47 protein-coding genes and 2 pseudogenes (1 of these 49 only partly in view) are annotated in these 57671 nt (G+C 41.6%); 33 read left to right on the forward strand and 16 right to left on the reverse strand.

Features of this window, described 5'->3' with window-relative positions; genetic code table 11:
* Positions 1-152 precede the first annotated feature (152 nt).
* The 4 genes from speA to M1F03_RS06470 all read left to right on the forward strand — a co-directional run bounded on the left by speA (position 153) and on the right by M1F03_RS06470 (position 5599).
* Positions 153-2057 (forward strand): biosynthetic arginine decarboxylase, encoded by a 1905-nt coding sequence (gene speA, locus M1F03_RS06455; protein ID WP_163860884.1) that lies wholly within the window; start codon positions 153-155, stop codon positions 2055-2057.
* Positions 2058-2161: 104 nt separating this feature from the next.
* Positions 2162-3082, forward strand: coding sequence for an agmatinase (speB, locus tag M1F03_RS06460; protein ID WP_154622996.1), 921 nt, complete (start codon positions 2162-2164; stop codon positions 3080-3082).
* A gap of 460 nt (positions 3083-3542) precedes the next feature.
* A complete protein-coding gene (locus tag M1F03_RS06465; protein ID WP_154622995.1) occupies positions 3543-4322 on the forward strand; it encodes an acetoin reductase in 780 nt (259 codons plus the stop codon).
* Positions 4323-4693: 371 nt separating this feature from the next.
* Complete coding sequence (locus M1F03_RS06470; protein ID WP_163860885.1) at positions 4694-5599, forward strand: sphingomyelin phosphodiesterase; 906 nt, start codon at positions 4694-4696, stop codon at positions 5597-5599.
* A gap of 39 nt (positions 5600-5638) precedes the next feature.
* Here M1F03_RS06470 and M1F03_RS06475 read toward each other — a convergent pair whose 3' ends face one another.
* Positions 5639-6508, reverse strand: a complete 870-nt coding sequence (locus M1F03_RS06475; protein WP_251463831.1) for an alpha/beta fold hydrolase — start codon at positions 6506-6508, stop codon at positions 5639-5641.
* A gap of 184 nt (positions 6509-6692) precedes the next feature.
* On the opposite strand from M1F03_RS06475, the gene M1F03_RS06480 reads away from it, so the two are divergent.
* On the forward strand, positions 6693-6932 hold the full coding sequence (locus M1F03_RS06480; protein WP_154622659.1) for a helix-hairpin-helix domain-containing protein: 240 nt from the start codon (positions 6693-6695) through the stop codon (positions 6930-6932).
* A gap of 173 nt (positions 6933-7105) precedes the next feature.
* On the opposite strand, the gene mutH is transcribed toward M1F03_RS06480, so the two are convergent.
* The 6 genes from mutH to leuA all read right to left on the reverse strand — a co-directional run bounded on the left by mutH (position 7106) and on the right by leuA (position 15032).
* On the reverse strand, positions 7106-7789 hold the full coding sequence (gene mutH / locus M1F03_RS06485; protein WP_154622660.1) for a DNA mismatch repair endonuclease MutH: 684 nt from the start codon (positions 7787-7789) through the stop codon (positions 7106-7108).
* Positions 7790-8338: 549 nt separating this feature from the next.
* Positions 8339-10018: an HTH-type transcriptional regulator SgrR gene (gene sgrR, locus M1F03_RS06490; RefSeq protein ID WP_154622661.1), complete on the reverse strand. Its 1680-nt coding sequence runs from the start codon at positions 10016-10018 to the stop codon at positions 8339-8341.
* Between the two features lie 318 nt (positions 10019-10336).
* Positions 10337-10939, reverse strand: coding sequence for a 3-isopropylmalate dehydratase small subunit (gene leuD / locus M1F03_RS06495; protein ID WP_154622662.1), 603 nt, complete (start codon positions 10937-10939; stop codon positions 10337-10339).
* A gap of 13 nt (positions 10940-10952) precedes the next feature.
* Positions 10953-12356: a 3-isopropylmalate dehydratase large subunit gene (gene leuC / locus M1F03_RS06500; protein ID WP_163860886.1), complete on the reverse strand. Its 1404-nt coding sequence runs from the start codon at positions 12354-12356 to the stop codon at positions 10953-10955.
* 1 nt (position 12357) lies between these two features.
* On the reverse strand, positions 12358-13449 hold the full coding sequence (leuB, locus tag M1F03_RS06505) for a 3-isopropylmalate dehydrogenase (RefSeq protein WP_154622664.1): 1092 nt from the start codon (positions 13447-13449) through the stop codon (positions 12358-12360).
* Positions 13450-13451: 2 nt separating this feature from the next.
* Positions 13452-15032: a 2-isopropylmalate synthase gene (leuA, locus tag M1F03_RS06510; RefSeq protein ID WP_154622665.1), complete on the reverse strand. Its 1581-nt coding sequence runs from the start codon at positions 15030-15032 to the stop codon at positions 13452-13454.
* 884 nt (positions 15033-15916) lie between these two features.
* On the opposite strand from leuA, the gene leuO reads away from it, so the two are divergent.
* The 21 genes from leuO to lpxC all read left to right on the forward strand — a co-directional run bounded on the left by leuO (position 15917) and on the right by lpxC (position 41156).
* Positions 15917-16870 carry a transcriptional regulator LeuO gene (gene leuO / locus M1F03_RS06515; protein ID WP_163860889.1) on the forward strand — a complete coding sequence of 318 codons (954 nt, stop codon included), beginning with the start codon at positions 15917-15919 and terminating at the stop codon, positions 16868-16870.
* 236 nt (positions 16871-17106) lie between these two features.
* Positions 17107-18939 carry an AMP-dependent synthetase/ligase gene (locus M1F03_RS06520; protein WP_251463838.1) on the forward strand — a complete coding sequence of 611 codons (1833 nt, stop codon included), beginning with the start codon at positions 17107-17109 and terminating at the stop codon, positions 18937-18939.
* A gap of 306 nt (positions 18940-19245) precedes the next feature.
* Positions 19246-20973, forward strand: a complete 1728-nt coding sequence (ilvI, locus tag M1F03_RS06525) for an acetolactate synthase 3 large subunit (protein ID WP_247047867.1) — start codon at positions 19246-19248, stop codon at positions 20971-20973.
* Between the two features lie 2 nt (positions 20974-20975).
* The gene (gene ilvN / locus M1F03_RS06530) at positions 20976-21467 is read left to right on the forward strand and encodes an acetolactate synthase small subunit (RefSeq protein ID WP_068445711.1); all 492 of its coding nucleotides are present in this window, start codon (positions 20976-20978) and stop codon (positions 21465-21467) included.
* Between the two features lie 164 nt (positions 21468-21631).
* Positions 21632-22645: a catabolite repressor/activator gene (cra, locus tag M1F03_RS06535; protein WP_163860892.1), complete on the forward strand. Its 1014-nt coding sequence runs from the start codon at positions 21632-21634 to the stop codon at positions 22643-22645.
* Positions 22646-23340: 695 nt separating this feature from the next.
* On the forward strand, positions 23341-23799 hold the full coding sequence (gene mraZ / locus M1F03_RS06540; protein WP_154622685.1) for a division/cell wall cluster transcriptional repressor MraZ: 459 nt from the start codon (positions 23341-23343) through the stop codon (positions 23797-23799).
* Positions 23800-23801: 2 nt separating this feature from the next.
* Positions 23802-24752 (forward strand): 16S rRNA (cytosine(1402)-N(4))-methyltransferase RsmH, encoded by a 951-nt coding sequence (rsmH, locus tag M1F03_RS06545; protein ID WP_251463840.1) that lies wholly within the window; start codon positions 23802-23804, stop codon positions 24750-24752.
* A gap of 2 nt (positions 24753-24754) precedes the next feature.
* Positions 24755-25072 (forward strand): cell division protein FtsL, encoded by a 318-nt coding sequence (gene ftsL, locus M1F03_RS06550; RefSeq protein WP_154622683.1) that lies wholly within the window; start codon positions 24755-24757, stop codon positions 25070-25072.
* A gap of 15 nt (positions 25073-25087) precedes the next feature.
* Complete coding sequence (ftsI, locus tag M1F03_RS06555; RefSeq protein WP_154622682.1) at positions 25088-26854, forward strand: peptidoglycan glycosyltransferase FtsI; 1767 nt, start codon at positions 25088-25090, stop codon at positions 26852-26854.
* Complete coding sequence (murE, locus tag M1F03_RS06560; protein WP_163860893.1) at positions 26841-28328, forward strand: UDP-N-acetylmuramoyl-L-alanyl-D-glutamate--2,6-diaminopimelate ligase; 1488 nt, start codon at positions 26841-26843, stop codon at positions 28326-28328. The genes ftsI and murE overlap by 14 nt, the downstream gene beginning before the upstream one ends.
* Positions 28325-29698, forward strand: coding sequence for a UDP-N-acetylmuramoyl-tripeptide--D-alanyl-D-alanine ligase (gene murF / locus M1F03_RS06565; RefSeq protein WP_251463842.1), 1374 nt, complete (start codon positions 28325-28327; stop codon positions 29696-29698). Before murE ends, murF begins: the two co-directional genes overlap by 4 nt.
* Positions 29692-30774, forward strand: coding sequence for a phospho-N-acetylmuramoyl-pentapeptide-transferase (gene mraY, locus M1F03_RS06570; RefSeq protein WP_154622680.1), 1083 nt, complete (start codon positions 29692-29694; stop codon positions 30772-30774). The genes murF and mraY overlap by 7 nt, the downstream gene beginning before the upstream one ends.
* A 10-nt stretch (positions 30775-30784) precedes the next feature.
* Complete coding sequence (gene murD, locus M1F03_RS06575; RefSeq protein ID WP_251465269.1) at positions 30785-32101, forward strand: UDP-N-acetylmuramoyl-L-alanine--D-glutamate ligase; 1317 nt, start codon at positions 30785-30787, stop codon at positions 32099-32101.
* Positions 32101-33294 carry a cell division protein FtsW gene (ftsW, locus tag M1F03_RS06580; protein WP_154622678.1) on the forward strand — a complete coding sequence of 398 codons (1194 nt, stop codon included), beginning with the start codon at positions 32101-32103 and terminating at the stop codon, positions 33292-33294. The genes murD and ftsW overlap by 1 nt, the downstream gene beginning before the upstream one ends.
* Positions 33291-34364, forward strand: coding sequence for an undecaprenyldiphospho-muramoylpentapeptide beta-N-acetylglucosaminyltransferase (murG, locus tag M1F03_RS06585; protein ID WP_154622677.1), 1074 nt, complete (start codon positions 33291-33293; stop codon positions 34362-34364). Before ftsW ends, murG begins: the two co-directional genes overlap by 4 nt.
* A gap of 101 nt (positions 34365-34465) precedes the next feature.
* Entirely contained in the window at positions 34466-35884 is a 1419-nt protein-coding gene (murC, locus tag M1F03_RS06590) for a UDP-N-acetylmuramate--L-alanine ligase (RefSeq protein ID WP_230085795.1), read from the forward strand.
* Positions 35885-35888: 4 nt separating this feature from the next.
* Complete coding sequence (locus M1F03_RS06595; RefSeq protein ID WP_196713376.1) at positions 35889-36809, forward strand: D-alanine--D-alanine ligase; 921 nt, start codon at positions 35889-35891, stop codon at positions 36807-36809.
* Between the two features lies 1 nt (position 36810).
* Positions 36811-37620, forward strand: a complete 810-nt coding sequence (gene ftsQ, locus M1F03_RS06600; protein WP_154622675.1) for a cell division protein FtsQ — start codon at positions 36811-36813, stop codon at positions 37618-37620.
* Positions 37621-37656: 36 nt separating this feature from the next.
* Entirely contained in the window at positions 37657-38913 is a 1257-nt protein-coding gene (gene ftsA, locus M1F03_RS06605) for a cell division protein FtsA (protein ID WP_008910356.1), read from the forward strand.
* A gap of 56 nt (positions 38914-38969) precedes the next feature.
* Positions 38970-40139 carry a cell division protein FtsZ gene (gene ftsZ / locus M1F03_RS06610; RefSeq protein ID WP_154622674.1) on the forward strand — a complete coding sequence of 390 codons (1170 nt, stop codon included), beginning with the start codon at positions 38970-38972 and terminating at the stop codon, positions 40137-40139.
* A gap of 99 nt (positions 40140-40238) precedes the next feature.
* On the forward strand, positions 40239-41156 hold the full coding sequence (gene lpxC, locus M1F03_RS06615; RefSeq protein ID WP_154622673.1) for a UDP-3-O-acyl-N-acetylglucosamine deacetylase: 918 nt from the start codon (positions 40239-40241) through the stop codon (positions 41154-41156).
* Positions 41157-41214: 58 nt separating this feature from the next.
* On the opposite strand, the gene M1F03_RS06620 is transcribed toward lpxC, so the two are convergent.
* Positions 41215-41736: a DUF721 domain-containing protein gene (locus tag M1F03_RS06620; protein ID WP_154622672.1), complete on the reverse strand. Its 522-nt coding sequence runs from the start codon at positions 41734-41736 to the stop codon at positions 41215-41217.
* Positions 41737-41842: 106 nt separating this feature from the next.
* On the opposite strand from M1F03_RS06620, the gene secM reads away from it, so the two are divergent.
* The 3 genes from secM to mutT all read left to right on the forward strand — a co-directional run bounded on the left by secM (position 41843) and on the right by mutT (position 45624).
* On the forward strand, positions 41843-42367 hold the full coding sequence (gene secM, locus M1F03_RS06625; RefSeq protein ID WP_154622671.1) for a secA translation cis-regulator SecM: 525 nt from the start codon (positions 41843-41845) through the stop codon (positions 42365-42367).
* Between the two features lie 102 nt (positions 42368-42469).
* Positions 42470-45181: a preprotein translocase subunit SecA gene (gene secA, locus M1F03_RS06630; protein ID WP_163860899.1), complete on the forward strand. Its 2712-nt coding sequence runs from the start codon at positions 42470-42472 to the stop codon at positions 45179-45181.
* 53 nt (positions 45182-45234) lie between these two features.
* Positions 45235-45624, forward strand: a complete 390-nt coding sequence (gene mutT, locus M1F03_RS06635; RefSeq protein WP_163860900.1) for an 8-oxo-dGTP diphosphatase MutT — start codon at positions 45235-45237, stop codon at positions 45622-45624.
* A gap of 237 nt (positions 45625-45861) precedes the next feature.
* On the opposite strand, the gene yacG is transcribed toward mutT, so the two are convergent.
* The 7 genes and pseudogenes from yacG to ampD form a co-directional block, all read right to left on the reverse strand.
* Positions 45862-46059 (reverse strand): DNA gyrase inhibitor YacG, encoded by a 198-nt coding sequence (yacG, locus tag M1F03_RS06640; RefSeq protein ID WP_154622668.1) that lies wholly within the window; start codon positions 46057-46059, stop codon positions 45862-45864.
* Between the two features lie 17 nt (positions 46060-46076).
* Positions 46077-46835 carry a cell division protein ZapD gene (gene zapD, locus M1F03_RS06645; protein WP_251463845.1) on the reverse strand — a complete coding sequence of 253 codons (759 nt, stop codon included), beginning with the start codon at positions 46833-46835 and terminating at the stop codon, positions 46077-46079.
* A 9-nt stretch (positions 46836-46844) separates the two neighbouring features.
* Complete coding sequence (coaE, locus tag M1F03_RS06650) at positions 46845-47450, reverse strand: dephospho-CoA kinase (protein ID WP_154622666.1); 606 nt, start codon at positions 47448-47450, stop codon at positions 46845-46847.
* Positions 47451-47606: 156 nt separating this feature from the next.
* Entirely contained in the window at positions 47607-48794 is a 1188-nt protein-coding gene (locus M1F03_RS06655; protein WP_251463846.1) for a type II secretion system F family protein, read from the reverse strand.
* Positions 48794-50194 carry an ATPase, T2SS/T4P/T4SS family gene (locus tag M1F03_RS06660; protein WP_251463847.1) on the reverse strand — a complete coding sequence of 467 codons (1401 nt, stop codon included), beginning with the start codon at positions 50192-50194 and terminating at the stop codon, positions 48794-48796. The genes M1F03_RS06655 and M1F03_RS06660 overlap by 1 nt, the downstream gene beginning before the upstream one ends.
* A 15-nt stretch (positions 50195-50209) precedes the next feature.
* Positions 50210-50635 carry a prepilin peptidase-dependent pilin gene (gene ppdD, locus M1F03_RS06665; RefSeq protein WP_251463848.1) on the reverse strand — a complete coding sequence of 142 codons (426 nt, stop codon included), beginning with the start codon at positions 50633-50635 and terminating at the stop codon, positions 50210-50212.
* Between the two features lie 399 nt (positions 50636-51034).
* Positions 51035-51451: pseudogene (gene ampD / locus M1F03_RS06670) on the reverse strand (1,6-anhydro-N-acetylmuramyl-L-alanine amidase AmpD); the annotation flags it as partial.
* Between the two features lie 59 nt (positions 51452-51510).
* On the opposite strand from ampD, the gene M1F03_RS06675 reads away from it, so the two are divergent.
* A protein-coding gene (locus M1F03_RS06675) for an IS3 family transposase (protein WP_374195714.1) occupies positions 51511-52595 on the forward strand; the annotation gives its coding sequence in 2 pieces (ribosomal slippage) (positions 51511-51772 and positions 51772-52595; 1086 coding nt in all).
* Positions 52596-52635: 40 nt separating this feature from the next.
* Here M1F03_RS06675 and M1F03_RS06680 read toward each other — a convergent pair.
* Positions 52636-52794: pseudogene (locus M1F03_RS06680) on the reverse strand (N-acetyl-anhydromuranmyl-L-alanine amidase); the annotation flags it as partial.
* Between the two features lie 239 nt (positions 52795-53033).
* On the opposite strand from M1F03_RS06680, the gene nadC reads away from it, so the two are divergent.
* From nadC to aceE, 3 genes are all read left to right on the forward strand, one after another.
* Positions 53034-53933 (forward strand): carboxylating nicotinate-nucleotide diphosphorylase, encoded by a 900-nt coding sequence (gene nadC / locus M1F03_RS06685; RefSeq protein WP_196713372.1) that lies wholly within the window; start codon positions 53034-53036, stop codon positions 53931-53933.
* Positions 53934-54879: 946 nt separating this feature from the next.
* Entirely contained in the window at positions 54880-55650 is a 771-nt protein-coding gene (gene pdhR, locus M1F03_RS06690; protein WP_154625096.1) for a pyruvate dehydrogenase complex transcriptional repressor PdhR, read from the forward strand.
* A 165-nt stretch (positions 55651-55815) separates the two neighbouring features.
* Positions 55816-57671, forward strand: the 5' portion of a protein-coding gene (aceE, locus tag M1F03_RS06695; RefSeq protein ID WP_154625095.1) for a pyruvate dehydrogenase (acetyl-transferring), homodimeric type. Its footprint extends 811 nt past the window's final position; 1856 of the gene's 2667 nt are visible here — the first part of the coding sequence; it begins with the start codon at positions 55816-55818; the stop codon falls past the right edge of the window.

Consider the following 57671-nt stretch of genomic DNA (forward strand, 5'->3'; position numbering starts at 1 on the left):
CGTATTTGTCACCGTTTAGATGTTCTAAGCACTTTAATTAATCCGAGTAATAGCTGTTTCCCCGACATAACTGCCCAGCAGTGCCACGTCTAATGACGGGCGACTTTCTGGCCGGAGAAAGCGTCACTCACCCCTCCATAAAGGAGTTTGTTATGAATGATAATATCGCTCGCAAAATGCGCCAGACGTACAACATCGCGTATTGGGGCGGTGGTTACTATCAGGTGAATGAGCGCGGAAATGTCTGTGTTTGCCCTAATCCTGATAACCCAGACACGTCTATTGATTTAGCTGAACTTGTTTATCAAGTTCAAGAGGAACAAGAGCATTTGCGTTTACCCGCATTGTTCTGCTTTCCTCAAATTCTACAGCACCGTTTACGTTCAATTAATGCGGCGTTTAAACGTGCTCGTGAATCTTATGGTTATACAGGCGATTACTTTTTGGTATATCCGATTAAGGTTAACCAACAGCGTCGCGTTATCGAGTCATTAGTGAATTCTGGAGAGCCTCTTGGACTGGAAGCAGGTTCGAAAGCCGAATTAATGGCGGTATTAGCGAATGCCGGCCGTACCCGTACTGTGATTGTGTGTAACGGTTACAAAGACCGTGAATATATTCGTTTAGCGCTTATCGGGGAAAAACTCGGTCACAAGGTGTATCTTGTTATCGAGAAAATGTCTGAAATTGAGATGGTGCTTAAAGAAGCGGAAAGCTTGAATGTGACTCCTCGATTAGGGGTACGTGCTCGTTTAGCGTCACAAGGGTCAGGTAAATGGCAAGCCAGTGGGGGTGAAAAATCTAAATTTGGCTTGGCAGCGACACAAGTGTTGCAGCTTGTTGAAATCCTGCGTAATGCCGACCGCCTAGAAAGCTTACAACTGCTGCATTTCCATCTTGGTTCGCAAATGGCCAATATTCGTGATATTGCGACAGGGGTCCGTGAGTCAGCACGTTTTTATGTTGAATTACACCGCTTAGGGGTCAAAATTCAATGTTTCGATGTTGGTGGTGGATTAGGGGTAGACTATGAGGGCACTCGCTCACAGTCAGATTGCTCAGTGAATTATGGTCTAAATGAATATGCCAATAATGTGATTTGGGCAATTGGTGATGCATGTGAAGAATATGACCTACCTCATCCAACGGTGATCACAGAATCAGGACGCGCACTGACTGCTCATCATACTGTCTTGGTTTCTAATGTGATTGGGGTTGAACGTAACGAGTTTACGAAAACATCTCCCCCAGATGAAGATGCGCCACGCTCATTGATTTCGTTGTGGGAAACGTGGGAATCGATGCAGCATCAAGGAAACAGTCGTTCATTGCGCGAATGGCTTCATGATAGTCAATTCGATTTGCAAGAAGCACATACACAATATGCGCATGGCGTTTTGGATTTAACTCAACGTGCTTGGGCTGAAGAACTTTATTTAAATATTTGTCGTCGCATTCAGCAAGATCTGGATCCGAGTAATCGCGCTCATCGCCCTATTATTGATGAACTACAGGAGCGTATGGCCGATAAGTTCTATGTGAATTTTTCGCTATTCCAATCATTACCTGATGCATGGGGGATTGACCAAGTTTTCCCCGTTTTACCCATTGAAGGTTTAGATAAGCCACTTGACCGTCGAGCGGTGTTATTGGATATCACCTGTGATTCAGATGGTATTATTGATCACTATGTTGACGGAGATGGCGTTGAAACAACTATGCCAATGCCTGCATATGATCCAGAAAATCCACCAATGATTGGCTTCTTTATGATAGGTGCGTATCAGGAAATTTTGGGAAATATGCACAACTTATTTGGGGATACGGCGGCAATTGACGTTTGGGTTGATAGCCAAGGTAATGTGCGTTATCTGCAAAGTGAAGAGGGGGATTCCGTTGCGGATATGCTGCAATACGTCAAGCTAGTACCAGAAGTCTTATTGGAAAGCTTTATCGAGCAAGTTAAAGGTACTGGGCTAAGCGAACAACTACAAAAAGATTTTGTGGATGAGTTTGAGAATGGTCTCTATGGCTATACTTACTTAGAAGACGAATAATTAGCGTTAAATGAACGGTGGCTAATCACGGGTGGCGTAAAGCTACCCGTGAGCCTAAATAATAAAAGTATTTGCTGATTACAAATGCTGATAGAGGAAGAGTGATGATTAATAGCACATTAGGTAACCAGATTGATAACTCTCTGGTTTCTAACGCATTTGGCTTTTTACGATTTCCACTGAATTTTCAACCATATAGTTCTGATGCTGAATGGGTGATCACCGGTGTTCCTTTTGATATGGCAACTTCAGGCCGTGCGGGAAGCCGTCATGGGCCAGCAGCGATTCGCCAAGTATCAACAAACCTAGCGTGGGAAAGCCATCGCTGGCCATGGAACTTTAAGCTAACCGAGCGTTTAAACGTTGTTGATTGTGGTGACGTTGTCTTTGCTTTTGGTGATGCACAGGATATGTGCGATAAATTACAAGCGCATACTGAAAAACTCCTCGCGGCTGGAAAGCGTTGTTTAACGTTTGGTGGCGATCACTTTGTGACGCTTCCTCTGCTGCGTGCTCATGCAAAGCACTTTGGCAAAATGGCCTTAGTTCACTTTGATGCACATACTGATACTTATGGTAATGGGAGTCAGTATGACCATGGAACGATGTTCTATCATGCTCCGAAAGAGGGGTTGATCGACCCGACTCGTTCAGTGCAAATTGGGATTCGTACGGAACATGACAGCGACAATGGGTTTACGGTACTTGATGCGGCTCAGGTTAATGACCGTGGTGTTGATGAGATGATTGAACAAATCAAATCAATTGTTGGTGATATGCCTGTTTATTTGACGTTCGATATTGATTGTCTTGATCCTGCATTTGCACCGGGAACAGGGACACCGGTTGTTGGGGGATTAACATCTGACCGCGCGTTGAAACTACTGCGTGGTTTACAACCCTTAAATATTGTTGGTATGGATCTGGTCGAAGTGGCTCCTGCTTATGACCAATCAGAAATCACAGCATTAGCCGCGGCTTCTATTGCATTGGATATGCTGTACTTGCAAGCATCCAAAAAATAAGCCGTCATTGCTTTATTATTAGGCTGCCATATGGGCAGCCTAAGGTTGTTGACAAAGTGGGATAAAGCGTGGTTTTTCCCACTTTGTGTTGTCAGTCGAAAATCAATAAATTGATTATCCTCGTTTATTTTCAAAACCTATCCGACTTGCCGCCAAACATAATAGGTTTGTCAGCCTATTTTTTTCTTAAAAAAGCGTTTGTTATTTGAACAGGTTTTTATAAATAGCATTTTTTGCTATACCTCTTAATGGGTATTTCTACCTCAATTTAATTATTATTTGGTTTTTTGTAGTCATTTCTATTGCAAATGCGAGTGATAATCAATCAAATAGAGTTGTATCTGTTACAATATTCACCTAAAACAGTTTAAGATCATAACTTTGTAACTTATTCGCAATCTTGCTAACGTATTGTTTAGTTAGAGTCATTTATTTTAACTATCCTAATGGGAGATAGCTCATGGCACTGAATAATAAAGTCATTTTGGTTACTGGCGCAGCACAAGGTATTGGTCGTGGTATCGCATTACGTTTAGCGAAAGAGGGAGCCGACATCGCACTTGTGGATCTTAAAAAAGATAAGCTAGCGGATGTGGCGAAGGAAATTGAAGCATTAGGCCGTAAAGCGACAACATTTGCAGCAGATGTCAGTAAACGTGAGGAAGTGTTTGCAGCAGTGGCGCATGCTGAAGCTGAATTAGGTGGTTTCGATGTCATGATTAATAATGCGGGGATTGCGCAAGTTAAACCTCTCGCCGATGTACGCCAAGAAGACATGGATTTAATTTTCAAAATTAACGTTGATGGTGTTATGTGGGGGATCCAAGCAGCCAGTGAGAAATTCCAACAACGTAAACAGAAGGGGAAAATTATTAATGCCTCTTCTATTGCAGGGCATGATGGTTTTGCAATGCTAGGTGTTTACTCTGCAACTAAATTTGCAGTGCGCGCATTAACTCAAGCGGCAGCGAAAGAGTATGCAAGCTCAGGCATTACTGTTAACTCATATTGCCCAGGTATTGTGGGTACCGATATGTGGGTAGAAATTGATGAGCGTTTTGCTGAAATTACAGGTGCACCAAAAGGTGAAACCTATAAAAAATATGTTGAAGGTATTGCATTAGGTCGAGCACAAACTCCAGAAGATGTGGCGGGCTTGGTCGCATTTTTAGCAAGTGATGACTCAGACTACATTACTGGACAATCAATCCTAACTGATGGCGGTATTGTTTATCGCTAATCCGTGGTGCGATTAGTTTTTACATAAACTCATGCCTAAATTGCGCCTGAAGCTATAAATATAGCGGAGGGCGCAATGGCTATATTGTACAACAAGAAAATATGGGTAATGAACGCTTGTCATCAATATTATCCTCTCGCTATCATCTCTTTTATATATCTTAAATATTATTCTAATTATTTAATTAGCTCCGATTACTGATAAAATCCTTTTGGTTATACAATAAGAAATAATCTATTCGCTATTGTTGATATGGTTTAGCATAGCTCTTGTCGTCATTGTCAAACACAATGTGTTTACTGAAATAGCCTTTATTTTAAAATGATAATGTAATTTATATATTATTAATCAATGACATGATAGGAAAAACTATGCCAAATAAAATTAAAGTGATGACATTTAATACTTATTTATTGCATGTTCCTCTTTTTAGTATTGGTGCATCAACAAGAAATACAAGAATTAATGCGATGATTAGAGATAATATTTTTTCTGATATTGACATTGTTATTTTTCAAGAGGTTTTTAGCCAAGATTCTGAAAAGAAATTATTTTCAGGAATGAGAGAGTTGGGGTTTATTTATCACACACCGGTTGCGGCTCAATATAATGAATCTATCCTAGCTTATTGTGACTCGAATAATTGTTGGAATAATAAAAAAGGAACATGGGATATTATTCAGCAAGTTAACTCAGGTATCGCTATTGCTTCTCGTTATCCCATTATTTATCGTGAATATCATCTTTTTGATGATTCGGGCTGTGGTGCTGACCGTTTTAGTGCTAAAGGAGGAGTGAGGGCCGTTATTGACTTTAAGGGCAGTAAGGTCAATGTTATTGGTACACATATGCAGTCGGATGATCATTATTGTATAATGACAACCCCTTCAGATCATCGTAAAACTCAGCTTAATCAGTTAATCAACTGGGCTAATAGCATCGCTTCAGAAGAGAATTTAGCCGTCGTCTTAGGGGGTGACCTTAATATCAATTATACGCAAAGGGAATATATACAAGCTTTGGATATTATTGGCTGGGGAGAACCTGAATATGTTTCATCGACTCCTTCGTGGGATGTCACAAGCAATGATATCATTAAAGCTGCGCATCCAGATGAAAAAGAGAGTTGGCATTTAGATTATATTTTTGCAAAAAATGTTGCTTCGATCAAAGAACAAACCAGACAGGTGAAAATGAAAACAGCTTATTATTATAATAATAATGCTTATTATGATTATTCAGACCATTATCCAGTCGTGGCTGAAATTGAATTATGATAATATTCAACATTCAGCCAGTTATTAATTTATATTTACTTATTCAGCTTTTAAATTTTTTAAGATCGCTTCTGATTGGGTCCATAATAGAGAACCCCCTTCATTTTTAAACAGGAAATGTTGGCAATGAGGAAAGCGAGTGGCAAGGATATGGCCAAAATCGGGTGAGTGCACAGAACTTTCATCTTTTTGGCCATACCATAATGATACAGGGCATTGGATTTGTTCAGGTTGGAAAGGCCATGCTTGTAGCGTAATCAGCAAATCTTGAACATAGCCTAAATTACCTTGTACAAAAGCACGGTTCATACATTCGGTGTAAGCTTCTAAAAAGGTGGCTTCATGATAAAGCTGTTGGTCGATTTCAGCACTACAATTGAGAATAAATGCCAATAGCCATGGTGCGCTGACATTTTTTTTCAACCAGTCAGCGAGCGCTTCAGGGCTATTTATGGCTTGCTCTTGCATATTGATCACATCAGAGCGTAGTCGTTCTCTCGTTGCTGGATGTTCAAATTGGTCTTGGCCTGAGACGATGGATAATGCATTCGGAGTGCCATAAAAAGCCAGTGCCATGGCAAATACAGCGCCTTGAGAAAAACCAATCACTGAGTAATGTTTAATTTGCTGAGAATGCAACAACACAGCGACATCTGCGGCAAAACGAGAAAGTGATTTTTGTGGATCTTGGGAAGAGTCCCCTAAACCCGCTCGCTCAGGCACAATCAATCGCAGCCCAAAACGGTTGAGGAATTCAATGCCAAAACCGAGTGTCCCACTCATACCTGCACCAGTACAAAAAATAACTGGAAAACCGGTTTTCGGCCCAGACTCATACCAACTCAAATGACGGCCATCAGGCAGTTGGAGTGAATTATGGTGTGTCGTGGTGAGCTGACGAGTATACATTGCTAATTCCTAACTTATGCTAAATCGAGGGTGTACTACCATAAATGTGATGAGTGACACAAAGGATATAGGAGATTTTATTGAAATAATAATAGCCATAAAAGAATAGTAAAATAATAATGAGGTATATTGCAAAGCTATTCATTAAAAAAAAGATAAGCTACTCATTTAATTAGGAACGAATATGGGGTTTTCAGAAGCGGACAAACAGTGTTTACTCGCGGTAAAAGGGGTAGGGCCGACGGTGATGAGTCGATTAGAACAAATGGGATTCTCGACGTTATCTCAGCTAAGTGAAGCATCCTATGAGGAAATTTTGCGGTTAGGCGCTGAACTCACAGGGTCTAGCTGTTGGAAAAACAGCCCACAGGCTAAGAAAGCAGTGGAAGGAGCCATTAACGCCGCTAAGATGGCCACTAAATAGCGAGTGGTTTCAAGGCTCCTGATTGATGAATAAGCGAATGTGATCCCAGCCGTATTCGCGAACGATAAAATGTGTTGATAACAAATAGAGACTTTAGTTATCTTGGCTTGAGCTGTTACCGGCGTATCTTGAGTAAGCGCGGATAGCGGTGTCATCATATATACATTTTCTTTTTAACCGAGTTGAAAATGCCTAGCGAGAAGAGGGGCTGTAAAATCTTTCTTAAGATAAAAGCCTCTCGGTAATGTCATGATAGTTTGCCCAAACTCACCAATTCCTTCTGTTAATGCTTTACTGTTAGCGGCTTTAGGGCGTATTTGTAGCACTTGTCCATGCCGTGCAGTGATGGTTTCAACCTTCCCAAGAACAATCAGATCCATCAATTCTTCCCAATCTTGACGTAGTAATTGCTCTTCCAGTGGTGAGGGACTCCATAGTAAAGGCGTCGCCACACGACGCTGTGCAAGAGGAATTTGGCGCTCTCCTTCAATAGGAAACCACAGTACCCGAGACAGTTTTCGACAAACATGGCTGTTTTCCCAAGTCAACCCACTATTACCCGTTAGAGGCGCAACGGAAACAAATGTTGTTTCCAGTGGCACACCATGACGATCGATAGGAATCGTTTTTAATTCGACGCCAATTTCAGCAAAATCTTGTTCAGGCTTACTTCCTGCGCTAGCCCCTAGAAAATACTCTAGCAACATGCCGACCCAGCCTTTGTCGCGCTTTAAATCAGGGGGGATTGGTAATCCTGCATATTCAGCCAATTGGCCCAGCGTATAACCAGCAAGGGCTTGCGCTCTCGCCATTAAAACAGACTCATTTTCAGGTGGTGGTGGCGGTAAAAATGGCATAATGCGATTAAATAATAATCAAAAAAAGTTCACAGGGTAGAGAAAGTATATCACTTTTTACACCAAATAATTAATGCATTGATATATAAGATAATAATAGAAGACTTATCCACATTATCTTTAATGAAAAATAGGTTATTCACGTTCATCCCATAATAATCACAGGATCATTCACTAGGTTATCCACAGATTTATTGGATAACTGTGAAAAACTTTAATTACTGTGTGCATTTACAGGCTTGACTTACCTGTTTTTTTGAACCTAATCACACAACTTGCCTAAGTTAAGCGCATTACTTGTGGATAAATCATACATTGATTGATCTTTGTTCATTTGAACTCCTAATGAATAAAGTCGAAAACATAAACAGGAGATAACAGGATGGAATGTAAATATCTTATTGTTTTAAAATGAGTTAGTAATGCGTGAGGATTTTCTTAAAGAAGTGACCTGTAGGATATACCCTGATTACTATCGGGTTGTTCACATGGATATCCACAGAAAAAGTGAATAACATCCTTATTATTCACCTATGGTGTTCATAACTTTTATGATTTCTGTGCATTATCCTCAGAAGGTTGAAACCATGCCGATTTAAAATCAAACCAACCGAACGTATTCATCCTTGCTCCACGCATGGTTTTTTGTCCTTGAAGCTCTAGCCAATGATGGAAGATTGGATGAAAAATCTGTGAATCAACTAAGCTTTCACACCATGCTTCGACATTAAGTGATTGTTGTCGCCAATTTGACAGCTCCTCTTTGAGGGGGGAGCCTAAACATTCACGAAATAATGGCATTTCATATAAAGTGGCAAAAATTGAAAATTCGAGAGGTTTAAAGAAGTTGGCTGTCGCAAGCCAAATATCACTTTCTGCTGTGCCATTGAACCATTCAGGGTAATTAACAATGTTTATTTTTAATTCGATACCTTGCGTTTTCAATACACGCTTCATTATTTGGCTGATAGCATAAAACTCGTGGTGTTGATGATAGAAAGTGACCGTCAATTCGGTTAAATCAGCTGGCTTAGGTAATAGCGTCAACATGCGACTATGATGCCAATGCAGTAATAGCCCATAAGCGGGAGCCCAGTGCCGCTGATAGAATGATTCACAATGCGCGAGCAGATTGATTGGTGTTAAAAAACTGCATAGCCATTGACGTATATCACAACGCTGCGCTAGGGCAGAGCGTTGATCCATCAATAAAAAGTAGCATCCTTCTTCCATACGACTTTCTAACGAATCATTTGGTTTGCTGTCACTGTCCATCTTTAATGTGGTACACACCATTTGCTCAGATAATTCAGGCACGACCCAAATAGTGACCTCATCAAGTAGTGCACGGTAGCCAAAATAGCGGTCAAATGCAGTGATTGTCAGTTTTTGCGGTAAGTTTTTTTCAACCAAAAAAGGGCCTGTACCAATAGGTATTTGCTCAAAATTGTCAAAAGACTCCCACTCTTTGGGGAGAATGGCAGCATGAGGACTCCCTAATAGTAAAGGTAGCTGCTTGTCGACTTCACTTAATTGAATATCAATGACATTGGGAAGAGGGGAGGTGACAGATTTAATATGTGAAAATAATGGCCAGCACTGCTGTAAACGCATCAATGAACTAATAATATCATCGACTAGCATCTCTCTACCGTGGTGAAAGTAAATACTGGGTCTTAAATAAAAACGCCATTCGGTGTCATTTATCATTTGCCAATAATGAGCGATACCATTTTCGACTTCCCCTTTTTCCTCATTTATATGCGTTAATCCATTAAATATCTGACTCATTAAGTGAATTTCAGAACGCCTCATGGGGGTTCCTGGTAGCAAATTAGGGAAATCACGGTAGTAGATGATGCGTAAAAGATTCTTACCTTGCCGATAACTGCGTTCTAATTCAGAGAGAACCATTTGGCGGATTGTTTCTTTATCTCCCACTAAAGCAACAAGTTTTTCAATGCTTTCTTCTTTTAGCAAACGCTCCGCTTGGGCTTGCTGTAACTCTAACCCATTAACATGAAAGAGTAAGGTTGAACGTTTCCCTCTGCCTGCTTCGGCTTGCCAACTGAGCCACCCATGAGATTGCATACTATTTAATAAAGTGCGGACGTGGCGTCGAGAGCAAAACAGTGTATCGGCAATATGTTGCAATGTGGTTTCACTATCTTGACCCTGAAAGTGTTGCCAAAGACGGACGAATTGTGTTTGTAAGCGAGAACTGGACATAAAAGAGGAACTCCGGCAATGATTACATCAATTTTTATTTCCTAATATCCATTTGATAATAGACACCAGTAAGTAGCTCGTTAGGCCTGTTAACTGGCAGGCTGACTCCCAGAATTATTGAGTAATGGTAATTTACCAGCCGATAGCAGCATTATCGGCTTTTTTTGTTGCCTTTATTTTGAATACTGTTATTGGATTTAGTCTACATAATAATGAGGATGATTTTAGAGTAAATCATGATGTAGGGGTAGGCTTATTCACTATTTATAAGATAAAACGCCCACAGAAGGTGGGCGTTGAGAAAGTGGTTGTTAATGCTTAGCGCATAAATGAAGGAATTTTCTGCTCATATTGCTTAATTTGATCAGCATGCTGCAAGGTCAAACCAATGCTATCAAGGCCATTCATCATGCAGTGACGACGGAAACTATCAATCTCAAAATGATAAGTTTTATCGCCTGCTTGAACCGTTTGCTGCTCTAAGTCAACTGTGAATTGGCAACCTTCATTGTTTTGCACATAGTTAAACATTTCGTCAACTTCTGCATCGCTCAGTTTTATTGGTAACAATTGGTTATTGAAAGAGTTACCGTAAAAAATATCAGCAAAACTAGGTGCAATAACCACTTGGATACCAAAGTCAGTTAAGGCCCATGGCGCGTGCTCTCTAGAGGAGCCACAGCCAAAGTTTTCGCGGGCGAGTAGAATACTCGCACCTTTAAACACTGGCTTGTTTAATACAAAATCTGGGTTTGGTTGTTGTCCGGCGTCATCAAGAAAACGCCAATCATTAAACAGGTGTTGTCCAAATCCTGTACGGGTGACTTTTTGCAAAAACTGTTTTGGAATAATCGCATCTGTATCCACATTCGCCGCATCTAAAGGGGCCACAATGCCTGTATGGGTAATAAATTTTTCCATGATAAATGCTCCTTTAGGCGTGAATATCGCGGACATCCGCAAAATGACCATTAATCGCCGCTGCCGCAGCCATTGCAGGGCTAACTAAGTGAGTACGTCCAGCTCGACCTTGGCGACCTTCAAAATTTCGGTTACTGGTTGATGCACATCGTTCACCAGGGTTCAAACGGTCATTATTCATTGCAAGGCACATGGAGCAACCAGGTAAACGCCATTCAAAACCCGCTTCGATAAAGATTTTATCTAACCCTTCTTGCTCCGCTTGAGCTTTAACTGGGCCTGAACCGGGAACAACGATCGCTTGAACACCAGAGGCCACTTTTTTACCTTTAGCAATAGCTGCCGCAGCACGTAAATCTTCGATACGTGAATTAGTACAAGAACCAATAAACACTTTATCAATTTTTACGTCAGACAGCTTGATACCAGACTTTAACCCCATATAAGCTAAAGCTTTCTCAGCAGATGCCCGTTCCACAGGATCACTGAAAGATTCTGGGGAAGGTATTGGTTCATTAATGGCAATAACTTGACCCGGATTCGTTCCCCAAGTGACTTGTGGCGCGATTTCACTGGCTTGCAATGTGACGATTTTATCGAATTGCGCATCTTCATCGGTTTTTAAGGTTTTCCAGTACGCAACAGCCTCATCCCACTCTTTTCCTTTAGGGGCAAATTGACGACCTTCCATATAGCTAAACGTTGTTTCATCTGGAGCGATAATACCTGCCTTCGCCCCCAACTCAATGGCCATATTACAAACGGTCATACGACCTTCCATACTGAGGTTTTCAATTGCTTCACCACAAAACTCGACAATATAGCCTGTACCGCCAGCACTGCCTGTTTTACCAATTATGGCTAAGACGATGTCTTTTGCTGTAATGCCGACCGGTGCTTTACCGATAACTTCAATTTTCATGGTTTTGGCGCGAGCTTGCTTCAAGGTTTGGGTCGCCATGACATGCTCAACTTCAGAAGTACCGATACCGAAAGCCAATGCACCAAATGCACCATGAGTTGCAGTATGCGAGTCCCCACACACGATGGTCATACCCGGTAAAGTAATGCCTTGTTCTGGCCCCATCACGTGAACAATACCTTGATAAGGATGGTTAAGGTCATATAAGGTCACACCGAACTCTTTGCAGTTTTTCATCAACTCTTGCATTTGGATACGTGCCATATCACCACAAGCGTTAATATCTTTTGTTTGTGTTGATACGTTATGATCCATGGTTGCAAAGGTTTTGCTTGGTTGATGCAATGGACGATTTTTGGTTCTCAAGCCATCAAAGGCTTGAGGTGATGTCACTTCATGAACCAAATGACGATCAATGTAGATCAGGGGTATCTCATTATCGACTTCACGTACAACGTGCGCATCATATAATTTCTGATATAAAGTTTTGGCCATGTTACACCCCTTCGGTGATATAACGGGCGATAATGTCACCCATTTCACTAGTACTGACGGACTTGCCACCACCGGCTAAATCTGCGGTACGATGGCCTTCTTCTAACGCTTTATTCACAGCTCTTTCGATGGCATCAGCGGCGTCATTCTGATTTAAACTGAATCTTAACAGCATGGCTGCCGATAAAATTTGAGCGATTGGGTTCGCGATATTTTTACCTGCGATATCTGGCGCGGAACCTCCTGCTGGCTCATAGAGTCCAAAGCCATCTTCATTTAGGCTTGCCGATGGTAACATCCCCATTGAACCAGTGATCATGGCACACTCATCTGAAATAATGTCACCAAACAAGTTTGAACACAAAACAACATCAAATTGAGATGGTGCTTTAATCATTTGCATTGTTGCATTATCGATATACATATGGCTAACAGCGACATCGGGGTATTCTTTAGCGATTTGATTAACAACTTCTCGCCATAAAACAGAACTTTGTAATACGTTAGCTTTATCAATTGAGGTCACTTTATGATGACGTTTCCGTGCTGACTCAAAAGCAATGCGTGCGATACGTTCTATTTCATAACGGTGATAAACTTCGGTATCGAAAGCGTATTCATCTTGCCCTTCACCTTTACGGCCTTTTGGCTGACCAAAATAGATACCGCCTGTTAATTCACGTACACAGAGAATATCAAAACCTTGGGCTGCGATATCGGCACGCAGAGGACAAAATGCCTCTAACGCTTGATACAAGCGGGCAGGGCGCAAGTTACTGAATAATTTAAAGTGTTTGCGTAATGGTAGTAGTGCTCCTCGTTCGGGTTGGCTATCTGGCGGCAAGTTTTCCCATTTAGGGCCACCAACGGAACCAAACAAAACGGCGTCTGCATTTTCACAACCTACGACAGTTTCTTCAGGTAGCGGTTTGCCGTGGCGGTCAATTGCGATACCGCCAACGTCATACTCTTTGGTTGTGATAGATAATGCAAAACGCTGGCGGATTGCATCCAACACTTTATTGGCTTGAGCCATGACTTCTGGTCCAATACCATCTCCAGGTAATACGGCAATATGATAGCTCTTAGACATTGTTATACAGCTTCCTTTGTATTTGATTGTGATTCTTTTTGAGATATTTTTTGTTTTTCTTTTTCAACTTGTTCAGAGCGCCAAATGCTGTTTAACACATGCACCATCGCTTTGGCGGACGATTCGACAATATCGGTTGCTAAGCCCATGCCGTGAAAACGACGATTAAAGCATTCGACAACGATATCGACTTGACCCAATGCATTTTCCCCTTGTCCTTTTGCAGACAACTTATAAGAGACTAAGTTAATTGGATAATTGGTAATTTTATTGATGGCTTGATAAATCGCATCAACAGGGCCATTTCCTGTTGCGGCTTCCGATTTTTCACTTTCCCCACAGCGCATTTTCACGGTGGCAGTAGCAACAACACTTGAGCCTGATTGGGTACTGAAATAATCCATGACAAAGTGATCCGTTTCATCTTGTTGGTTAGCAAAGAATGCCAACGCTTCTAAATCATAATCGAACACTTGTCCTTTCTTATCGGCTAAGTTCAGGAAAGCGGTGTACAATTCATCTAAATTAAAATCTTTCCCTTCCTGGTAGCCCATTTCTTCCATTCTATGCTTAACGGCTGCACGGCCTGAACGAGATGTTAAGTTTAATTGGATTGCTTTCAAGCCAATTGATTCAGGCGTCATGATTTCATAGGTTTCACGATTTTTCAGCACGCCATCTTGGTGAATTCCCGATGAATGCGCAAATGCATTACTACCGACCACGGCTTTATTAGCAGGAATTGGGGTATTGCATAATTGGCTGACCAATTGGCTGGTACGGTAGATTTCTTTGTGATTGATATTGGTATGTACATTCATCATTTGCTCGCGCAATTTGATGGCCATGATGACTTCTTCTAAGGCGGTGTTACCTGCACGTTCACCTAATCCATTAATTGTTCCCTCGACTTGACGAGCACCTGCTTGTATGGCCGTAATCGAGTTGGCAACAGACATACCTAAATCGTCATGGCAGTGCACAGAAATGACCGCTTTATCAATATTTGGGACGCGTTCATATAAAGAGGTGATAATGCCACCGAATTGATAAGGCGTTGTGTAACCAACGGTATCTGGAATATTGATGGTGGTGGCGCCAGCTTTGATGGCTGATTCAACGATACGGCATAAATTATCAATATCGGTACGTCCGGCATCCTCACATGAAAATTCAACATCATCGGTGTAGCGTCTCGCGCGTTTAATCGAATCGATAGCCATATCCATGACACCATCAAATGTTTTATTTAATTTCTTTTGAACATGCAAATTCGAGGTCGCTAAAAAGATGTGAATTCGAAATGCCTCAGCCACTTTCAGTGATTCTGCCGCAACATCAATATCATTTTGAACACAACGCGCTAACGCGCAAATGCGACTATTTTTAATTTCACGCGCGATGGTTTGTACCGATTCGAAATCACCTGGGGAGGAAACAGGAAAACCAGCTTCAATAATATCAACACCGAGGCGTTCTAATGCGAATGCGATTTGCAATTTTTCTTTTACAGATAAACTTGCCTGTAATGCCTGCTCACCATCACGTAAGGTGGTGTCGAAGATAATGACTTGATCGCTCATGTTGTGTTCCTCTTATACAGATTTTATCGTTATGCTTTGCGATGCCGGCAGGCATAAAAAAACCCGCGGCTGGCGCGGGTTTTTTATGTTTCTGGACTGTGAGTTTTTATCTTCCGTCCATAAGCATACCGCGCACATTGGATGCGAGTAGTAGTAGGCTTAGTAGGCGGATAGAAGTTGTCATTTTCACAGTCTCTAAATAGGTTTTTAACTAATCTGTATTTATTGATACGTGATCTTTTCTTTGCTGTCAACTTTAGATTTTTCCGGCAATTTTGGAGAATTATGCATCATTAGCCAGAGTTAGTGATTGTGACTAATTTCACTATATTTAGTGATGTTTTTCTCTATATTTTATCGATAAGTCAGGGGTAAAATTCTTTTCATGAAATAACTAGATGGAAATATAGCATAAACTGATGGTTTGGATTAAATTTTGTACAGCTTGTCATAGGGGAAACTATAACGTTAGATATAAAAATAAGCTCTAATTATAGTTTTTATTAAACAAATTATTTAATAAATGAATAATTTAAATTTAATCTGATAATAAGACCATTTTATGGTTGTTTATGATATTTATTATGATTTATTTTTAAATTTGTTTTATTATTTTTAAGTTAATAATAACGATTTTAAATGCGTAATTTAAAATCATTATGTCGATGAATACCTTCGTTTTGTTATAACATCTTTAGTGTGTTGTTACATTGATAGATAATATAATATAAGCGTCGTTTTAATAAATGCAGGGAACGCGAAATAGCTTATCATTGATAAGTTGTTCGAAGAATAATATTTAATGAATTTATAAAATCCTTATTTATTTAGGAGAGGATTATTTTCATTAATAAAAATGATAGATATCTTTATTGGAGTAAATAATGACTGATTTTGATGCGGTTTCACCAGCTAAAAAAGAGAATTGTGATATTAATTTGCGAAATGTTGATCTTAACTTATTGACGGTTTTTGATGTGGTCATGCAGATGCAAAATGTCACACGGGCAGCGCAGGTATTAGGTATGTCTCAACCTGCCGTGAGTAACGCTGTATCTCGTTTAAAATCAATGTTTAATGATGAGCTTTTTGTTCGGTATGGTCGTGGAATACAACCGACCTCCCGCGCGAAACAGCTCTTTGGGCCTGTTAGACAAGCACTACAACTAGTGCATAATGAGTTACCGGGGGCAGGTTTTGACCCGAAACTGAGTGATCGAGTATTCAATTTATCTATTTGTTCTCCATTAGATATTCGTTTAGCCGCAGTTATCGTCGAAAAATTTAAAGATATATCGCCTAATATTAATATCCATATTCATTGTTTCTTAGATAATAACATTGAACATAAATTAAAATATCAAGAAACTGATTTTTCGGTGAGTTATAATCAATTCGAAAAAAGCGAGTATCAACAACAAGTTTTATTTAATGATGAATTGGTTCTCGTTGTCGCGAAAAATCACCCTCGTATTGTGAATAATGTGACGCAAAGTCTGTTGAATAGTGAAAAACATGCGGTAATGTCAATGGATAATATAGGTTCTTTCAGCCAACTTTATTATAGTAATACGGATTTATCCCACACGATTAGTTACCAAGGAACCGATTTGAACAGTGTTTTAAATATCGTTTCTCAAACTGAATTGGTGGCTATTGTTCCGAAGTGGCTGGTTGAAAACTCAAGTTACAAGCATCAATTACAGATGGTTGCATTGCCATGGCAAGAGAATACTCGTCCTTGCTATTTGACTTGGCATGAATCGACGGCTCGAGATAAAGGACATCAATGGATGAAATCACAATTTTGTCAGCTGATCACTGATTTGTTGACTTAAGGCTTTTGAATCACTCGCTTAAATTGTGATTATCGCTTTATTTACCGCTAACTCATCATGGTGAAATTCTGTGATGAGTTATGCTACCTATATAACATTTGCAGAATATTTACATTCTACCCCTTTTCACAATCCTCTTTCGTCTATACACTCAAGTGGTTCAGCTAACAGATGTAAGCTGAAATAATTAACTGGCGAAGCACGTCGTGTGTTTACCGAGTGTCTTCCGTTAACACATGTATTATAGGAAACATACTTTGATTACTGAAAATCTATATCCATACCATTTGGTCAATCGCTTACACAGTCGGTTTAGTGCCGCTGATTCAGCGAATCGGATAGCTTTCAGTCAATGGCATAATGGACAGCAAAGTGAGCTCACATGGCAACAAGTTGAAACGCATTCGACTGCGATTGCTCACCGTCTGTTAGCCCTTAATGTTGAGGTACAAGAAAATATTGGATTATTCGCGCATAACAGTATGAATTGGTCTTTGGTTGATCTTGCTGTGCTACAACTAAAAGCCGTTACTGTCCCTTTATATGCGACAAGTAGCCTAGAACAGGCTGCTTATATTATTAATGATGCAAATATTCGAATTCTATTTGTTGGTGAGCAAGAACAGTATCATGTTGCTTGTCAATTGAAGGCTTTTTGTCCTCAACTTACCACGATTGTCGTGCTTAATAACGATGTCGAGTTGGTAGAGTGTGGGGTAGATTCAGTGCATTTGGCTCATTTTATGGCCCAAGCTGAACCTAAATACCAAGAGGAATTAAACCAACGTATTGCCGCCCATCATCTTAGTGATCTGTTCACAATTATCTATACTTCTGGCACAACAGGCGAACCCAAAGGGGTGATGTTAGATTATTACAACATGGCCGCCCAACTTTACCTTCATGACCAGCGTTTAAAGCTGACCGATGAGGATGTTTCTTTAAGCTTTCTTCCTCTATCGCATGTGTTTGAGCGCGCTTGGAGCTTCTATGTGATGCACACAGGTGCACGTAATGTTTATTTAACGGATACCAATGCGGTTAGGGCAGCGCTTGCTGATGTTAAACCGACAGTGATGTGTGCAGTCCCTCGTTTTTACGAGAAAGTGTATAGTGCAGTACAGGGTAAAGTTGCCAAAGCCCCTCTTATGCGCCGCTTATTATTTAAATGGGCGATCGCACAGGGCAATAAAAGAACTCAATCACTGGCTAGAGGTGAGCAACTTTCCGCATTCAATCAATCTCTATTTAATTTAGCCGACAAGCTCGTGTTAACTAAGCTGCGTCAGTTATTAGGCGGACGTATTCGATTCATGCCAGCGGCGGGGGCTCGTTTGGATGATGACGTCATTGCCTTTTTCCTTGCTGTAGGAATCAATATTAAATACGGTTATGGGATGACCGAAACCTGTGCCACAGTCTCTTGTTGGGAAGAAGGGCATTATCCATTAGGTTCTATTGGTACACCACTTTCTTCTGTAGAAGTGCGTATCGGCGATAACAATGAAATTCAGGTCAAAGGACCTGTCGTAATGAAAGGGTATTACAATCGCCCTCAAGATACTGATGAAGCATTCACGGTTGATGGCTGGTTAAAAACGGGGGATGCAGGTGAAATTGATGCTAAAGGTAACCTGTATATTACTGACCGTTTGAAAGACCTGATGAAAACATCAAATGGTAAATATATAGCACCACAAATGATTGAAGGTGTATTAGGGCAAGACCAGTTTATTGAACATATTGCTGTTATTGCGGATGCGCGTAAATTCGTTTCTGCGCTTATTGTCCCTTGTTATGATTCATTAGAAGAGTACGCCCATTCTATTAATTTAAAATATCGTGATCGCCTAGAGCTATTAAGAGACTCCAACATTGTGGCTTTATTTGAAAGTCGCTTGAAAGAGTTACAGAAGAATATTGAAACTTTTCATCAAGTTAAACGTTTCACCTTACTCCCAGCGAATTTTTCTATGGAAAAAGGTGAGCTAACGCCTACGCTAAAACTACGTCGAAAAATTATTTCTGAACGCTATCATTCAGAAATAGAATCAATGTATCGCGAATAGTTAAATTATCACCATCTCATATAGCCGGATAGAATATTGATGATATCCGGCTTCTCTTTGTACTCTTTTTCATCTGTTTATAGTGAAAATTTCCACTTTTTTTATTTTCTTGGTTAATTTAACTAATTATCGTAAAAGATAAAGACGATATTGAATGTTGTCATTTTTGCTTAAGAAATGGTGTTTGCGTCGTCTCCAGCACAACGATATGTTAATAGTTGTCATCACTATGACAGGAATGACAATACACAATAAGAGGACAGTCATACCTCTGTTAACGGATAAAAATAGTCTGGGGGCAAACTCATGGAGATGTTGTCGGGAGCAGAAATGGTCGTCAAGTCTTTGATTGACCAAGGTGTAAAGCACGTATTTGGTTATCCAGGTGGTGCTGTTTTAGATATCTATGATGCACTGCATACAGTCGGAGGCATTGATCATATATTAGTTCGCCATGAACAAGCGGCAGTTCATATGGCTGATGGTTACGCACGCTCAACTGGCGATGTTGGAGTGGTGTTGGTAACGTCAGGACCCGGAGCGACAAATGCGATTACTGGTATTGCGACGGCATACATGGATTCAATCCCCTTGGTTGTTCTATCAGGACAAGTTGCAAGCTCCCTTATTGGCAATGATGCTTTTCAAGAATGTGACATGGTGGGGATATCCAGACCTATTGTAAAACATAGTTTTTTGGTTAAAAAAGCAGAAGATATTCCTGAAACTATCAAGAAAGCATTCTATATTGCGTCAAGTGGCCGGCCAGGCCCTGTGGTGATTGATTTACCCAAAGATACCGTTAGTCCAGCGCATAAATACCCTTATCGTTATCCGGAATCCGTATCTCTACGTTCTTATAATCCGACTCTCCAAGGACATAAAGGGCAAATTAAAAAAGCGTTATCCAAACTGATTGCGGCGGAGAAGCCGGTTTTCTATGTTGGTGGTGGTGCTATTAATGCAAGTTGCTCGCCGGAAATTATTGCATTAGCAGAAAAATTACAGCTTCCTGTTGTATCAACACTGATGGGGCTTGGTGCATTTCCTGAAACGCATCATCTTTCTGTAGGGATGCTTGGTATGCATGGAACCTATGAAGCGAATAAGGTTATGCATAATTCTGACGTGATCTTTGCTGTGGGTGTCCGTTTTGATGATAGAACGACCAACAATTTGGAAAAATATTGCCCAAATGCCACGGTTATTCAAATTGATGTAGATCCCACCTCGATCTCTAAAACGGTGAATACGGATATCCCGATTGTTGGGGATGCGAAACTGACGCTTCAGCAAATATTAAATCAATTAGAGCAAGTCTCAGCGACACAAAATAGCCAAGCATTAGCGGCATGGTGGAAAGAAATTGAAACTTGGCGTGAGAAAAAATGCCTCAGTTACGAAAAAAATAGCCAGAAAGTGAAGCCTCAACAGGCGATTGAAGCGATTTATCGTTTAACTCATGGTGAGGCTTATGTGACTTCTGACGTTGGGCAGCATCAAATGTTTGCGGCACTCTATTACCCATTTGATAAGCCGCGTCGTTGGATTAATTCAGGCGGATTAGGCACGATGGGATTTGGTTTACCTGCGGCTTTAGGGGTTAAGCTCGCACACCCACAGTCAACGGTTGTTTGCGTGACAGGCGATGGCAGTATTCAAATGAATATTCAAGAGCTATCTACGGCGCTACAGTATGGCTTGCCTGTTATCGTACTGAATTTAAACAATGGCTTTTTGGGAATGGTAAAACAGTGGCAAGATATGATTTATCAAGGTCGCCACTCTCAATCTTATATGGAATCGCTCCCTGACTTCGTTAAACTGGCTGAAGCGTATGGTCATGTTGGCATCGCGATCCATTCTCCTGATGAGTTAGAAGAAAAATTGCAACAAGCCTTGGTTGAAGTGAACCAAAATCAACGCCTAGTGTTTGTTGATATCAATGTTGATGAAACTGAACATGTTTACCCAATGCAGATCCGCGGTGGTGCAATGGATGAAATGTGGCTGAGCAAAACAGAGAGGACCTGAGCATGCGTCGTATTTTATCAGTTTTACTCGAAAACGAATCTGGTGCATTGTCCCGTGTGATTGGGCTGTTTTCTCAACGAGGTTACAACATTGAAAGTTTGACCGTAGCCCCCACGGATGACCCCACCTTGTCACGTATGACCATTCAAACGAAAGGGGATGCGAAGGTTCTTGAGCAGATAGAAAAACAGCTGCATAAATTAGTGGATGTGCTTCGCGTTAGCGAGCTTACCGCTTCAGCACATATAGAGCGTGAAATCATGTTAGTAAAATTACAGGCTTCAGGCTATGGCCGCGATGAAATCAAACGCTGCTCTGATATTTTTCGTGGACAAATCGTTGATGTGACACCAACGCTTTATACCGTTCAGCTAGCAGGAACAAGCGATAAACTGGATGCATTTATTGAAGCGGTGCGTGGTGTTGCTGAAATTGTTGAAGTTGTACGTTCAGGTATTGTAGGAGTTTCACGCGGCGATAAAATTATGCGATGAAAAATTTGTCTTCTAAAGGTAGAATGTAGTCATATAGAGCCCCGATTGATTCGGGGCTCTGACCGTTGGCAGCTATTTTTGCCTTGCAGCGGTAATCAGGGATTGTAAAAAATAAATAGTAAAATCAATGAGTTGGTTTTATATGATAACACAAAGAGGTTAACGTGAAACTGGATGAAATAGCACGTTTAGCAGGGGTTTCCCGCACAACGGCTAGTTATGTGATCAATGGCAAGGCCAAGCAGTATCGAGTCAGCGATAAAACTGTAGAAAAAGTGATGGCTGTTGTCAGAGAGCACAATTACCATCCAAATGCTGTAGCAGCAGGGCTACGAGCAGGGAGAACACGTTCGATAGGGCTAGTGATCCCCGATCTCGAAAACACAAGTTATACTCGCATTGCTAATTATCTTGAACGTCAAGCACGGCAACGTGGTTATCAATTATTGATCGCGTGTTCCGAGGATCAGCCAGATAACGAAATTCGTTGTGTCGAGCACCTTTTACAGCGTCAGGTTGATGCCATTATAGTTTCAACCGCGCTTCCTCCTGAGCATCCTTTCTATCAGCGTTGGGCGAACCGTTCTTTGCCTATCATTGCCCTTGATAGAGCATTGGAAAAAGATCACTTTATTAGTGTGGTCGGTGATGACCAAGAAGATGCATTTATGATCTCTGCTGAATTACGAAAATTCTCGGCAGAATCCGTGTTGTATCTGGGGGCTTTACCTGAGTTATCAGTAAGCTATCTTCGTGAGCAAGGTTTTAGGAAAGGTTGGCAAGGCGACTCCCGTGAAGTGAATTATCTGTATGCAAATAGTTATGAGAGGGCTTCTGCCGCTGAGGTTTTTGCTGATTGGCTAGATAAAGGTAACTCCATGCCTGATGCGTTATTCACGACGTCATTTTCGTTGCTACAGGGAGTACTGGATGTGGCGCTAAAACGTGATGGTCGTCTACCGGAGGACATGGTGATTGCCACATTTGGCGATAGCGAGTTATTAGATTTCTTAGGATGCCCCGTTTTATCATTGGCACAGCGCCACAGAGATATCGCTGAGCGAATCTTGGAATTGGTGTTGGCGAGCCTTGATGAAAAACAAAAACCAGACGCAGGAATTACTCGTATCCGTCGTGATCTCTGCCGTCGTGGTAGTCTTGGCCGCAAACAGCAATAAATATAAGAAATAATTAAAACCAGACAAAATGTCTGGTTGAATATAGAGTGATATTGATCACGTTTATCGCTATTATCTTAGCCCCTATGCAAAAGGGGCTTTTTATTTGATGCTAAAAATACGTAAATATTTAACTTTAGGACTATTCTTAACTGGATGTATTTAATTTTCTCTCGCAAGGAAAACAAAATAAAAAATTTAATTTAAGAAATGGCAGTTAAATAAATAAAAGTCATATGAACGCATATTTGAGTTATAACACTGTCTATTAAAACAGTATTTTAACGTGTTGAAATTTATTGTTTTTATTTTTCTACGGGGCCGTTATTGATAATATTTGTAGTTAATTAGCATTTACCGTTATTTAAAAAGTAAAGAATCGGTTATAGGTAGGCTGATTAAAAATGAGACGGGTATAGGAAATATCATCATTTGAGTGTTTTTTCATCAATAAAATAGAATTAACCTTGTATTTATTGTTTTGTTGAAAATAAATGAATTATATCAATCCGTTATTCCTCATTTTATCTCTGCGCTCGATTTTACCCTCTCTTATCTTTTCTGAATTGTTCTGTAAATAAAGCAAAAGCTACAGGTGTCTGGCTTGACAACGTTTTCCTACCATTCGTAAACTTTATAAGTGGAGAATTGTGGGGTAAAGTGGGTTAATAGGAAATAAAGAGGTTTTACTGGGTATGTTTCGTGGGGCAACACTGGTAAATCTCGACAGCAAAGGGCGTCTAACCGTGCCTACCCGATATAGGGGAATGTTGAGCGAGGAATCTAAGGGGCAGATGGTATGTACTATCGACCTCCACCAGCCATGCCTATTACTTTACACGTTACCTGAATGGGAAATTATTGAAGAGAAGCTCTCACGGCTTTCAACCATGAACCCAGTAGAAAGAAGAGTACAACGGCTTTTATTAGGGCATGCCAGCGAATGCCAAATGGACAGTGCCGGACGTCTTTTGTTAGCTAACACACTACGTCAACACGCAGGGCTAACAAAAGAGGTCATGCTAGTGGGCCAAATAAATAAATTTGAACTTTGGGATGAACAGACTTGGTATCAGCAAGTGGAAGAAGACATTAATGCTGAACGACAAACCCAAGAACCCCTGTCAGCCCGCTTACAGGATTTGTCACTATAAACATGACACAACAGCAATTTAAACATGTAACAGTACTGCTTGATGAAGCAGTAAATGGCCTAAATATCAAACCAAACGGCATATATATTGATGGAACATTTGGGCGAGGGGGACACTCAAGGCTGATATTGAGTCAGTTAAATGACCAAGGACGCTTGATTGCGATTGACCGCGACCCTGAAGCCATTAAAGCAGCGCAACTCATTAATGACCCGCGCTTTATGATTAAACATGGGCTATTTTCTGCAATCGCTGAATATGTTGAGGAAGAAGGGTTAGTTGGCAAGATTGATGGCGTATTGCTGGATTTAGGCGTTTCATCACCGCAATTAGATGATCCTGAACGCGGTTTTTCATTTATGCGTGATGGGCCATTGGATATGCGAATGGATCCAACTAAAGGACAATCAGCACATCAATGGCTCATGTCTGCGCAAGCTGATGATATCGCGTGGGTGTTGAAAACATTTGGAGAAGAACGTTTCGCAAAACGCATTGCTAGGGCGATTGTTGAACGTAACCACAACCCAGAAGAGACGCCGTTGACCCGTACACGTGAGCTAGCTGAATTGATCGCTCAAGTAAGCCCAATCAAAGAGCGCCATAAGCATCCAGCAACTCGCAGCTTCCAAGCCATACGTATTTATATTAACAGTGAGCTAGAAGAAATTGAGCAGGCATTGGAAGGGGCTGTATCCGTGCTAGCACCCGAAGGGCGTCTCTCAGTGATTAGTTTTCACTCCTTGGAAGATAGATTAGTAAAACGGTTTATTCGTCAAAATAGCAAAGGGCCCAGTGTTCCCGCAGGGATCCCATTAACGGAAGCTCAAATAAAAGCGCTGGGTACGGCTAAGTTGCGTGAAGTGGGCAAGATGAAACCTTCAGCCGCGGAAGTTGACGAAAACCCTAGAGCACGTAGTTCAGTACTACGTTTTGCACAAAGGATGGCATAAAAATGGTTCCTGAAAGGCATAGTCTTGGAAAAGTGATTGGTCGTGACCTTTTCCGTTATGGGATTATTCCATTGATTTTGCTAGCCGCCATTATTATCAGCGCTGTCTTTGTGGTCACGACAGCGCATGAAACACGTCTCCTGACGGCGGAAAAAGACAAGCTATACGAAGAAAAGGACGCACTTGATATCGAATGGCGTAATTTAATCCTAGAAGAAAACGCGTTAGCCAGCCATAGCCGAGTTGAACGTTTATCTGTGGAAAAATTACAAATGGTTCACGTTGAGCCTTCTCAAGAAAATATTATTGTTTCTAAGTAGTAGATAAGGTTACGAATGAAAGCACCTAAGTCAGCTAAAAACAAGAAACAGGAAGAAAATACCAGCTTTGTGAGCTGGCGTTTTGCTTTGCTGTGCGGCGGTATCCTGCTAGCTTTAGCTGGGCTGTTAGTGCGTGTTGCTTATCTGCAAATCATCGCACCTGAAAAACTGGTTAAAGAGGGCGATATGCGCTCTTTACGTGTACAGGAAGTCTCTACAGCACGCGGAATGATCAGTGATAGAGAAGGACGCCAACTTGCTGTCAGTGTGCCTGTGAATGCCATTTGGGCTGACCCCAAAGTGGTGTTTGAAAAAGGTGGGATCAATAACGATGAACATTGGAAAGCGTTAGCGGATGCGCTTGAAATCCCACTAGAACAAATCAAAACAAAAATTTCGGCGAACCCAAAAGGTCGTTTTGTCTATCTTGCTCGTCAGGTAAACCCTTCTATTGGTGAATACATCACAAAATTAAAATTACCGGGTATTTATCTACGTAAAGAATCTCGCCGTTATTACCCTTCAGGTCCGGTGACCGCACACTTAATTGGCGTAACCAATATTGATGGCGAAGGCATTGAAGGCGTTGAAAAAAGCTTTGAGCGCTGGTTAAAAGGCTCTCCGGGTGAACGAACAGTTCGTAAAGATCGTAATGGACGTGTTATTGAAACGGTTTCCTCCGTTGATAGTCAAGCGGCGCATAACCTCGTGCTCAGTATTGATGAGCGTATTCAATCCATTGTTTATCGTGAACTGACTAAGGGCGTACAGGAGAATAAAGCTGAATCTGGTGTCGCTATTTTAGTTGATGTGCATACCGGTGAGATTTTAGCTATGGCTAATAGTCCATCCTATAACCCAAATAATTTAGCGGGTACTCCGATGGATGCCATGCGTAACCGCGCGATAACCGATATTTTCGAGCCTGGTTCGACGGTGAAACCACTTGTTGTCATGAGTGCGTTAAACAACAAAATTATCAAAGAAAATACCGTGCTGAATACCTATCCATATCGTGTCAATGGCCATGAAATTAAGGACGTTGCGCGTTATGCGGAGTTATCAATAACGGGTATTTTACAGAAGTCGAGTAACGTGGGTGTTTCAAAACTGGCGTTAGCGATGCCTGCCACAGAGCTGGTGGATGTGTATAGCCGCTTTGGGTTTGGCAAGCCGACTAATCTGGGGTTAGTCGGGGAAAGTAGTGGCATCTTTCCAAGTAAAAAAACACGGTGGTCTGATTTAGATAGGGCCACCTTTTCTTTTGGGTATGGACAAATGGTCACTCCGTTACAATTAGTCCGTGCCTATGCAACAATTGGTAGCTTTGGAATATATCGCCCATTATCCATTACCAAAGTGGACCCACCTGTCCCAGGAACCCGAGTGTTCCCAGAACAAACCATGCGTACAGTGGTTCATATGATGGAAAGTGTTGCTCTACCGGGAGGCGGGGGAACACGTGCTGCGATAAAAGGTTATCGAATAGCGATTAAAACAGGTACTGCGAAGAAAGTCGGGCCTGAAGGGCGGTACATCAATCAATATATTGCCTATACAGCAGGTGTTGCACCTGCAAGTAACCCACGTTATGCCCTTGTCGTTCTTATCAATGAGCCTAAAGCGGGTAAATATTATGGTGGTGCAGTATCCGCACCGGTATTTGGTTCCATCATGGGCGGTGTTTTGCGAATGATGAATGTTGAGCCAGATGCATTACAAGCAGATGATAAAAGCGACATAGTGATCAATAAAAAAGAGGTTAAAAGTGGCAGATCGTAATCTTTGTGATCTTCTTTCGCCATTTGGCGTTAGCACAGCAAATATCTCACTACATGAGATGACGTTAGACAGCCGTAAAGCAGCGGCTGGTGATCTGTTTATCGCAATTAAAGGCCATCAATCGGATGGTAGGCACTATATCTCCCAAGCGATCGCTCAAGGTGTTGCAGCTGTCATCGCAGAAGCGAATGGCGAAGCGGATGAAGGTGAAATTCGTTACGTTCATGGGGTTCCTGTTATTTATTTGAATGACCTGAATAATCGTTTGTCTGCATTGGCCGCGGAGTTTTATCAGCACCCAGGTGCAAAAATGAAGTTGGTTGGTGTGACAGGAACCAATGGTAAAACGACGACAACACAATTAATTGCTCAGTGGGCAAAAGGGTTGGGTGAAACCAGCGCGGTGATGGGAACTGTAGGGAATGGTCTACTTGGACAGGTCGCGCCGAGTGAAAATACCACGGGTTCAGCAGTGGATATCCAAGTTGAATTAACCCAATTATTAAAATGTCAGGCGACATTAACCGCAATGGAAGTTTCTTCACACGGCTTAGTTCAAGGTCGTGTTGCTGCCTTACCGTTTGCTGCCGCTGTATTTACTAATTTAAGCCGTGACCATTTAGATTACCACGGTGATATGGAAAATTACGAAGCCGCGAAGTGGCTATTATTTTCCACGCATCAAACAAAAGCGCAAATTATTAATGCTGACGATGATGTCGGTTTGAAATGGCTGCAACGCTTACCAAAAGCCTGTGCTGTTTCAATGGAACAGCGTATTCCTGAACAGTGGCAAGGGCCATGGTTACAAGCCACAACGGTTGAGTATCACGACCGTGGAGCCACCATTCAATTTACCTCATCATGGGGTAACGGCACCTTAGAAAGTCCATTAATGGGGGCATTTAATGTCAGTAATTTGTTGTTAGCAATGAGTACATTGCTGATGATGGATTATCCATTAACGCAACTCTTGGAATCATCATCATCTTTATCGCCGGTGTGTGGTCGTATGGAAGTCTTTAGTGCGCCGAACAAACCAACGGTGGTGGTTGATTATGCGCATACCCCTGATGCGCTTGAGAAAGCATTAGCAGCGGCACGTTTACACTGTAAAGGAAAATTATGGTGTGTATTTGGTTGCGGGGGGGATCGCGATAAAGGTAAACGTCCATTAATGGGGGCGGCGGCTGAAGAGTGGGCAGACAATGTTGTCATTACTGATGATAACCCGCGTAGCGAAGAGCCATTAGATATCATCAATGACATTATGGCTGGCATTCTTGACTCTAGCCGAGTTCTGGCTATTCCGGGACGTGCTGAAGCCGTGACCAGTTCTATCATGCAAGCTAACGTGGATGACGTTATTGTTATTGCGGGGAAAGGCCATGAAGATTATCAAATTATCGGTCATCGCCGCTTAGATTATTCAGATAGATTGACGGTCGCTAGATTATTGGGGGTGGTAGCATGATCCCGCTAACGTTGTCTCAACTCGCCGCTATCACGGGTGGATATCTGTATCATGCCGATGGCGTTGATGCAGGAACACGAGTATTAAGCGATGTGAGCACGGATAGCCGCCAAATTGGCGAGAACAGCTTATTTATTGCGTTGAAAGGTGAGCGTTTCGATGCCCATGATTTTGTGCCTTCAGTGGCTGAAGATGGTGCAGCGGCTGTGCTGGTTGAGCGTCAACTTGATATTGATTGCCCTCAAGTCGTTGTCGCAGATACGCGTCTGGCCATGGGACAGCTTGCTGCTTGGGTACGCCAACAAAGCCAAGCCAAAGTAGTTGGCTTAACGGGGTCGTCGGGGAAAACATCGGTAAAAGAAATGACGGCCTCTATTTTGTCGCAACGCGGTAAAACACTGTATACCGCGGGTAATTTAAACAATGATATCGGTGTACCTTTAACGTTGTTTAGGCTAACTCACGAATATGAATATGCAGTGATTGAAATGGGGGCGAATCACCCTAATGAGATCGCGTACACCACGAATATCGTTAAGCCGCAAACTGCTCTTGTGAATAACTTGTTCGCGGCTCATTTAGCTGGATTTGGCTCACCTGAAGGCGTTGCTAGGGCAAAAGGTGAAATATACCAAGGTCTACCGGATGAAGGCACCGCAATTGTTAATCTTGATAGTTGTTCTGCCAAATGGCAGTTTCAGCCACGCCAAACGGTGTGGTGTTATTCATTAACAGCGCAAGATAAAGCGGATTTTTATCCTTCTGACATTGAGGTCAAGCAGCTTTCAACCGATTTTACTTTGCATACACCCGTTGGACAGGTTGCTATCACTTTACCTCTGCCAGGCATGCATAACATTGCTAACGTTTTGGCGGCTAGTGCTTTGGCTATCTCAGTGGGCGCAACGCTGGAAGATATTCGTCAGGGGCTAGCCACAACTCAAGCTGTGCCGGGGCGTTTATATCCAGTGCAGTTGAGTGAGACAAAAGTTGTCTTGGATGACACTTATAATGCCAATGACGGCTCAATGATTGCAGCCATTCATGTTTTAGCTAAAATGCCCGGTTATCGCATTTTAGTGGCCGGAGATATGGGTGAACTCGGCGATTATGCAAAAGAGTGTCATCAACGAGTTGGTATAGCCGCAAAAGATGCAGGTCTGGATAAAGTACTGAGTGTCGGTACGCTGAGCGAAATGATCAGTCAATTCAGTGAATGTGGAGAGCACTTTGCATTCAAAAAAGACTTATTAACCCGACTGATTCCGCTAGTACAGCAGAATGAAGTTGTTTCTATTTTAGTTAAAGGTTCACGCAGCTCCGCGATGGAAGATGTAGTGAATGCATTGAAGGAGTGCTTTGCATGTTAGTCTGGCTTGCCGAAATATTGGTGCATCAATTTTCTGTCTTTAACGTCTTCTCATATTTGACGTTTAGAGCCATCGTCGGTTTGCTGACAGCACTTGCCATTGCGTTATGGATGGGGCCACGTTTAATTACTTACTTACAAAAAATGCAGATTGGTCAGGTTGTACGTGATGTTGGACCTGAATCGCATTTTAGTAAGCGTGGTACGCCAACAATGGGAGGAATACTGATCCTGTTTTCGATCAGCATCTCAGTATTGCTCTGGGCGCGTTTAGATAACCCATACGTTTGGTGTGTATTACTCGTGTTAGTCGGGTATGGCCTTGTCGGATTTGCGGATGATTACTTGAAAGTGGTCAGAAAAAATAGCCGAGGGTTGATTGCTCGTTGGAAATATTTTTGGCAGTCACTGATTGCACTTGTGGTTGCATTTTCAATGTACGCAGTAGGGAAAGATACCCCTGCAACGCAATTAGTGGTGCCGTTCTTTAAAGACATCATGCCACAACTTGGGCTGCTGTATATTTTGTTGGCGTATTTTGTGATTGTTGGTACCAGTAACGCGGTTAACTTAACGGATGGCCTTGATGGATTAGCGATTATGCCAACGGTTTTCGTGGCAGCCGGTTTTGCATTAGTGGCGTGGGCAACGGGTAACGTCAACTTTGCTAGTTACTTAAATATTCCATTTTTACCACATGCGGGTGAATTAGTTATTGTTTGTACGGCGATAGTGGGGGCGGGGCTCGGGTTCCTATGGTTTAACACTTATCCTGCGCAAGTTTTTATGGGCGATGTTGGCTCCCTTGCTCTTGGTGGTGCACTCGGTACGATTGCCGTTTTATTACGCCAAGAGTTCCTGTTGGTCATTATGGGAGGCGTCTTTGTTGTTGAGACATTATCCGTCATCCTACAGGTGGGTTCTTTCAAATTACGTGGTCAACGTATATTCCGTATGGCGCCAATTCACCATCATTATGAGCTGAAAGGTTGGCCGGAACCACGCGTAATTGTACGTTTTTGGATTATTTCCTTAATGCTGGTACTGATTGGACTGGCAACACTGAAGGTACGTTAAAATGGCAGGTATGCAGGGTAAACAGTCTCAGGGTAAAAAAGTGGTCATCATTGGGCTGGGGTTAACTGGCCTATCTTGTGTGCACTTTTTCTTATCACACGGCGTTATTCCGCGAGTGATGGATACCCGAGCTGTTCCTCCGGGCGTTGAACAATTACCGAAAGAGGTGGAATGCCATCGCGGTAGTTTAAACAACCAATGGTTGCAAGAGGCGGACTTAATTGTTGCCAGCCCCGGTATTGCATTAGCGACACCTGAATTACAGCAAGCGGCGAATAACGGTATTGAAATTGTCGGTGATATCGAATTGTTCTGCCGCGAAGTTGATGCGCCTGTTATTGCGATCACAGGCTCTAATGGAAAAAGCACCGTGACCTCTTTGGTGGGGGAAATGGCTCAAGCTGCGGGTATCTCCGTTGGTGTTGGCGGAAATATCGGTATTCCAGCATTGTCTTTGTTAAATCAAGGTCACCAACTGTATGTGTTAGAGCTATCTAGTTTTCAATTAGAGACGACATCCAGCTTAAAAGCCCTTGCAGCAACAGTTTTGAATGTCACTGAAGACCATATGGATCGCTATCCGCTAGGTCTAGCGCAGTACCGCGAAGCGAAGTTACGTATCTATCATCATGCGTTGAATTGTATTGTTAATGCTCAAGATCCATTGACGTTACCACAGCATACCGATGAGGAAGCATGCATTAGCTTTGGTGTTGATAGTGGCGATTATTATTTTGATACACAGCAGCGGACATTGGTCGCAAAAAATGAAGTGCTGATCAAGGTTGATGACATGCACTTAACGGGACAACACAATTATACCAATGCATTAGCGGCTCTTGCTCTTGCTGATATCGCGGGTATAGCTCGCCATGCAAGTTTAAGTGTGCTGAAAAATTATGCAGGATTAACGCACCGTTTCCAACTGGTGTTACTGAATAACGGGGTGCGTTGGATTAACGATTCCAAAGCAACCAATGTGGGTAGCACTGAAGCGGCACTGAATGGCTTAAAAGTAGAAGGTACACTGCATCTTCTACTTGGGGGTGATGGTAAATCGGCAGATTTTACACCATTGAAGCCCTATCTTGCTCAGGACAATGTGCGCCTGTACTGCTTTGGTCGAGATGGTAAAGCACTAGCTCAGCTGGAACCTGAAAAATCCGTGTTGACTGAGACAATGGAACAGAGCATGCGTTATTTAGCTCCGAATCTAAAATCAGGGGATATGGTTTTACTCTCACCGGCATGTGCAAGCCTCGATCAATTTAAGAATTTTGAGCAACGAGGTGCCATTTTTGCTCAGTTAGCGAAGGAGCTAGGCTGATGACGATACCGGGTGCTTTACGTTTGAAGAATTGGGTGATTGGAGAGAAAGGGGGTGTCATCGCTGGCTCTACACTCTACGATCGCACCTTGGTATGGCTGGCTTTGGGATTAGCCGCTATCGGTTTTGTTATGGTGACATCGGCATCGATGCCTGTTGGGCAGAGACTGACTGACGACCCATTTTATTTTGCTAAACGTGATGTCATGTATTTAGCTGTCGCCTTTATCTTAGTTTTAGGCGTGATGCGAGTTTCCATGGCTGTTTGGGAAAAATACAGCTTTGTGTTGTTGATGGTTTCTCTTTTACTGTTAGCGGTTGTACTGGTAGCGGGTAGTTCCGTTAACGGTGCATCACGTTGGATTGATGTTGGGATTGTAAAAATTCAGCCAGCAGAAATTTCTAAATTCGCGCTATTTTGCTATGTATCCAGCTACTTAGTGAGAAAATCAGACGAAGTAAGAACTCGCTTCCTAGGCTTTGTCAAACCCATGTGTATTTTAATTATCATGGCGTTATTACTGCTGTTACAACCGGATTTAGGAACGGTTATCGTCCTCGTCGTGACGACATTAGGGTTGCTATTCTTAGCTGGAGCACGATTAGCCCCCTTTATTATTGGGATTGCCGCTTGTGTTGTTGGTGTACTCGCCTTGATTTGGTTGGAACCTTATCGTTTGCGCCGTGTGACATCATTTCTCAATCCATGGGAAGACCCATTTGGAAGTGGTTATCAGCTAACCCAATCGTTGATGGCATTCGGTAGGGGTGAGTTATTGGGTCAGGGACTGGGTAATTCGGTGCAAAAACTTGAATATTTACCAGAGGCTCACACTGACTTTATTTTTTCCGTTTTAGCGGAAGAGCTGGGGTATGTTGGTGTTGTTTTGGTTTTACTGATGGTTTTCATGTTGGCATTTAGGGCGATGATGATTGGTCGTCGTGCATTGCTAGCTAACCAATTATTTGCTGGGTATTTAGCTTGCTCAATCGGTATTTGGTTTACTTTTCAGGCATTAGTAAACGTAGGGGCAGCAGCAGGTATGTTGCCAACTAAAGGGTTAACCTTACCATTGATTAGCTACGGTGGGTCGAGCTTGCTCGTGATGTCCGCGGCTATCGCAGTATTATTACGTGTAGATTTTGAAACGCGTCTGGAAAAAGCCCAGGCGTTTGTAAGGAGTGCTAAATGAGTCAAGCAAAAAGGTTACTGGTCATGGCGGGTGGGACTGGGGGACATGTTTTCCCAGGTTTAGCTGTGGCGCATTATTTGCAGGCTCAAGGCTGGGAGATCCTCTGGCTAGGTACTGCCGACCGTATGGAAGCGACACTAGTGCCGCAACATGGCATCGACATTGAGTTTATCCGAATATCAGGGCTCCGAGGTAAAGGCATTATGGCATTAGCCGCCGCGCCTTGGCGGATAGGCAAGGCAGTTTGCCAAGCAAAAGCGATTATTAAGCAGTATCGACCCGATGCTGTGCTGGGAATGGGGGGCTATGTTTCTGGTCCCGGTGGAATTGCGGCATGGTTATCGGGAGTGCCCGTCATTCTGCACGAGCAAAACGGTATAGCCGGTTTAACCAATAAATGGCTTTCAAAAATAGCTAAACGTGTTTTACAGGCATTTCCGGGCGCTTTTCCGCATGCCCCTATTGTTGGAAATCCAGTTCGTAAGGATGTATTGGCACTGCCATTGCCAGAAGAGAGATTATCGAATCGCGATGAGAGAATACGCGTACTGGTAGTAGGGGGGAGTCAAGGCGCGCGTATTTTGAATCAAATTATGCCTGAAGTTGCTGAAAAAGTCGGCAAACAGTTAAATATCTGGCACCAAGCTGGAAAAGGAAGTAAAGAATCTACCGAAGCGTTGTATAATGAAAGGCTAAAAAATTCAGTTAATTCCGAGTATAAAGTTACTGAGTTTATTGATGATATGGCTCAAGCTTACGCATGGGCGGATATTGTGATCTGTCGTTCAGGTGCTTTAACAGTGAGTGAAATCGCTGCGGCAGGGTTACCTGCTATTTTCGTACCTTTTCAACATAAAGATCGTCAGCAATATTGGAATGCTTTACCGTTAGAAAAAGCGGGGGCGGCCAAAATACTTGAGCAACCTCAGTTTACTGCGGATAACGTCGCTAGCCTGCTGGAGCAGTGGGATCGACAAGAATTATTATCGATGGCTATCAAAGCACGTTCTTGTGCGATTACCGATGCGACCGAACGAGTCGCGGCGGTGATTAGTGAAGTGGCTAAATAGCCGCGATCATCGATAAAACGACATTGATATAGAATTAACAAAAGCGAAGACATAGAGTGAATACACAACAGTTGGCGAAATTAAGAACAGCAGTGCCTGAAATGAGAAGAGTTCGGCACATCCATTTTGTCGGTATCGGCGGTGCTGGCATGGGTGGTATTGCCGAAGTACTGGCTAATGAAGGTTATCAAATCAGTGGTTCTGATTTAGCGCCAAATGCAGTGACTCAGCAACTGACCGCTTTAGGAGCAACGATTTATTTTAATCATCGCCCTGAAAATGTTGAAGATGCGAGTGTTGTTGTCGTTTCAACGGCCATTTCTGCGGATAATCCAGAAATTCAGGCAGCACACGAGTTGCGTATTCCTGTTATTCGTCGTGCTGAAATGCTGGCTGAATTAATGCGTTATCGACATGGTATCGCTGTCGCAGGTACGCATGGTAAAACGACAACGACGGCTATGATTTCAGGAATTTATGCTCAAGCAGGTTTAGACCCAACATTTGTTAATGGGGGGTTAGTGAAATCTGCGGGGACTCATGCTCGTTTAGGAAGTAGCCGTTATCTGATTGCTGAAGCGGATGAGAGTGACGCATCATTTTTACATTTGCAGCCTTTGGTTGCGGTAGTGACCAATATTGAAGCTGACCATATGGACACTTATCAAGGTAATTTTGAAACCTTGAAAGATACGTTCATCAACTTTTTGCACAACTTACCATTTTATGGTCGTGCAGTGATGTGTATTGATGATCCGGTGATCCGCTCATTATTACCGCGTGTAAGCCGTTATGTGACGACTTATGGTTTTAGTGACGATGCGGATGTGCGTATTGTTAAGTATGAACAAAAAGGTAATCAAGGCTTCTTTACTATCGCCCGTGAAAATATGCCTGAGTTGACGGTGGTTCTTAATGCACCAGGTCGACACAATGCCCTTAATGCGGCAGCCGCTGTGGCGGTAGCAACGGAAGAAGGGATTGATGATCAGCATATTCTCTCTGCACTTATAGAGTTTCAGGGGACAGGGCGTCGTTTTGATTTCTTAGGCAATTATTCATTACGCCATGTTAATGGTAAAGAAGGGGAAGTGATGTTGGTTGATGATTATGGTCATCACCCAACTGAAGTGGATGCGACGATTAAAGCGGCAAGGGCGGGTTGGCCTGACAAGCGAATTGTGATGGTTTTTCAGCCACACCGCTATTCACGTACTCGCGATTTATATGACGACTTTGCACATGTTCTCAACCAAGTTGATGTGTTACTGATGTTGGAAGTGTATCCAGCGGGGGAGAAACCTGTACCCGGTGCAGATAGCCGTTCATTATGCCGAACAATTCGTGGTCGTGGTCAACTTGACCCGATTTATGTGGCAGAGCCTGAACAAGTCGCGCAACTGCTCGCTCAAGCACTGGAGCCTAATGACTTAATTTTGGTTCAAGGTGCTGGAAATATTGGTAAAATAGCCCGTAATCTTGCCGAGACAAAATTACAGCCACCAATGGCAGAGGAGTAAACTCATGGCCGAAAAAATTGCGGTGTTATTTGGCGGTACATCTGCTGAACGTGAAGTCTCTCTGCAATCTGGGCAGGCAGTACTTGCGGGTTTACGTCAGGCCGGTGTTGACGCTCATCCAATTGATACGAAAGACTTTCCTGTTATCACGCTTAAGGAAAAAGGATTCGATAAAGTATTTATCGCCCTTCATGGTCGTGGTGGTGAAGATGGTACTATACAAGGGATGTTGGAGTTCTTAGGGTTACCTTATACGGGGAGTGGCGTAATGGCTTCCGCTCTCAGTATGGACAAATTAAGAACCAAACAACTTTGGGAAGGCGCAGGCTTACCGGTCGCACCTTACGTTTCATTGAGTCAATTTAGCTTTAGTCAGTTGACGGAAGCAAAAATTTCAACATTAGTGTCACATCTAGGACTCCCCCTTATTGTCAAACCGAGCTTAGAAGGGTCAAGTGTAGGGATGAGCAAAGTTGATAACATGGATGATTTATCAACCGCGTTGGAATTAGCATTTCGTTTCGATGAAACAGTATTAATTGAAAAGTGGTTAAGTGGGCCGGAATTTACGGTGGCGATGATTGGTGAGCAAGCGCTCCCTTCCATTCGTATTCAACCTGCTGGGGTATTTTACGATTATGATGCGAAATATCTTTCAGATGAAACACAGTATTTTTGCCCAAGCGGCTTAGATGAAAAATCAGAAGCTGCGTTGTCACAATTGGCGGTACGTGCTTATCAAGCTGTTGGTTGTCGTGGTTGGGGACGCGTTGATGTGATGCAAGACAGTGATGGTCAGTTCTATTTATTAGAGGTGAATACCTCACCAGGCATGACGAGCCACAGTTTAGTTCCGATGGCCGCACGTCAAGCAGGTATGGATTTTTCGCAGTTGGTGGTACGTATTTTGGAATTGGCTAACTGATATGTCACAGGCAGCATTAAATGTTCGACATCATAAGCATAATGATGGCAGCAATGACCCAAACTCAGGCCCAAGTAATGGGGCATTTCTTGGTGGGTTGATTTTTTTCTTAATGGTTGTTGGAACAATCATTTGGAGTGGCTGGACCGTCATGAATTGGATGAAAGATGCGGACAGGCTGCCAATGTCAAAGTTAGTACTGACGGGGGAGCGTCATTACACAACAAATGATGATGTCAGAAAAGCGATATTAGCACTTGGTCAACCGGGCACGTTTATGACCGTGGATGTCAATGCCATTCAAAATCAGATCAGTGCTATGCCATGGATACGTCAAGTCACAGTTCGTAAACAGTGGCCTGATGAGTTAAAGATTCATCTGGTAGAATATGTTCCTTACGCTCGTTGGAATGATCAGAACATGGTTGATAGTGAAGGGCGAGTTTTTAGCCTCCCCGCGAGTGAGAGTAACAAAGGCGATTATGCGTTACTTTATGGCCCTCAAGGTAGCCAAAAAGAAGTTATCAAAGAGTATGTTGAATTTAAAAGAATACTGGCAGAACAAAATTTAAAATTGAAATCAGTCTCTATGACTGCACGCCATGCTTGGCAACTTATTTTAGATAATGATGTTCGAATAGAACTCGGAAAAAAAGATGTACTTGAGCGGTTAAATCGTTTCCTTGAACTTTATCCGCTGTTGCAGCAAACCACAGATAAACGTGTTGATTATGTCGACCTTCGTTATACCAGTGGCGCTGCGGTGGGGTGGGCTCCTTTATTAGTGGATGCACCACTGGAGTTACAATAATGAATATTGCTAATAACTCAGACTAGGCAGAAGCAAATGATCAAAACGACGGACAGAAAATTAGTTGTAGGCCTTGAAATTGGGACTTCCAAGGTGTCGGCCCTTGTAGGCGAAATTCTGCCCGATGGTATGGTGAATATTATCGGGGTGGGAAGTTGTCCATCTCGTGGAATGGACAAAGGTGGCGTTAACGATCTGGAGTCAGTCGTTAAATGTGTACAAAGGGCGATTGATCAGGCTGAGCTGATGGCAGATTGCCAAATTTCTTCAGTTTATCTTGCGTTATCGGGTAAGCATGTTAGCTGTCAAAATGAAATTGGTATGGTACCTGTGTCGGAAGAAGAAGTGACACAAGAAGATGTTGACAGTGTTGTTCATACCGCTAAATCAGTCCGAGTTCGCGATGAACATCGCATTCTTCATGTTATACCGCAAGAATTCGCGATTGATTATCAAGAAGGTATTAAGAACCCTGTTGGTTTGTCTGGTGTACGTATGCAAGCCAAAGTTCATTTGATCACTTGCCACAACGATATGGCAAAAAATATCGTGAAAGCCGTTGAACGTTGTGGGCTGAAAGTTGATCAGTTAATTTTTGCTGGACTTGCTGCTAGCTATTCTGTTTTGACGGAAGATGAGCGGGAGTTGGGGGTTTGTGTCGTTGATATTGGCGGCGGCACGATGGATATGGCGGTGTACACCGGTGGTGCATTACGTCATACCAAAGTAATTCCTTATGCAGGCAATGTTGTGACCAGCGATATTGCTTATGCTTTTGGAACTCCACCAAGTGATGCAGAAGCGATCAAAGTTCGTCATGGCTGTGCTGTCGGTTCGATAGTCAGCAAAGATGAAACGGTGGAAGTACCTAGCGTGGGAGGACGCCCACCAAGAAGTCTGCAACGTCAGACTTTAGCGGAGGTCATTGAACCACGCTATACAGAGCTGTTAAACCTCGTAAACGAAGAAATTTTAAATTTACAGGAACAGTTACGTCAACAAGGTGTCAAACACCATTTGGCAGCGGGGATCGTGCTTACTGGAGGCGCTGCGCAAATAGACGGTCTCGTCGAATGTGCACAAAAAGTCTTCCATACACAAGTCAGGATTGGTACCCCGCTCAATATAACAGGCTTAACGGATTATGCTCAGGAGCCATACTATTCAACTGCGGTTGGGCTTCTGCATTACGGTAAAGAAAGCCATCTTGGCGATGATACCGAAACGGAAAAACGTGCTTCAGTTAAAGGGTGGTTTAGTAAAATCACTGGTTGGCTGAGAAAAGAATTTTAATTTTTATTCAGAAGCATATTATTAGCTTCGAAGTAAGCACAAAACGGAGAGACATTATGTTTGAACCAATGGAGCTAACCAACGATGCGGTGATTAAAGTCATCGGCGTTGGTGGCGGCGGCGGTAACGCCGTTGAACACATGGTGCGTGAGCGTATTGAAGGCGTTGAGTTTTTTGCCGTCAATACTGACGCACAGGCACTGCGCAAAACCGCAGTCGGACAAACAATCCAGATTGGTACTGGTATTACTAAAGGCCTAGGTGCAGGAGCAAACCCTGAAGTAGGTCGTAATGCCGCTGAAGAAGATCGTGAAGCTTTACGCAATGCACTTGATGGTGCAGACATGGTCTTCATTGCAGCCGGTATGGGTGGTGGTACAGGTACAGGTGCTGCTCCAGTCGTGGCTGAAGTTGCTAAAGAGCTGGGTATACTAACGGTTGCCGTCGTGACTAAGCCTTTCAATTTTGAAGGCAAAAAGCGTATGGCATTTGCGGAATCGGGAATTACTGAGTTATCAAAACATGTTGACTCATTGATTACGATCCCGAACGATAAACTATTAAAAGTCTTAGGTCGTGGTATCTCTTTATTGGATGCTTTTGGTGCTGCAAACGATGTCCTTAAAGGTGCCGTTCAAGGGATTGCAGAACTGATCACACGCCCTGGCTTGATGAACGTGGACTTTGCTGACGTACGTACTGTTATGTCAGAAATGGGCTACGCAATGATGGGTTCAGGTGTTGCTCGTGGTGAAGATCGTGCTGAAGAAGCGGCTGAAATGGCTATTTCAAGTCCACTTCTAGAAGATATCGACCTTTCTGGTGCACGCGGCGTTCTTGTCAACATTACCGCTGGTTTCGATCTGCGTTTGGATGAGTTTGAAACGGTCGGTAATACCATTCGTGCATTCGCATCTGATAATGCGACCGTTGTTATTGGTACATCACTCGACCCTGAGATGAATGATGAACTACGTGTTACTGTTGTTGCAACAGGTATTGGGATGGACAAACGTCCAGAAATTACACTGGTCAATAACAAAATGTCACAGCAGGTTTCTATGGAACAGCGCTACCAGCAAATGCAAAGTAGCATGTCTTCTATGTCTTCATTGACAGAAGAAAAACCAGCTGCGGCGAAAGCGGTGAATGACCAAAATACGCAAACAAATAAAGAACCCGATTATTTGGATATTCCTGCATTTTTGCGTAAACAGGCCGATTAATTTTAATTATATTGGTTTCTCCGCTTTTTGTGCTAAACTTTCCTGCTGGTTATCTAGTATGATAATCAGCAGGACGGATAACATTGCGAGAAAAAAACGATGATCAAACAAAGGACACTTAAACGTATAGTTGAAGCGACTGGTGTTGGTTTACATACTGGCAAGAAAGTCACGCTTACTCTGCGTCCAGCGGCGGCAAACACCGGGGTCATCTACCGTCGTACTGACCTAAATCCTCCGGTTGATTTTCCGGCTGATGCTAAGTCTGTCCGTGATACCATGTTATGTACTTGTTTAGTTAATGAAGATAACGTGCGTATTTCGACCGTAGAGCATCTGAATGCTGCTTTGGCAGGATTAGGTATCGATAACATTGTTATTGAAGTCAATGCGCCTGAAATCCCGATTATGGATGGCAGTGCAGCACCGTTCGTCTTCTTATTGCTAGATGCAGGTATTGAAGAACTGAATTGTGCGAAAAAATTCGTACGTATTAAAGAAAAAGTGCGTGTAGAAGATGGTGATAAATGGGCTGAATTCACACCATATAATGGTTTTAGCCTTGATTTTACTATCGATTTTAATCACCCTGCTATTGATAGCAGTACGCAGCGTTATAAAATCGATTTTTCTGCTGAAGCCTTTGTTAGCCAAATTAGCCGTGCGCGTACATTTGGTTTTATGCGTGATATTGAATATCTGCAATCTCAAGGCCTATGCTTAGGCGGTAGTTTCGATTGTGCTATCGTTGTTGATGACTATCGTGTCCTCAACGAAGATGGTTTGCGTTTTGAAGATGAATTTGTTCGTCACAAAACACTTGATGCTATCGGTGACCTATTCATGTGTGGACATAATATTATTGGTGCATTTACTGCCTATAAATCTGGTCATGCATTGAATAACAAACTTCTACAAGCGGTACTGGCTAAAGAATCTGCTTGGGATTTGGTGACATTTGAAGATGAAGCTGAATTACCCGTGGCATTCAAAGCACCTTCAACGGTTTACGCTTAATCAAGTTAAGTTGGTAACCAGTTGAATCAGTTGTTGTTATAAAACGCGAATGTCAGCGTTAATCTTTTCTGTTGGTTGTGCTGGTACTCTCTCCGGCCAGCGCAGCCAGCCGCTCTAGTCTCTGTTTTAAATCTTTTGAACTATTCTCTGCTAAACGTAAAAGATGCTTAGCCGTTTCCGCACTTATTCTCCGTTCATTCCTAGTTTGCATATTTTTAACTGTTTGATTATTCAGTGAGCTATTTTCAGTCTTTTTTCGCATAAGAGTAGGATTGATTCTGATGTCTATGGAAGATAAAGATGGTAGAATAGAGCCTCGTAATGCAGAAAGTAGATTAAGTTTTTCGTAATTTAATCGGGTCATCCAGCTTGCATTAGCAACCTCGATAATCAAAATGCTGTTACGATAGTTTGCAACGCGGCACATTGGCTTAAGTTCGCTAGGGAGCAATCCTTTAACAGCTTTGTTAAGCCGATTAATCGCGTTAGCAGTACGCTGAATAGTTAATAGGGGGCTGCTCGTTTTAGCGAGTGACTCCTCAAGGACATCGAATAATGCTTGTGGGTGACTATCTCTCATTTTTCGGCTCCGCCTAATGTGTTAGGTTTATTCTTAAGTATAGCTTGAGTAGTATAACGCGAACTTGAATAAAAATAGTGTAACAGCAACATAATATAAGACTTTGATGGGCATTTTAAATCTTTGGCGACAATTTGGTAGAAGATACTTGTGGTCTCATTTCCTATTAGGACTTGTCGCTACAGGGATTGGCATGCCTGCGATTTTAAATGCCTTATCAGATGCTCAGCAAACCCAGTTTAATTCGTCTGTTAATCGCCAAAATCAAGCGGTTAGTGCTTTTGATAACTTATTTGCACAACAACAACCCCAACGTTCTTCACCGTCATCGTCCTATTCTGTGAATTATTGGCAGCAACATGCGGTTAGGAATGTCATTCGACAACTGACTTTCGCTTTTTCAAACACTGAAGATGGCGATACGAATTTACAAGATGAAGCTAAAGGTTCACTACTAGCTCCACAAGTCATGCTTGATACGTTGTATGCCATGCTGGCACAACGTTCACTTCAATGGGGTGACAATGTTACCCAACCGGAACGCTACGCTTTTCCACATTTTGTAGCATATCAACCTGCAATTTGGGTTGCTCAGGTTCATGGGATCCGTGCCGGTCCTCTTATGAGTTAATTAGCAATAACATTGTCGATCTTGAGATATGCACTATGTTCTAAGCAAATTACATGATTTAATTGTTTAGTAATTAACTGAATTACCTGAGAATATATAAATATGTTAACAAAATTATTAACCAAAGTTTTTGGTAGTCGTAATGACCGTACCCTCCGTCGTCTACGTAAAGAAGTCGAAAAGATTAATCGTCTTGAGCCGGAGTTTGAAAAGTTAAGTGATGATGAACTCAAAGCTAAAACCCAAGAATTCCGTGAGCGTCTGAGTAAAAACGAAAGCCTTGAAAGCATCATTCCTGAAGCGTTTGCAACTGTTCGAGAAGCCAGTAAACGTGTTTTTGGTATGCGTCACTTTGATGTACAGCTGATTGGTGGGATGGTTTTGAACGAGCGCTGTATCGCTGAGATGCGTACTGGTGAAGGTAAAACACTGACAGCGACTCTCCCTGCTTACTTGAACGCATTAACGGGTAAAGGGGTTCACGTTGTTACAGTTAACGACTATTTGGCGAAACGTGATGCTGAAAACAACCGTCCATTATTCGAATTTTTAGGCCTGAGTGTTGGTATAAACCTTCCAGGTATGCCAGCAGGACTTAAGCGTGAAGCTTATGCGGCTGATATTACTTATGGTACTAACAACGAATTCGGCTTTGACTACTTACGTGACAACATGGCATTTAGCCCAGAAGAGCGCGTGCAGCGTAAATTACACTACGCATTGGTGGATGAGGTTGACTCAATTCTTATCGATGAAGCGCGTACACCACTTATTATTTCTGGTCCGGCTGAAGATAGCTCAGAACTGTACAAAAAAGTTGATAAATTAATTCCTAAACTTGTGCGTCAAGAGAAGGAAGACTCTGACACTTTCCAAGGTGAAGGGCATTTCTCAGTAGATGAGAAATCACGTCAGGTCACGCTGACTGAGCGTGGTTTAGTACTGATTGAGCAACTGTTAACAGAAGAAGGCTTAATGGAAGAAGGTGAATCACTGTATTCTCCATCAAACATTATGCTGATGCATCACGTGATGGCAGGCTTACGCGCTCATGCGTTATTTACACTGGATGTGGATTATATTGTTAAAGACGGTCAAGTTATCATCGTTGATGAACATACAGGCCGTACAATGGAAGGCCGCCGTTGGTCTGATGGCTTGCACCAAGCGGTGGAAGCAAAAGAAGGTGTTGAGATCCAAAATGAAAACCAAACACTGGCATCAATTACCTTCCAAAACTATTTCCGCTTATACGAAAAACTGGCGGGTATGACGGGAACCGCGGATACCGAGGCATTTGAGTTTAGCTCTATCTATAAATTAGATACCATTGTTATCCCAACTAACCGTCCTATGATCCGTAAGGATTTACCTGACTTAGTCTATATGACTGAAGAGGATAAATTCGCAGCGATTATTGAAGATATCCGTGAAAGAACACAAAACGGTCAACCCGTGCTCGTGGGGACTATCTCAATTGAGAAATCAGAGCTGATTTCTAATGCATTGAGAAAAGCAAAAATTGAACATAATGTATTGAACGCGAAATTCCATGCTTTAGAAGCGGATATTGTTGCGAACGCAGGTCAAGCTGGAGCGGTTACTATCGCGACTAACATGGCTGGTCGTGGTACGGATATTATGTTGGGTGGTAGTTGGCAATCTGAGGTTGCAGCTTTGGAAGCGCCAACTCAAGAGCAAATTGATGAAATCAAGGCGCGTTGGAAAGAGCGTCATGACGCGGTACTTGCTGCTGGTGGTTTACATATCATCGGTACAGAACGTCATGAATCTCGTCGTATTGATAACCAGTTACGAGGTCGTGCGGGTCGTCAAGGTGATGCCGGTTCTTCACGTTTCTACCTCTCCATGGAAGATGCATTGATGCGTATTTTTGCCTCTGATCGTGTCACAGGCATGATGCGTAAATTAGGCATGAAACCGGGTGAAGCGATTGAACACCCATGGGTCACGAAAGCTATTGCAAATGCGCAACGTAAAGTTGAAAACCGTAACTTTGATATTCGTAAGCAGCTGCTTGAATATGATGATGTAGCGAGTGACCAACGTCGTGCTATTTATACTCAGCGTAATGAGCTGCTTGACGGTGGTGATATTAAAGAAACGGTAGATAGCATTCGTCAAGATGTATTCACGACCACTATTGATGCCTATATTCCACCACAATCTTTGGAAGAAATGTGGGACATTGAAGGGCTACAAAAACGCTTAGTCAGTGATTTCGATTTAGATTTACCAATCAAAGAATGGTTGGATAAAGAGCCTGAATTACATGAAGAAACTCTTCGTGAGCGTATTATGGAAAAAGCCATTGAAATCTATCAGAAAAAAGAAGAGATCGTTGGCGCGGAAATGATGCGTAATTTCGAAAAAGGTGTCATGCTACAGACGTTAGATACATTGTGGAAAGAGCATTTGGCTTCGATGGATTATTTACGTCAAGGTATCCATTTGCGTGGTTACGCGCAGAAAGATCCAAAACAAGAATATAAGCGTGAATCTTTCAACATGTTTGCGAATATGCTTGAATCGTTGAAATACGAGGTTATCAGTACACTATCTAAAGTTCAGGTTCGTTTACCTGAAGAAGTTGAAGCTTTAGAACAACAGCGTAAAGAAGAAGCAGAACGCTTAGCGAAAAAACAGCAGTTGAGTCATGATGCCGGCGCTGAATCATTGATGTCTGAAGCTGAAGCACAGATAGCCACACAGGGTCATAAAATCGGTCGTAATGATCCTTGTCCTTGTGGTTCAGGCAAAAAATATAAGCAATGTCATGGTCGCTTAAAGTAATTTAATATCACATCACACAAGGCGGGGTAACCCGCCTTTTTAACGAAGAAATTATGGAAAAAAAACATCTGTATATTGCCGCTGGCATCATCCGTAATGATGACCACAAAATATTTATTACTGAGCGCCCAAGTGGCACTCATATGGCGGGTTTTTGGGAATTCCCTGGCGGAAAATTAGAACACGGGGAACAGCCTGAAGATGCGTTAATTCGCGAGTTAGAAGAGGAAGTAGGGATAATTGTCACTGAATGTGAGCTCTTTCACTGTGTTGAACATGAATTTGATGAACGCCGTGTGACTCTCTACTTTTATATGGTTTCTCGTTGGGAAAATGAGCCTTATGGGAAAGAGGGACAAAAAAGCCGTTGGGTCGATCAGAAAGATTTAGTGGCTAGTGAGTTCCCACCTGCGAATCGTATTATTATTGATATGCTAAAATAATTTTCCCTGAACTCACCGTCTGTTAAGAGGGGATTAATCATCATTTCTGTGCTGATAGAAGAGGGTGATTAAAATCAGGCTGTGAGTAAAAGTAAGGTAAGCTTTCGTTTATTAAGCGGTTTACGATAAAGTGAAATGGCGCGAGTTATTCGCATAATGCCTTATATTCCCGTTAATTTATTAACAACAGGATATAAGGCATGTCATTAACAGCAATAGCTATCTTGCTTGTTGCTATTAATGTTCAGGTTGTTCACTCCAATTATCACTGTCAGAAATATCACCCTGGCTGGCAATTCGTTTTTCTTCAGCCGCCCACTCACCAAGATCGATAAGTTGGCATCGCTTACTGCAAAATGGCCTAAATGGGCTTTCTTCTCCCCAAATAACAATTTTCTGGCATGTTGGACAATTAACTTCAATTTTTTCCGTCATTTACTACTTCCCCCTTATTAACAGCAGGATAATTCAAAAGTCATCATTGCGGGTACAATACCATTTTCGCTGTCAATGTGAAGAAAACGAATTGCAAATCGTGTTTTATGGCCTGAAATTTGAGGGAAAATCAGCTTATCGCTTGATAGCCTCACCCTTAATAACTCTTTATCTTCGACACTATCTTGATAAAAGCCATTGTGACACTCTTTAATTTCAAAAGAGCCCGCTTGACGAATGAGGTTCAAGATTGTATCTAACGTCTCTTTCAAAGGGGCTAGGCTTTTAAGCCAACCGCTAATAGCTTGCTCTTTCTGTTCTTGCGGCATATGTAACCACAATTGGAGTGTGGGGAGATCAAAACTACAGCATCCGCCGGGAATACTTAATCGTTGGCGAACCATACTAATGATTTTATCGTTCCTTAGCTGTTGACCAAATCTAGGTGCCGTTGTGATATTTGCGGCTTTAGTTGCAAGGTCATTAAGTAGAGATGAAATAAGCTGATTGTCTGCATTCGGTGCATCGGACCAAGCAGATAAACGTCTACGTTGCTTTTCAAGCTCTTTGATCATATCAGATCGCACTTCGCCCCTATCAAGAATTTCTATTAATTCTGATACGGAACGGAAAAAAGCAATACCGGATGTATAGGAGGTAATGTGGCTAAGTTCATAAACTTGATTTAGCAGTGTTTCGAGCCTTAGCCATGAGCGAATTTTTTCATTCAATGGATACTCGTAAGTGACGAAGTTTACAGTGTTTGATTCACTCATATTGATTTCCTATTTGTTCTGTTGTGCTAGCGTCATATACTTTTCGTGGAGTGCAGCGACCTTTTCAGCAATATCAGATTCACCATCATGATTTGTAATAATGTCATCACTTTGTAACAAGCGGTTTTCTCTGCTAGTTTGCGATTGCATAATATTAGCTACATGTTCTTGATTAACATTATCTCTTTGCATTGTGCGCTGAATTTGTTCTTCAGGGGTAACATCAATGACAAGAACCCGATCCGCTAGGTGTGATAGCTTGTTTTCAAATAATAAAGGAACAACCCAAATGACATAAGGGTTGGTAATTTGTTGTAATTGTCTTTGTGTCTCTTGCTGAATGAGGGGATGAAGTAGGGCATTTAGCCATTGTTTTTCAGATTCATTAGAAAAAATAATTTTCCTAAGATGCTGGCGATTGAGAGAACCATCCGATTGAATAATGTTTTCATCATAACGGTTTTTAATCGCTGCAAGAGCAGGCGAATTAGGTTCTACCACCTTTCTAGCAATAATATCGGCATCGACCAGTGGTACCCCTAGCTTAGCAAATTGATTAGCAACGGTTGTTTTTCCGCTACCAATTCCTCCTGTTAGTGCAACAATATAGGCCATAATCGTATTCATTGTTTTGAAAAATAATAGGTTACACGGATTTCTCCTGTTTGTCTTCACTCAGGAGATAATACGCACTGTAAGCTTACCGGACTTACCGTCAGTAGGTAGTTTTATAGCATAAATAGATAAAATGCTATCCTATAATTAACTATATCAAATGGTTGTTATAACATTTCCTAAATTAAATATAGGGAGGTACATTGCGACCATTATGCTCCCAACAAGTAAGGCCATTAATAGGAGCAATATGGGTTCTAAGTTTTTGAGTGATTTTTCCATTAGGGCGGTATGTTGAGTTGAAAAATGAGTAAATAAGTATTGTGAAAAGTGAGGTAGTTGGCCTGACTCCTCTGCCACCGCAATCAATTGATAGACTATTGCGGGGAAAAAAGAGTTATGTTTAACGGCATTAGACAATGATTCTCCTTTTAACACAGATTGATATACCAATAAGCTAGTTTTTTTATAGATTGGTGTATGGATCGTCTCTGCTGTGCATTTCAGACATTCTGTTAATGGCAGTCCCGCGCCTAGTGTAGAGGATAAGGTTAGAAAGAATATATTGAGATTATTTATTTCAATGAGTCTTTTTATCGGGGGAATATAAAACAGTAAACTCGCCATGAATATTGAAAAATAAGCATTAAACCGCCAAATAAGTGATAAGGAAATTAGGGTAATCGGCAGTAAATAAACTAAATACTGAGTGATTAAATTAGAAATGCTTATCATTAATTTAGTGATCGCTGGTAACTCATGTTGAAAACTATGATAAATAGTTTCAAATTGAGGTAGTACATAAATTAACATAATAAAAACTAACACAATTGACAATAACACGAGTATTAACGGATATCTCAGTGACTTTATAACCTTTTTTTGGGCTTCAGCATCGTGTTTTAGCATGGTAGCGATAATTTTAAAGGTTTTTTCATAATCTCCTGTTTTTTCGGCTACTTTTACTAAACTGATAATTGTTGGAGTGAATATGTTCGGGTGCTTCTCAAGATTATTGGAAAAATTATTCCCACGTTTTAAATCATAAATTGCTGATGCGATGATTTTTCTCCACAATGGATCTTTTATATTTTTTTGTAAAATATATAGGCTTTGCAATAAATTAATTCCAGAGGAGAGGAGCGTATTTAATTGATAAAAAAAATGGACGCGATAATGAATGTTGCTCTTATTCAGAATGAATAACGATCTAAAACGGATTTGAATAGGCGTGTGTTCAGACTCGAGTAACTCAATAAATGCAGATTTTTTATTTCTAGAGATAATGGTATCTTTAATAAGATTATTTTCATGAGATAACGCGATATAGGAATAAATAAACATTATAATTCCTCTCCATATCCGATGACTGAATATAGCTCTTGTAGCGTTGTTTCTCCGCTATCGATTAAATGTAAACCATCTTGAAAAAGCGTTTGAAAATGATTGGTATGATTTTTTTCACAATGAAAAATTTGGCTAAGCGCATTTTGTTCCAGATATTCATAGATTGCTGTTCTTCCCATAAAACCCGCAAAACAGAGATCACATCCAGCCGATGACCATTCTTTAATTGAGATATTTTCACTTATTTGCACGACCTTTGGCTGTTTTACTTTACAGTTAGGGCATAATCGACGTACGAGTCTTTGTGCAATGACCATTTTTAAACACGAACTGAGTTGTGATTTACTCACCCCGAGTTGAGTCATTCTATCAATGGCACTTAACGTACAATTGGTATGCAAAGTCGATAATACTAGGTGCCCTGTTTGTGCAGCTCTGGTTGCAATCTGGGCTGTTTCCTCATCCCTAATTTCTCCGATCATAATAATATCTGGGTCTTGTCGAAGTAACGCGCGTAATATATGTGCAAAACTTAGCCCATATTTATCATTAACGTGTATTTGATTAATGCCTGACAATGGGATTTCAATCGGGTCTTCAATAGTCGATATATTACGTGAAGATTGATTGAGATATTCTAATGAACTGTAGAGTGTGACTGTTTTTCCACTACCGGTAGGCCCAGTCACGAGAATTAACCCCTGTGGTTGCAATAATTTTTTCTTTAAACTGACCAGTAACTGATTATTCATACCAATTTGTTCAATAGAATATTTTAGCTGAGTATTCTGTATTCGTAGAACCAACTTTTCTCCATATAGCGTTGGAATCGTTGATAAACGGATACTGTAGTTGTGTCCATCAAAATACCAATTCATTTGCCCATCTTGCGGTAATCGTTTTTCCGCAATATTTAATTTTGCTAGTATTTTTATGCGTGCAATAATTTCATTATTGATTTCTAATGGTGGGGATGGAATAAAATAGAGTTTACCATCAACGCGTAGGCGGATTTTCAGCCCCTGTTTTGTCGGTTCAATATGAATATCAGAAGCGCGTTTTCTTACTGCGGCTTTCAACATATTTTCAGCAAAATCAACGGCTGGAGAAGTGATAGCTAATTGTTCTTTTTCCTGGCTATGGTATACGGTTTCTGGTTCTTGAATCTCTGCATATTTTTTATTGAAGTAGTGGTCAATTTTTTCTTTTGGCCAAATATCATAACATACAGGCACACCAGCAATAAAACGTAAAGTCGCAAGAACATTATCATGAGGTTTTTTAGGTACACCGATAGACAGTCGTTTATTATTATAATCTACAATAATAATATAATGTTTGTCACAGACACTTTTAAGCTCTTTGAATATAAAATCCTGTTCCCTGGTGGTCATCATAATTTATCCTATTTTTCAGAATACAAATGTATTTTCACATAACGTTTTTAATTTATTATCATTGCCGCTTTCACATATGACTTGCCATTGAAAGGGGGAGCTATCAGTCGGGACTGTTGGTGTTAATGTGACGGATAAACTGTCGAGATTTTTGTCTGCGGTGAAATTTATCACTCCGGATGCTACATCTATATTTTTTATATATTTTCCTTTTATATTGTTGGGGATATTTTCACTCCCTGCATTACAGGCTGCGAGTGTTCCTCTATTAAAGGCACAGATCTCTATATTATTCTTATAAGGTAAAATAGTTTGCAATACATCGGTTATGGCGGCCTTTTGCATATAACCTTGATAACCGGGGATAGCAATAGCACTTAATATGGAAATTATTGCAATAACGACCATGATTTCAATTAAAGAAAATCCTTTTTGATTCATATAGCCTCCTTGTTGGGTGAGGGGATACTTTAAAATGGAAGGGATGATTATTTAATTCAATAAAATTCATTTTGCGAAAGGCTATGTAAATGAAAAATTGAAAATGATACAGATTACATTTTCTTGGGAGGAGCCTCGCAAATACAGATTGAATGGAAAATAACATGTTTTATTTATTAGCGAGTATGATAGCTATAATATGTATAAAGAATAAATAGGATAAGTTGATTATAAAAATAATAGGAACCTTATTATATATTTCTATTATTTATTGCGATTAAACGAGGTTAGCAAGATATGTGATAGATCCAATTTGAAAAACGCTATGGTGCGATTAAAACAGTGGATAAATAAAAGCGGCAAAAGATGCCGCGAGATGTTAATTCATAATAGTGTTTATCAACAGTGTGTGGCTAACTGTGTTTTAAATCGTTGCCAATCAAAATAAGGTCCAGGATCTGTCTTTCGATTGGGGGCGATATCGCTATGCCCCGTGATGTGGTTCTTGATTTCAGGGTATAGCGTGATAAGAGAACACGTGAGTTTGGTTAATGAATCGTACTGTGCAGTAGTAAAAGGTTCAAAATCAGTACCTTCTAGTTCAATACCAATAGAAAAATCATTACACTTTTCTTTACCTTGATAACTCGATTGTCCTGCGTGCCACGCTCGTAGATGAAAAGGAACATATTGAATAATTTCGCCATCTCGGCGAATTAAACAATGAGCAGAAACACGAAGGTGTTTAATTTCGTCGAAAAAGGCATGCTCTGTTGGATTAAGTGTTCCAGTAAAAAGTTGGTTTGTAATCCCCCCGAAAAATCGCAGCAGTTATTTATAGAAAATTCTATTAAAATAAACTCAAGGAGTTTTCTATGCGTAAATCAAAATTCACTGATAGCCAGATATTGGCAATCATTAAACAAAATGAAAGTGGTATGCCCGTTCCAGAACTCTGCCGAGAACATGGTGTTAGCTCTGCAACATTTTATAAGTGGCGAGCTAAATTCGGCGGTATGGATGCTTCGTTGATGAAGCGAATGAAAGAACTCGAAGACGAAAACCGTCGGCTCAAAAAAATGTATGCGGAAGAACGTCTCAAAGCTGAGATTCGTTTGGAGGCGCTTGAGGGAAAGTTATAAAGCCATCTCATCGTAAGGAGATGGCTAAGGCTGCCGCAATTAAGTATGACATAAGCATTCGCTTTGCTTGCTTGTGCATGAATGTGAGCGAAAGCTGCTTTTACTATCAAAGTAAACTTAATGCTGAAAACGATCAGATTGCTGACTGGCTAATACGCCTAACCGAAAACAAAAAACGTTGGGGGTTTGGTCTATGTTTCTTGTATTTACGCAACGTAAAGGGCTTCGCATGGAACCACAAGCGCGTTTATCGAATTTATTGTGAGTTGGAGCTTAATCTTAGAATTAGGCCTCGCAAACGCTTAAAACGCGATAAGCCTGATGCCCTCAGTGTGCCTGTAGCCATTAACCAAGTATGGTCTATGGATTTTATGTCAGACAGCTTAGCCAGTGGCCGCAGCATTCGAACCTTTAATGTCATTGATGATTTTAATCGTGAATGCTTAGCGATTGATGTTGATTTATCGTTGCCTAGCGCACGAGTTATTCGGTCGTTAGAACAAGTCATCGAGTGGCGCGGTAAACCCAAAGCGATACGATGCGACAACGGACCAGAATATATTTCAGGAGAGCTAATAAACTGGGCAACACGGCAGCAAATTACCTTACTTTATATTCAGCCTGGCAAGCCTACACAAAATGCTTACATTGAACGCTTTAACCGAACAGCTCGTCATGAATGGCTTGATTTAAATATATTTGAGAGCGTTGAGCACGCTCAAGAACTTGCCACACAGTGGCTTTGGACTTATAACAATGAGCGGCCGAATACGGCGATTGGAGGAATACCCCCGAGACAGCGATTACAGGTAGCTTAAACTCTATAAATAGTTACTGTGAAAAGTGGGGGGATTACAGGTTGATATAAGGCCCCCCAAACTGACCTGGCGGGAGGCTAATGTTGTGGATCACCAAAAGAGAAGGGGACACATTTTCTGGTCGTTCATCATGATGTGGTGACGGGATATGGGTCACATTTTGCAACCAACCATTATGTATTTTCATATCCAGTGCCATAGTATTCCTTTCTATCTACTCTTCATTTGCAAACATCGCTGTGGGGAAGAAAGATTAGCATATACATAGAATAATTCGAGTTGTATGTTTGTATTCAATAACGTGTTTTTTTGTTAAAGCGAAGAAGATGCTAAAGTAATTTGGTTGATTAAGCGAGAGATAGGTTTATCACACATGCCATGTGCCTTGAAGTGATAGGATAGATGGCGAATAGCACATACAGGTATTGGAGTTTATTGATGGCGACAAGGCGTTATGACGAAAATCAAAGACGTGAAGCACTGTTTGAAAAATTAAATGCTGATATTCCTTTTATGGTCACTCATGCATTAAAAGAAGACCTTGGCCAAATTGTAGATGTTCGACAAGACATCACGGGGCAACTGTTACAGCCAGCAGCCCGCGCAACTGCTCGTATTATTACGAGAGAAGATGGTGTGTTTTGTGGTCAAAAATGGTTAGAGGAAGTATTTAAGCAGCTTGGTGGGCAAATCGATATCACATGGCATGTTAATGATGGTGATAAAGTGGTTCCAAACCAGCTACTTTGTGAAATGTCAGGCCCTTCGCACGTCCTATTGACTGGTGAAAGAACGGCCTTAAATTTTATTCAAACGTTGTCTTCAGTTTCCACGGTCACCGCGCAATATGTGGCACAACTTGAAGGCACTAAAGCAAAACTCTTAGATACGCGTAAAACTATTCCAGGGCTAAGAAGCGCTTTAAAATATGCAGTGCTAATGGGAGGAGGATATAACCATAGACTTGGTTTATCAGATGCTTATTTAATTAAAGAAAACCATATTATTTCTGCTGGCTCAGTAGCTAAAGCTGTCACGTTGGCACGACAAGCTCATCCTGAAGTGCCAATTGAAGTTGAGGTTGAAAATTTAGATGAATTACTGCAAGCATTAAAAGTAGATGCAGATATCATCATGCTCGATAACTTTACCGTTAATATGATGAAAGAAGCCGTGGTGCTAACGGCTGGTAAAGCCGCCCTCGAAGTGTCAGGAGATGTAACATTAGACACGATCAAAGAGTTTGCAGAAACAGGCGTTGATTTCATTTCTGTCGGCGCGCTCACGAAACACATTAAAGCGATGGATCTATCGATGCGTTTTGCGGAAGAAAAATAAGTAAGCACTGATAGATAGAAGTAGATTTAACCTATTTATGAGTTTTAACCTTCTGTATATACAGCAAAACTCTCGACCTTGATGGCTAGGTAAGAGAATGACCAAAGCGAGAAAGTGCCTTATTTTCTGGCTTTGGTGTCATCGAGTGAGCCTCGATTTCTATATCGTTATTTAATAGAGACGGTGCCGACTGATCGTTTTACTGGTGCACTGAAGTGACTTTCTAGGGAAGGAACATTGAGCATGACAAAATGCGTTGACGATGTTGATTTTATTTCTATTGTAATCAACCAATCAACCAATCAACCAATCAACCAACCGGTTAACCGACTGACCGATTGACCAAGTTATAAGCAGAGTACATATTTATTTCAGGGTGTTAAACGACATTTTGGCTTATCTGTGTGGAGAGAGCTTAAAATAACGACACGGCTACGCTTTGGGCTGCATTCTTGTCTGAATACGATGTAATCGGGTCGCTTGTAGATTTTTGTATGGTTAAATTTTGCTATTTTAGTGAATCCATACAACTCTTATATTGAGTAAAACAACAAATAGTATGAATAGTTAGCGATATTCTTCACTCCAACTCATGTATGTTTCTTGCGCGTATCGTCTTGATTGAGTGTAGCAAGAGAATATTCATTTTTTATGAATTTAAATTCCAAATATCTGCAACTATATCGTTTCAGCTTCTTTGTTTAAGCACATAAATTCGATAGAAATGTTAAATCGGCGTGTTTGTGATAGGCGAATTGGTTATCAAAACATGCTAAATTTTAAAAAAATCTGTTAAAATTTGCAGGATTTTATGATTTAGCGCAAGGTCTTTATGGACAGTTAGTGAATACTTTGTTACTTTATTAATCCATAATGAAATTGGTATTACCAATTAACACTGAGTGATACCTAATCAATAATTAATCACTAATGATCATGGCAGGTTATGGCTTACGGTAAAATTCGCCAACCAAAATTATCGGATGTCATCGAGCAGCGCCTCGAGCATCTTATTTTCGAAGGGACATTACGCCCCGGCGAAAAGCTGCCTCCTGAGCGTGAACTGGCAAAACAGTTCGACGTTTCTCGGCCATCAGTACGTGAAGCTATCCAAACCCTCGAAGCCAAAGGGCTATTATCACGCCGTCAAGGTGGTGGTACGTATGTTCAAAAACAAATGTGGCAAAGTTTTAGTGACCCACTAACCGAACTCCTTACCGGTAATCCAGAATCTCAATTCGATCTTCTTGAAACTCGTCATGCCCTTGAAGGTATAGCGGCTTATTATGCCGCATTACGCGGTACTGATGAGGATTTAGAACGTATTCGACAAAGTTATGAATTGATCATAAAAGCTCAACAAAGTGGGGATATTGATGCGGAATCTAATGCGGTTTTGCAATATCAACTTATTGTCACAGAAGCAGCACATAATGTAGTCATACTGCACTTATTACGCTGTATGGTGCCGATGTTGGAACAGAATATTCGTCAGAACTTTGAGTTTTTATATACCCGTAAAGAAATGTATAAAGCAGTTAGTGAACATCGTGCTCAGATATTCTCCGCTATAATGGCAAGAGAACCTGAGAAGGCAAGAGAAGCTTCTCATCGTCATTTAGCATTTATTGAAGAGTTACTTTTGGATATTAGCCGTGAACAAACAAGACGTGAACGCTCTTTACGTCGGTTGCAACAACATCCTGAATTAAATTAGTAATGCAGATTACTGACTGCTGCGTCTGTATTACTGTGACTACTCTCTGTGAGAGTTCTAGCGGCAACAACAGCAGGGCCTATCTTCCCGCTATTTTCTGCAAAGTAGCGCGAAGATAGGCTCCACATAAACATTAAAAAATAGATAACAGATAAGGAATACACCATGTCAGATATGTTGAAAAATGACGTGGATCCGATTGAAACTCGCGACTGGCTACAGGCGATTGAATCGGTCATCCGTGAAGAAGGTGTTGATCGTGCTCAGTTCATTATCGAACAGGTATTGAGCGAAGCGCGTAAAGGCGGTGTAAACATTGCTGCTGGTGCATCTGGTAGTTCTGATTATATCAACACAATTGCTGTTGAAGACGAGCCTGCATACCCTGGTAACATGGATTTGGAGCGCCGTATTCGCTCCGCAATTCGTTGGAACGCAGTGATGACTGTACTGCGTGCTTCTAAGAAAGATTTGGAACTGGGTGGCCATATGGCATCATACCAGTCTTCAGCGACTTTATATGAAGTTTGCTTTAACCATTTCTTCCGCGCTCATAACAATAATGATGGCGGGGATTTGGTCTTCTTCCAAGGTCATATTTCTCCAGGAATTTACGCTCGTGCATTCTTAGAAGGGCGCTTAACTGAAGAGCAGATGAACAATTTCCGTCAAGAAATTGGTGGTAAAGGTCTATCTTCTTATCCTCACCCTAAACTGATGCCTGATTTCTGGCAATTCCCAACAGTGTCAATGGGTCTTGGTCCAATTAACGCAATCTATCAAGCTAAATTCTTGAAATATCTTGATAACCGCGGTTTGAAAGATACTTCTGCACAAAGAGTCTATGCATTCTTAGGTGATGGTGAGATGGATGAGCCAGAATCTAAAGGTGCAATCACTATCGCAACTCGCGATAAGCTAGATAACCTCGTATTCGTTATTAACTGTAACTTGCAGCGTTTAGATGGCCCTGTAACAGGTAACGGCAAAATTGTTAATGAGCTAGAAGGTATCTTTAGCGGTGCTGGCTGGCAAGTTATTAAGGTTATGTGGGGTGATCGTTGGGATGAACTGCTACGTAAAGATACTAGCGGTAAACTTGTCCAATTGATGAACGAAACCCTTGATGGTGACTATCAGACCTTTAAATCACGTGATGGTGCATACGTTCGCGAGCACTTCTTTAATCGTTATCCAGAGACAGCTGCATTAGTTAAAGACATGACTGATGATGAGATTTGGGCTCTGAACCGTGGTGGTCATGATCCGAAGAAAGTCTATGCCGCATTTAAAAAAGCAGCAGAAACTAAAGGTAAACCAACTGTTATTTTAGCTCAAACCATTAAAGGTTATGGTATGGGTGAAACAGCAGAAGGTAAAAACATTGCTCACCAAGTGAAAAAAATGAACATGGATGGCGTTCGTCACTTCCGTGATCAGTTCAACGTGCCAGTGGCTGATGATCAACTCGAAAAACTGCCATATGTTACGTTTGAAAAAGATTCTGAAGAATACAAATATCTGCATGAGCGTCGCCAAGCATTAGGTGGTTATCTGCCAGCGCGTCGTACTCACTTTGATGAGAAATTAGAAATCCCTACATTGTCTGATTTCAGCCAATTGCTAGAAGAGCAATCAAAAGAAATTTCAACCACTATCGCATTTGTTCGTGCGTTAAACGTGATGTTGAAAAACAACTCTATCAAAGATCGTTTAGTTCCAATCATTGCTGACGAAGCACGGACTTTCGGTATGGAAGGTCTGTTCCGTCAAATTGGTATCTATAGCCCGAAAGGTCAGCAGTATACGCCTCAGGATCGTGAGCAAGTGGCTTACTATAAAGAAGACTCTAAAGGTCAGATCCTACAAGAAGGAATTAACGAACTGGGTGCAGGCGCATCATGGTTAGCGGCTGCAACATCCTACAGCACGAATAACCTGCCGATGATCCCATTCTACATCTACTACTCCATGTTTGGTTTCCAACGTATCGGCGACCTATTGTGGGCAGCAGGTGACCA

Origin of the sequence: Providencia sp. PROV080, assembly GCF_033688105.1 — a bacterium.
In the GTDB taxonomy this organism is placed as follows: Bacteria; Pseudomonadota; Gammaproteobacteria; order Enterobacterales; family Enterobacteriaceae; genus Providencia; species Providencia zhejiangensis.

Excerpts from the sequence above, each read along its gene's own strand:
- speA (WP_163860884.1), top strand. The coding sequence starts at position 153 with ATGAATGATAATATCGCTCGCAAAATGCGCCAGACGTACAACATCGCG.
- speB (WP_154622996.1), top strand. The coding sequence starts at position 2,162 with ATGATTAATAGCACATTAGGTAACCAGATTGATAACTCTCTGGTTTCT.
- M1F03_RS06465 (WP_154622995.1), top strand. The coding sequence starts at position 3,543 with ATGGCACTGAATAATAAAGTCATTTTGGTTACTGGCGCAGCACAAGGT.
- M1F03_RS06470 (WP_163860885.1), top strand. The coding sequence starts at position 4,694 with ATGCCAAATAAAATTAAAGTGATGACATTTAATACTTATTTATTGCAT.
- M1F03_RS06475 (WP_251463831.1), bottom strand. The coding sequence starts at position 6,508 with ATGTATACTCGTCAGCTCACCACGACACACCATAATTCACTCCAACTG.
- M1F03_RS06480 (WP_154622659.1), top strand. The coding sequence starts at position 6,693 with ATGGGGTTTTCAGAAGCGGACAAACAGTGTTTACTCGCGGTAAAAGGG.
- mutH (WP_154622660.1), bottom strand. The coding sequence starts at position 7,789 with ATGCCATTTTTACCGCCACCACCACCTGAAAATGAGTCTGTTTTAATG.
- sgrR (WP_154622661.1), bottom strand. The coding sequence starts at position 10,018 with ATGTCCAGTTCTCGCTTACAAACACAATTCGTCCGTCTTTGGCAACAC.
- leuD (WP_154622662.1), bottom strand. The coding sequence starts at position 10,939 with ATGGAAAAATTTATTACCCATACAGGCATTGTGGCCCCTTTAGATGCG.
- leuC (WP_163860886.1), bottom strand. The coding sequence starts at position 12,356 with ATGGCCAAAACTTTATATCAGAAATTATATGATGCGCACGTTGTACGT.
- leuB (WP_154622664.1), bottom strand. The coding sequence starts at position 13,449 with ATGTCTAAGAGCTATCATATTGCCGTATTACCTGGAGATGGTATTGGA.
- leuA (WP_154622665.1), bottom strand. The coding sequence starts at position 15,032 with ATGAGCGATCAAGTCATTATCTTCGACACCACCTTACGTGATGGTGAG.
- leuO (WP_163860889.1), top strand. The coding sequence starts at position 15,917 with ATGACTGATTTTGATGCGGTTTCACCAGCTAAAAAAGAGAATTGTGAT.
- M1F03_RS06520 (WP_251463838.1), top strand. The coding sequence starts at position 17,107 with ATGTATTATAGGAAACATACTTTGATTACTGAAAATCTATATCCATAC.
- ilvI (WP_247047867.1), top strand. The coding sequence starts at position 19,246 with ATGGAGATGTTGTCGGGAGCAGAAATGGTCGTCAAGTCTTTGATTGAC.
- ilvN (WP_068445711.1), top strand. The coding sequence starts at position 20,976 with ATGCGTCGTATTTTATCAGTTTTACTCGAAAACGAATCTGGTGCATTG.
- mraZ (WP_154622685.1), top strand. The coding sequence starts at position 23,341 with ATGTTTCGTGGGGCAACACTGGTAAATCTCGACAGCAAAGGGCGTCTA.
- rsmH (WP_251463840.1), top strand. The coding sequence starts at position 23,802 with ATGACACAACAGCAATTTAAACATGTAACAGTACTGCTTGATGAAGCA.
- ftsL (WP_154622683.1), top strand. The coding sequence starts at position 24,755 with ATGGTTCCTGAAAGGCATAGTCTTGGAAAAGTGATTGGTCGTGACCTT.
- ftsI (WP_154622682.1), top strand. The coding sequence starts at position 25,088 with ATGAAAGCACCTAAGTCAGCTAAAAACAAGAAACAGGAAGAAAATACC.
- murF (WP_251463842.1), top strand. The coding sequence starts at position 28,325 with ATGATCCCGCTAACGTTGTCTCAACTCGCCGCTATCACGGGTGGATAT.
- mraY (WP_154622680.1), top strand. The coding sequence starts at position 29,692 with ATGTTAGTCTGGCTTGCCGAAATATTGGTGCATCAATTTTCTGTCTTT.
- murD (WP_251465269.1), top strand. The coding sequence starts at position 30,785 with ATGCAGGGTAAACAGTCTCAGGGTAAAAAAGTGGTCATCATTGGGCTG.
- ftsW (WP_154622678.1), top strand. The coding sequence starts at position 32,101 with ATGACGATACCGGGTGCTTTACGTTTGAAGAATTGGGTGATTGGAGAG.
- murG (WP_154622677.1), top strand. The coding sequence starts at position 33,291 with ATGAGTCAAGCAAAAAGGTTACTGGTCATGGCGGGTGGGACTGGGGGA.
- murC (WP_230085795.1), top strand. The coding sequence starts at position 34,466 with ATGAGAAGAGTTCGGCACATCCATTTTGTCGGTATCGGCGGTGCTGGC.
- M1F03_RS06595 (WP_196713376.1), top strand. The coding sequence starts at position 35,889 with ATGGCCGAAAAAATTGCGGTGTTATTTGGCGGTACATCTGCTGAACGT.
- ftsQ (WP_154622675.1), top strand. The coding sequence starts at position 36,811 with ATGTCACAGGCAGCATTAAATGTTCGACATCATAAGCATAATGATGGC.
- ftsA (WP_008910356.1), top strand. The coding sequence starts at position 37,657 with ATGATCAAAACGACGGACAGAAAATTAGTTGTAGGCCTTGAAATTGGG.
- ftsZ (WP_154622674.1), top strand. The coding sequence starts at position 38,970 with ATGTTTGAACCAATGGAGCTAACCAACGATGCGGTGATTAAAGTCATC.
- lpxC (WP_154622673.1), top strand. The coding sequence starts at position 40,239 with ATGATCAAACAAAGGACACTTAAACGTATAGTTGAAGCGACTGGTGTT.
- M1F03_RS06620 (WP_154622672.1), bottom strand. The coding sequence starts at position 41,736 with ATGAGAGATAGTCACCCACAAGCATTATTCGATGTCCTTGAGGAGTCA.
- secM (WP_154622671.1), top strand. The coding sequence starts at position 41,843 with ATGGGCATTTTAAATCTTTGGCGACAATTTGGTAGAAGATACTTGTGG.
- secA (WP_163860899.1), top strand. The coding sequence starts at position 42,470 with ATGTTAACAAAATTATTAACCAAAGTTTTTGGTAGTCGTAATGACCGT.
- mutT (WP_163860900.1), top strand. The coding sequence starts at position 45,235 with ATGGAAAAAAAACATCTGTATATTGCCGCTGGCATCATCCGTAATGAT.
- yacG (WP_154622668.1), bottom strand. The coding sequence starts at position 46,059 with ATGACGGAAAAAATTGAAGTTAATTGTCCAACATGCCAGAAAATTGTT.
- zapD (WP_251463845.1), bottom strand. The coding sequence starts at position 46,835 with ATGAGTGAATCAAACACTGTAAACTTCGTCACTTACGAGTATCCATTG.
- coaE (WP_154622666.1), bottom strand. The coding sequence starts at position 47,450 with ATGGCCTATATTGTTGCACTAACAGGAGGAATTGGTAGCGGAAAAACA.
- M1F03_RS06655 (WP_251463846.1), bottom strand. The coding sequence starts at position 48,794 with ATGTTTATTTATTCCTATATCGCGTTATCTCATGAAAATAATCTTATT.
- M1F03_RS06660 (WP_251463847.1), bottom strand. The coding sequence starts at position 50,194 with ATGATGACCACCAGGGAACAGGATTTTATATTCAAAGAGCTTAAAAGT.
- ppdD (WP_251463848.1), bottom strand. The coding sequence starts at position 50,635 with ATGAATCAAAAAGGATTTTCTTTAATTGAAATCATGGTCGTTATTGCA.
- nadC (WP_196713372.1), top strand. The coding sequence starts at position 53,034 with ATGGCGACAAGGCGTTATGACGAAAATCAAAGACGTGAAGCACTGTTT.
- pdhR (WP_154625096.1), top strand. The coding sequence starts at position 54,880 with ATGGCTTACGGTAAAATTCGCCAACCAAAATTATCGGATGTCATCGAG.